At 59.5% G+C, this 57671-nt stretch carries 45 protein-coding genes and 4 pseudogenes (1 of these 49 running past the window's edge); 13 read left to right on the forward strand and 36 right to left on the reverse strand.

Features of this window, described 5'->3' with window-relative positions:
- The 19 genes and pseudogenes from ACIOVB_RS10505 to ACIOVB_RS10595 all read right to left on the reverse strand — a co-directional run.
- Positions 1–1377: pseudogene (locus ACIOVB_RS10505) on the reverse strand (hypothetical protein); the annotation flags it as partial.
- 413 nt (positions 1378–1790) lie between these two features.
- Positions 1791–4289: a C-type lectin domain-containing protein gene (locus tag ACIOVB_RS10510; protein ID WP_401267355.1), complete on the reverse strand. Its 2499-nt coding sequence runs from the start codon at positions 4287–4289 to the stop codon at positions 1791–1793.
- Between the two features lie 123 nt (positions 4290–4412).
- Positions 4413–5171 (reverse strand): PIG-L deacetylase family protein, encoded by a 759-nt coding sequence (locus ACIOVB_RS10515; protein ID WP_401267357.1) that lies wholly within the window; start codon positions 5169–5171, stop codon positions 4413–4415.
- A gap of 157 nt (positions 5172–5328) precedes the next feature.
- Positions 5329–6015: a glycosyltransferase gene (locus ACIOVB_RS10520; RefSeq protein ID WP_401267360.1), complete on the reverse strand. Its 687-nt coding sequence runs from the start codon at positions 6013–6015 to the stop codon at positions 5329–5331.
- Entirely contained in the window at positions 6012–6611 is a 600-nt protein-coding gene (locus ACIOVB_RS10525) for an SAM-dependent methyltransferase (protein ID WP_401267363.1), read from the reverse strand. The genes ACIOVB_RS10520 and ACIOVB_RS10525 overlap by 4 nt, the downstream gene beginning before the upstream one ends.
- Positions 6608–7378, reverse strand: coding sequence for a PIG-L deacetylase family protein (locus tag ACIOVB_RS10530; RefSeq protein ID WP_401267469.1), 771 nt, complete (start codon positions 7376–7378; stop codon positions 6608–6610). The genes ACIOVB_RS10525 and ACIOVB_RS10530 overlap by 4 nt, the downstream gene beginning before the upstream one ends.
- Complete coding sequence (locus ACIOVB_RS10535; RefSeq protein ID WP_187678379.1) at positions 7375–8373, reverse strand: acyl-CoA dehydrogenase; 999 nt, start codon at positions 8371–8373, stop codon at positions 7375–7377. The genes ACIOVB_RS10530 and ACIOVB_RS10535 overlap by 4 nt, the downstream gene beginning before the upstream one ends.
- 1 nt (position 8374) lies before the next feature.
- Complete coding sequence (gene glgX, locus ACIOVB_RS10540; RefSeq protein WP_401267365.1) at positions 8375–10534, reverse strand: glycogen debranching protein GlgX; 2160 nt, start codon at positions 10532–10534, stop codon at positions 8375–8377.
- 313 nt (positions 10535–10847) lie between these two features.
- Positions 10848–11162: a DUF2934 domain-containing protein gene (locus ACIOVB_RS10545; RefSeq protein WP_187678319.1), complete on the reverse strand. Its 315-nt coding sequence runs from the start codon at positions 11160–11162 to the stop codon at positions 10848–10850.
- 27 nt (positions 11163–11189) lie between these two features.
- Positions 11190–13958: a malto-oligosyltrehalose synthase gene (locus tag ACIOVB_RS10550; protein WP_401267367.1), complete on the reverse strand. Its 2769-nt coding sequence runs from the start codon at positions 13956–13958 to the stop codon at positions 11190–11192.
- Positions 13955–16033 carry a 4-alpha-glucanotransferase gene (gene malQ, locus ACIOVB_RS10555; protein WP_401267369.1) on the reverse strand — a complete coding sequence of 693 codons (2079 nt, stop codon included), beginning with the start codon at positions 16031–16033 and terminating at the stop codon, positions 13955–13957. Before malQ ends, ACIOVB_RS10550 begins: the two co-directional genes overlap by 4 nt.
- Positions 16034–16053: 20 nt before the next feature.
- Positions 16054–17832 carry a malto-oligosyltrehalose trehalohydrolase gene (treZ, locus tag ACIOVB_RS10560; RefSeq protein ID WP_401267372.1) on the reverse strand — a complete coding sequence of 593 codons (1779 nt, stop codon included), beginning with the start codon at positions 17830–17832 and terminating at the stop codon, positions 16054–16056.
- A gap of 17 nt (positions 17833–17849) precedes the next feature.
- Positions 17850–19436 (reverse strand): glycogen synthase GlgA, encoded by a 1587-nt coding sequence (gene glgA / locus ACIOVB_RS10565; protein ID WP_401267374.1) that lies wholly within the window; start codon positions 19434–19436, stop codon positions 17850–17852.
- A gap of 588 nt (positions 19437–20024) precedes the next feature.
- A complete protein-coding gene (locus tag ACIOVB_RS10570) occupies positions 20025–20978 on the reverse strand; it encodes a D-2-hydroxyacid dehydrogenase family protein (protein ID WP_401267377.1) in 954 nt (317 codons plus the stop codon).
- 13 nt (positions 20979–20991) lie between these two features.
- Positions 20992–22032, reverse strand: coding sequence for an alpha/beta fold hydrolase (locus ACIOVB_RS10575; protein ID WP_401267379.1), 1041 nt, complete (start codon positions 22030–22032; stop codon positions 20992–20994).
- An 87-nt stretch (positions 22033–22119) separates the two neighbouring features.
- Positions 22120–22554 (reverse strand): YqaA family protein, encoded by a 435-nt coding sequence (locus ACIOVB_RS10580; RefSeq protein WP_187678326.1) that lies wholly within the window; start codon positions 22552–22554, stop codon positions 22120–22122.
- On the reverse strand, positions 22554–23000 hold the full coding sequence (locus ACIOVB_RS10585) for a DUF411 domain-containing protein (protein WP_401267380.1): 447 nt from the start codon (positions 22998–23000) through the stop codon (positions 22554–22556). The genes ACIOVB_RS10580 and ACIOVB_RS10585 overlap by 1 nt, the downstream gene beginning before the upstream one ends.
- Positions 23001–23165: 165 nt before the next feature.
- Positions 23166–23693 (reverse strand): annotated as a pseudogene (locus ACIOVB_RS10590) (methyl-accepting chemotaxis protein); the annotation flags it as partial.
- Positions 23694–24026: 333 nt separating this feature from the next.
- Positions 24027–25310, reverse strand: a pseudogene (locus ACIOVB_RS10595) (cache domain-containing protein); the annotation flags it as partial.
- Positions 25311–25538: 228 nt separating this feature from the next.
- Here ACIOVB_RS10595 and ACIOVB_RS10600 point away from each other — a divergent pair.
- Positions 25539–26078, forward strand: a complete 540-nt coding sequence (locus tag ACIOVB_RS10600) for a hypothetical protein (RefSeq protein ID WP_187678329.1) — start codon at positions 25539–25541, stop codon at positions 26076–26078.
- Positions 26079–26118: 40 nt separating this feature from the next.
- On the opposite strand, the gene ACIOVB_RS10605 is transcribed toward ACIOVB_RS10600, so the two are convergent.
- Genes ACIOVB_RS10605 through ACIOVB_RS10625 form a run of 5 tightly spaced genes read right to left on the reverse strand, consistent with a single transcriptional unit; the run spans position 26119 to position 33169 of the window.
- Entirely contained in the window at positions 26119–27042 is a 924-nt protein-coding gene (locus tag ACIOVB_RS10605) for a GNAT family N-acetyltransferase (RefSeq protein ID WP_401267382.1), read from the reverse strand.
- Positions 27020–28330 (reverse strand): phenylacetate--CoA ligase family protein, encoded by a 1311-nt coding sequence (locus tag ACIOVB_RS10610; RefSeq protein WP_401267384.1) that lies wholly within the window; start codon positions 28328–28330, stop codon positions 27020–27022. The genes ACIOVB_RS10605 and ACIOVB_RS10610 overlap by 23 nt, the downstream gene beginning before the upstream one ends.
- A 43-nt stretch (positions 28331–28373) precedes the next feature.
- The gene (locus tag ACIOVB_RS10615) at positions 28374–30779 is read right to left on the reverse strand and encodes an aldehyde dehydrogenase family protein (RefSeq protein ID WP_401267387.1); all 2406 of its coding nucleotides are present in this window, start codon (positions 30777–30779) and stop codon (positions 28374–28376) included.
- A gap of 1 nt (position 30780) precedes the next feature.
- Positions 30781–31911, reverse strand: a complete 1131-nt coding sequence (locus ACIOVB_RS10620) for an acyl-protein synthase (RefSeq protein WP_401267390.1) — start codon at positions 31909–31911, stop codon at positions 30781–30783.
- A 10-nt stretch (positions 31912–31921) separates the two neighbouring features.
- Positions 31922–33169, reverse strand: a complete 1248-nt coding sequence (locus ACIOVB_RS10625; protein ID WP_401267392.1) for an MFS transporter — start codon at positions 33167–33169, stop codon at positions 31922–31924.
- Positions 33170–33254: 85 nt separating this feature from the next.
- Between ACIOVB_RS10625 and ACIOVB_RS10630 the strand changes: the two genes are divergently transcribed.
- The gene (locus tag ACIOVB_RS10630) at positions 33255–33431 is read left to right on the forward strand and encodes a hypothetical protein (RefSeq protein WP_401267395.1); all 177 of its coding nucleotides are present in this window, start codon (positions 33255–33257) and stop codon (positions 33429–33431) included.
- An 11-nt stretch (positions 33432–33442) separates the two neighbouring features.
- Here the strand turns inward: ACIOVB_RS10630 and ACIOVB_RS10635 are convergent, their stop codons facing one another.
- Positions 33443–33583, reverse strand: a complete 141-nt coding sequence (locus tag ACIOVB_RS10635; protein WP_187678336.1) for a hypothetical protein — start codon at positions 33581–33583, stop codon at positions 33443–33445.
- Positions 33584–33740: 157 nt separating this feature from the next.
- On the opposite strand from ACIOVB_RS10635, the gene ACIOVB_RS10640 reads away from it, so the two are divergent.
- Positions 33741–33929: a hypothetical protein gene (locus ACIOVB_RS10640; protein ID WP_187678337.1), complete on the forward strand. Its 189-nt coding sequence runs from the start codon at positions 33741–33743 to the stop codon at positions 33927–33929.
- A gap of 18 nt (positions 33930–33947) precedes the next feature.
- Here the strand turns inward: ACIOVB_RS10640 and ACIOVB_RS10645 are convergent, their stop codons facing one another.
- Positions 33948–34325 carry a fe2+ zn2+ uptake regulation protein gene (locus ACIOVB_RS10645; RefSeq protein WP_305443491.1) on the reverse strand — a complete coding sequence of 126 codons (378 nt, stop codon included), beginning with the start codon at positions 34323–34325 and terminating at the stop codon, positions 33948–33950.
- 300 nt (positions 34326–34625) lie between these two features.
- Here ACIOVB_RS10645 and ACIOVB_RS10650 point away from each other — a divergent pair, with 300 nt between their 5' ends.
- The gene (locus tag ACIOVB_RS10650) at positions 34626–36971 is read left to right on the forward strand and encodes an acylase (RefSeq protein ID WP_401267399.1); all 2346 of its coding nucleotides are present in this window, start codon (positions 34626–34628) and stop codon (positions 36969–36971) included.
- A gap of 55 nt (positions 36972–37026) precedes the next feature.
- Here the strand turns inward: ACIOVB_RS10650 and ACIOVB_RS10655 are convergent, their stop codons facing one another.
- Positions 37027–38028, reverse strand: a complete 1002-nt coding sequence (locus ACIOVB_RS10655) for a FecR family protein (RefSeq protein WP_401267401.1) — start codon at positions 38026–38028, stop codon at positions 37027–37029.
- 152 nt (positions 38029–38180) lie between these two features.
- Between ACIOVB_RS10655 and ACIOVB_RS10660 the strand changes: the two genes are divergently transcribed.
- Positions 38181–38450, forward strand: coding sequence for a PepSY domain-containing protein (locus ACIOVB_RS10660; protein WP_305443496.1), 270 nt, complete (start codon positions 38181–38183; stop codon positions 38448–38450).
- A gap of 57 nt (positions 38451–38507) precedes the next feature.
- On the opposite strand, the gene ACIOVB_RS10665 is transcribed toward ACIOVB_RS10660, so the two are convergent.
- On the reverse strand, positions 38508–43379 hold the full coding sequence (locus ACIOVB_RS10665; RefSeq protein WP_401267404.1) for a dermonecrotic toxin domain-containing protein: 4872 nt from the start codon (positions 43377–43379) through the stop codon (positions 38508–38510).
- A gap of 215 nt (positions 43380–43594) precedes the next feature.
- Here ACIOVB_RS10665 and ACIOVB_RS10670 point away from each other — a divergent pair, with 215 nt between their 5' ends.
- Complete coding sequence (locus tag ACIOVB_RS10670; RefSeq protein WP_401267405.1) at positions 43595–44635, forward strand: Ldh family oxidoreductase; 1041 nt, start codon at positions 43595–43597, stop codon at positions 44633–44635.
- A gap of 60 nt (positions 44636–44695) precedes the next feature.
- Here the strand turns inward: ACIOVB_RS10670 and ACIOVB_RS10675 are convergent, their stop codons facing one another.
- Complete coding sequence (locus ACIOVB_RS10675; RefSeq protein WP_187678344.1) at positions 44696–45013, reverse strand: YqjD family protein; 318 nt, start codon at positions 45011–45013, stop codon at positions 44696–44698.
- Positions 45014–45167: 154 nt separating this feature from the next.
- Here ACIOVB_RS10675 and ACIOVB_RS10680 point away from each other — a divergent pair, with 154 nt between their 5' ends.
- Complete coding sequence (locus ACIOVB_RS10680; RefSeq protein WP_187678345.1) at positions 45168–45422, forward strand: hypothetical protein; 255 nt, start codon at positions 45168–45170, stop codon at positions 45420–45422.
- Positions 45423–45429: 7 nt separating this feature from the next.
- On the opposite strand, the gene ACIOVB_RS10685 is transcribed toward ACIOVB_RS10680, so the two are convergent.
- Positions 45430–46344 carry a LysR family transcriptional regulator gene (locus ACIOVB_RS10685; RefSeq protein WP_401267409.1) on the reverse strand — a complete coding sequence of 305 codons (915 nt, stop codon included), beginning with the start codon at positions 46342–46344 and terminating at the stop codon, positions 45430–45432.
- Between the two features lie 84 nt (positions 46345–46428).
- On the opposite strand from ACIOVB_RS10685, the pseudogene ACIOVB_RS10690 reads away from it, so the two are divergent.
- Positions 46429–47352, forward strand: a pseudogene (locus ACIOVB_RS10690) (carbon-nitrogen hydrolase family protein).
- 114 nt (positions 47353–47466) lie between these two features.
- On the opposite strand, the gene ACIOVB_RS10695 reads toward ACIOVB_RS10690, so the two are convergent.
- The 4 genes from ACIOVB_RS10695 to ACIOVB_RS10710 all read right to left on the reverse strand — a co-directional run bounded on the left by ACIOVB_RS10695 (position 47467) and on the right by ACIOVB_RS10710 (position 51151).
- Positions 47467–48015: a GNAT family N-acetyltransferase gene (locus ACIOVB_RS10695; RefSeq protein ID WP_401267410.1), complete on the reverse strand. Its 549-nt coding sequence runs from the start codon at positions 48013–48015 to the stop codon at positions 47467–47469.
- A gap of 53 nt (positions 48016–48068) precedes the next feature.
- A complete protein-coding gene (locus ACIOVB_RS10700) occupies positions 48069–48542 on the reverse strand; it encodes an LEA type 2 family protein (RefSeq protein WP_187678349.1) in 474 nt (157 codons plus the stop codon).
- Between the two features lie 66 nt (positions 48543–48608).
- On the reverse strand, positions 48609–50075 hold the full coding sequence (locus ACIOVB_RS10705) for a nucleobase:cation symporter-2 family protein (protein WP_305443510.1): 1467 nt from the start codon (positions 50073–50075) through the stop codon (positions 48609–48611).
- A gap of 182 nt (positions 50076–50257) precedes the next feature.
- Positions 50258–51151 carry a LysR family transcriptional regulator gene (locus tag ACIOVB_RS10710; RefSeq protein WP_401267412.1) on the reverse strand — a complete coding sequence of 298 codons (894 nt, stop codon included), beginning with the start codon at positions 51149–51151 and terminating at the stop codon, positions 50258–50260.
- 99 nt (positions 51152–51250) lie between these two features.
- Between ACIOVB_RS10710 and ACIOVB_RS10715 the strand changes: the two genes are divergently transcribed.
- The 5 genes from ACIOVB_RS10715 (at position 51251) to ACIOVB_RS10735 (ending at position 55737) form a co-directional block, all read left to right on the forward strand.
- Positions 51251–52342, forward strand: a complete 1092-nt coding sequence (locus tag ACIOVB_RS10715) for a polyamine ABC transporter substrate-binding protein (protein ID WP_401267413.1) — start codon at positions 51251–51253, stop codon at positions 52340–52342.
- Positions 52343–52369: 27 nt separating this feature from the next.
- The gene (gene speB / locus ACIOVB_RS10720) at positions 52370–53329 is read left to right on the forward strand and encodes an agmatinase (RefSeq protein ID WP_401267415.1); all 960 of its coding nucleotides are present in this window, start codon (positions 52370–52372) and stop codon (positions 53327–53329) included.
- A 93-nt stretch (positions 53330–53422) separates the two neighbouring features.
- A complete protein-coding gene (zapE, locus tag ACIOVB_RS10725; protein WP_401267417.1) occupies positions 53423–54541 on the forward strand; it encodes a cell division protein ZapE in 1119 nt (372 codons plus the stop codon).
- Between the two features lie 17 nt (positions 54542–54558).
- Complete coding sequence (locus tag ACIOVB_RS10730; protein WP_401267419.1) at positions 54559–55140, forward strand: DinB family protein; 582 nt, start codon at positions 54559–54561, stop codon at positions 55138–55140.
- A 99-nt stretch (positions 55141–55239) separates the two neighbouring features.
- Entirely contained in the window at positions 55240–55737 is a 498-nt protein-coding gene (locus ACIOVB_RS10735; protein WP_401267422.1) for a GNAT family N-acetyltransferase, read from the forward strand.
- Between the two features lie 85 nt (positions 55738–55822).
- On the opposite strand, the gene ACIOVB_RS10740 is transcribed toward ACIOVB_RS10735, so the two are convergent.
- Together ACIOVB_RS10740 and ACIOVB_RS10745 are read right to left on the reverse strand one after the other, a co-directional pair.
- Positions 55823–56032: a hypothetical protein gene (locus ACIOVB_RS10740; protein WP_401267424.1), complete on the reverse strand. Its 210-nt coding sequence runs from the start codon at positions 56030–56032 to the stop codon at positions 55823–55825.
- 139 nt (positions 56033–56171) lie between these two features.
- A protein-coding gene (locus ACIOVB_RS10745) for a TonB-dependent siderophore receptor (RefSeq protein WP_401267425.1) crosses the window boundary here: on the reverse strand, positions 56172–57671 show its 3' portion. 747 nt of this gene lie beyond the right edge of the window; only the last 1500 of its 2247 coding nucleotides appear in the window; its start codon lies beyond the right edge, outside the window; its stop codon occupies positions 56172–56174.

Consider the following 57671-nt stretch of genomic DNA (forward strand, 5'->3'; position numbering starts at 1 on the left):
ATCCCCTTGCGTGCTCACATTGATGGGGCCGACGGTCTGGCTGCCCGAACCGGCGGTGCCGCTCCAGGTCACGGTGACCTGCGTGCCGATCATGTCGGGGTAGGCTGGAATGACAGCCGTCAGGGCGTCCTTGGCGGCAATCGGGTCGAGGCTTGTATCGTTGGGGGCTTGCTTGATTTTTGGCTTCAACAATTTAATCGGGGCCGCACCTGTCACCGTGGCGTTCGCGGGTTTTGAGTTACCCACCAGATCACCGTTGGGGCGGCGCAGTTCGTAGGTTACGTTGACGTCGCTACCGGCGATCACCTGGTCATTGGGTACTTCCAGGAATAAGGTTTTTTTCGCCCCGAACGGGTCCGCTTCGACCTCGCCGCTGACACTTACGACCACGTCGGCTTGTCCCGAAACTTTAGCGGTGTAGGTCGCAAGGACGCCATGCCCTACCACAAAGCGGTTGTCTGTCGTCAGAACGACCAACAACAACGCATTACCGGCGAGCTTTTCCAGATCGATGATGCTCGCATCATCACCGGGATAGTCTTCCTTGCGCTCCAGCAGAATCGGCATCGGCAGCAGGACACCATCCAGATCCTCATCCACGGTCTGCACCGGCGACCACGGTGCATCGGTGTCCGGGCCGTTGCCGAGCTGGTCGGTGACGGTGTAGGAAAAATGCAGTTTGTGATCCAGCCGTTTCGCCTTGTCCAGGTAAGCGCGGGTGATGGTGAAGCAAATGGTGATCGGCACTTCGGAACCGGGATTCGGCGGTTGCGGCGCCTGATACGGATTCACCTTGGGCTTTGGGTCCAGGAACTCGCCGTTGCACTTGAGGGTGATGAGGTCATACGCCCGGCAATACGGATAGGCCACGCACACGTCGGCGCTGACGAAGTCCGGGCCGACACCGTTCTTGATGACTTCGGGCAGCAGCAGCTTGAGTTCAGAGTGGCCGCCGGGTTCGGTCAGGCGATCCTTCAGCCCGGGACGGATGCGGTTGTAGAGTAGGGTGAGCGGCGGTTCGGAGGTGCCCTTATTGTCGCTGGCGCGTCGGATGGTGTAGTACAGCTCGTTGACCCGATCCGGATGCAGCCGGCCTTTGGGAATGCGCAATTTGGTTTTGGCGTTCGGATCGCTAATGGTCTCGCTGTCCAGTACGGCCGACTCACCCGTGAGCCAAAGCTCCATGACATCGCCGGGGTCCATGGTGCCCGACAGCGGTGGATCGACAAAGACAACAGCGCCTTCGCCGTCATCGACCAGGTCATAAGCCACCAGGGGCAAGCCGATTCTCGCGCCTTCAACGGGTTCCTTATTACCGTTGACGATTGGCGGCGACAGTACGAGGACGGTGTTGTCTGGTGGGGTTGAAGTGGTCATGGGTGAAGCTCCTGCGCGGTGGAATAGGGCAGGCGTTATCAGAGCGCTATTTAGGGAATTGCGCACCTGTCAGATCTGACAGGTGGCGACGAGTGGTCATCAGTGCGAAGTAAATGTGGGTTGTTCCTGATAGATCTGTAACGGCGTAAAGCGCGGTTGGCGGCTTCGTGGAGCTTTTTCGAATCGAGGGATTCGTAGGGGGAGGTGGGGTCGGTTTCGGGCGGGTTGGGTGTTGGTTTGATCATGGTGAAGCTCCGTGGTTGATTTAGCCGCCACGGCTCATCGTGTCTTTTAAACACTAGAGTTTAAAAGGCGAAAGATCGGACCAATGTCTAGATGAAAACGGGGTCTATCCCCGTTACATCCATTATCTCGTCGCAGTCATGCCAGGCAGCGAGGAAACCGACGTGAAATCAGCCATACAAGCACAAGGCGGGCCGTCGCAATCCATTCACATCAATACCCCATGGAGCATTACCCGAATTCCCAAGTGTTCCAGTAAGGTTGAAATAGTAGTGAGAGTCGACGCCTCCATCCCCCAGCCATACACCGAAAAGCGCACTGTCATGGCCCTGTATGATCGGCCATCCTAGCAGGGCTGCCACGTCGGTTTGCTGTCTGGCGTATAAATCAAAGAACGCCCTCATTTCATTTAAAGTCGCGAGGCGCCCCCCTCTTGCCTGGCAGTAACTTTGCGCTTCCGGCCATGTCCGCCAGGTGCTGTCGTTTCTAAGCAGTGTTCTGATACCGCTAACAGTCAGCACGTAAGAGGCTTGTGCGCCGTTTTCGTCGACGATGTTGATGGTTGTCGAACCATTGGTCTTGCAGGTCACCGTTCCCCCTTCGCGGGTCACAGTTGCGACGGCAGCGTTTGTGGAAGTATAGGTATAGGGAGACCTTCCTCCTGTTGCGGTCTGCGTGAAAATCGCCTCTGCCGGGGAGTTGAGCGGTGCACGGCCCTCTGCAACGATGAAGTTTGGCAGAGTCAGCGACTTGTCCGCACCAGGATCAAGCGCTGGAATAGACTTGACGGTATAAATGCCCTTCTGAAACGTCACCGCCTGTTTTTCGTCCTGGCTTCCACCCAGCCCCGCCTTGAACTCCACTATCAATCGACTACCGTCTTTCAGATTCTGCAAGGTGGCGAGGGGGATCAAGCGCTCCCAATAGCCTTGGCTGATCCAGGTAGTGTTGGTTTGCGAGCCCGGTGGTTGCCAAAACGTTTCGTCGTAGTTGTTGCCATCCTTTTTGGTGCCTGTCAGGCGCAGCCAGACGTACTGAGCCAGCGCAATCAGTGGCCAACGGTTCACTCGCACGGTTGCGGCAGTGGTCAGCTTGCTGACGTCGAACTCGGGGCCGGCACCATTGTTGGCCGCCTGGGTGATTAACGGCATGCCCATGGCGGGGTTTTCATCGGCAATCGGCAGCACACTCAGAACCAGCGGATCCGATGGTGTGTCATTGCCGGTCACGATGTAGGTCACCGTCACCGTTTTACCAAGGTTGAACGCCACGACTGCGTTGTCCAGAGGGATGTTCAGATCCCCTTGCGTGCTCACATTGATGGGGCCGACGGTCTGGCTGCCCGAACCGGCGGTGCCGCTCCAGGTCACGGTGACCTGCGTGCCGATCATGTTGGGGTAGGCTGGAATCACGGCCGTCAGGGCGTCCTTGGCAGCGAGCGGCTCGAGGCTTGTATCGTTGGGGGCTTGCTTGATTTTTGGCTTCAACAATTTAATCGGGGCCGCACCCGTCACCGTGGCCTTCGCGGGTTTTGAGTTACCCACCAGATCACCGTTGGGGCGGCGCAGTTCGTAGGTCACCGTCACGCTACTGCCAGCGAAGACCTTGTCGTTGGCCATTTCAAGGAACAAGGTTTTCTTGGAACCGAAAGGATCCGCTTCTACTTTGCCGGGGACAGTCACTACCACGTCGGCGGGTTGGCCTGTATTTTTCGCGGTGTAGGTGGCAAGGACATCGTCACCGGCCACAAAACGGCTGTCCGCCGTTATCACAACCATCAGCAACGGATTACCGGCGAGCTTTTCCAGATCGATGATGCTCGCATCATCACCCGGAAAATCTTCCAGCCGTTCCAGCAGAATCGGCATGGGCAGCAGGACACCATCCAGATCCTCATCCACGGTCTGCGCCGGCGACCACGGTGCATCGGTGTCCGGGCCGTTACCGAGCTGGTCGGTGACGGTGTAGGAAAAATTCAGTTTGTGATCCAGCCGTTTCGCCTTGTCCAGGTAAGCGCGATCCACGGTGAAGCAGATGGTGATCGGCACTTCGGAGCCATGATCCGGTGGTTGCGGCGCCTGATTCGGATTGACATCGGCCGTCATCAGTTCGCCGTTGCATTTGAGGCTGATGCGGTCGTAAGCCCGGCAGTAGGGGTACGCCACACACACCTCTGCGCTGAGGAAGTCCGGGGCGACGCCGTTCTTGATGGCGTCGGGCAGCAGCAATTTGAGTTCGGAGTGACCACCGGGATCGGTCAAGCGATCTTTGAGGCCAGGACGGATGCGGTTGTACAGCAATGTCAGCGCCGGCGTCGAAGTCCCCTGGTTATGACTGCCGCGGGTGATGGTGTAAACGAGTTCATTGACAAGGTCTGTCAGCAGCAGGCCTATGGGCAGATACAACGTTTGAATGTTGTTCTCTCCGCCATCCGGGATGGTTTTTGTGGCCTCGGTGCTGGCGCCGTTCAGCACGAGTCGGATGACATCGCCGGCTTCAACCGTACCCGACGCCGGCGGATCGACTTCGATTGTCAGGCCCATGGGTTTGGGGTCATAGACATGTTTGGGCACACCCAAAATGGCGCCGATTACCGGGGTAGTGGCTTCAGGTACTCGGGGTGGGCGGAGCACAAGAATGGTGTTGTCTGGTGGGGTTGAGGTGGTCATGGGCGAAGCTCCTGCGCGGTGGGATAGGGCAGGTGTTATCAGAGCGCTATACAGGGAATTGCGCACCTGTCAGATCTGACAGGTGGCGACGAGTGGTCATTGATGTGAACGCACAGGCTTTGCTCAGACGAAAACAATTTCGTAAGGCAAACGCATCCGCTCCAGAATCACCGGTGGCAGCATCGGGGCGATGCCGATTGCCGGCTCGCCCTTGAGCTGGCTGGCGTAGGCGTGGGTGGCGTGGCTCTTGCGCGCGACGGTCCAGGTGTCGAGGCGCAGTTTGCGTGCGCGCTCCCAGGGGATCAGTTTTTGATCGCGCTCAGGCCAGTGCCACGCCCAGACAGGCACATCGTGGAAGGTCGCACCGGCCAGTTCGGCGGCTTCGGCGGCAGCGCAACCAACGGCCTCATGATCGTCATTGCCATCGCCGCGCCAAGTGCTGAACACCACGTCACCTGGCCGCAAGTAGCGGCCGATGAACTCGGTCAGTTGAACATGCTGGTCGCTCAAGGCGTTGTCGGTGAAACCGCCGCGCACCCATTTCAGGCTGTGCATCGGCAGGCCGAGGCGACGCAGGGCTTCGACGCTTTCCTGCGGGCGAAATACGCTCAGGCGTTTTTCCGACCATTGCCGCGAGCCGGGGTGGCTGGCACTGCCGTCGGTGATGGACAGCAGTTGCAGCGGATGACCGAGACTTGAGAGTAATTGCAGCAGGCCGCCGCAGGTCACCACTTCATCCCCGGGATGCGGGGCGATCACCACGGCGCGGGCGCCGGGCGGCACCAGACTGCGGGTGTTGATGACGGGAATATTGTCGAGTTGCGCGGCGCTGTTCCAGATTTGCGCTGACGGGCTGTTTTCGATGAGCGATAACGGTTTCATGGGTACGACGTCCTTGTGTTGTCTCGCCCTCAATCGTGCCCACAGCCAGAAACATCTGCGGTGGCCGACCCGTGAAGGCTGGTTGATTGCCGTGCGGTGCTCCGAACCCTGGATTGCCGCGCAGCAGAGTATTGCTCATGAAGCGTGGTTCGTCGCGTCACAGATCAATCTGATCCGCTTTTTTTTGTGTCATCTGTGCCAGATTTCGCAAGTAGTCGCCAAATCCGCCACGCGCGCGGCTGTCGAAACGGGCGCTGGTGTGAACTTGCGGGCGATGGCTCCAGGCGATGTTCGCGCCGGCCAGTTCCAGCGCCCGCACCAGTTGCACATCTTCGTCGCAAACCAGCGGTTTAAAGCCTCCAGCCCAACGATAGGCATCGGCGCTGACGCCCAGATTGGCGCCGTGGATATGCCGGTGGCCCTCGCAGGCCCGATAGTGCCGGTGATAGCGAATTTGTGCCGCTTGATCGAACGATTCATGCCAGCGCTCGACAGTGACCGTACCGCATACCGCGTCCGCACCCAACCCGAGTTGCGCCACCAGCCAGTCATCGGCGACGCGGCTGTCGGCGTCGGAGCAAGAGATCCAGCGCGCCCCGCGCTCAAGCAACAGCTGTGCGCCAGCGGCTCGGGCCTGGCCGACATTGCGTGCATCAATATGCAGGCTCTGCACCGGATAGCCGCTGACGATCTGCGCCGAGCGATCAGTGCAACTGTCGAGCACCACCAGCACTTCAACCCGTTCGCCAGCGAGCAAACCGTGCCGGCTGGCCCTTAGCGCGGCGTTCAGGCATTCGTCGAGCAGGTCTTCTTCGTTGTGGGCCGGGATCAAAATGCCAATCATCGCAAACCCTCCAGCGATGCCACCGAGCGCGGTTCGCGACTCCATACTTCAAGAATAAAGTCGGCCTCCTGATGCAGCACCAGGCGCGGCAAGTGCAATTTTTCGTGGATCAAGTCGTGAACCTGCCGTGCATTCAACGGGCAGCCGTCGATGGGGGGGCGCCAGTGGCAGGCCAGCAGTTGGCCGTCGGCGGTCAGGGAATCACTGATCCGGCGGATCACTTCTGTCAGATCTTTACTGTCGAGGTAGTAGCCGATCTCGCTAAATACAATCAGGTCGAATTTTTCCTCCGGCCAGTCGCCGGGCAAACGACTTTGGCGTACTTCGGTGTGATCAAACAGGCTCAATCGCGTGGTCGCCAGACTCACCGCAGCGCTCGCGGTATCACAGCACAGGAGTCGATCACAGCGACCGGCCAGTTCGGCACTCAACTCGCCATTGGCGCAGCCCGGCTCGAAAATCGACCGGTAATGCGGACGCGGCAAAGCGGCGAGGGTGATCGCGCGTTTGCGTTGCTCGTACCAGCGCTGGCGGAACGCCCACGGGTCATCGTTGCCGGCGAATAGGCCTTCGAAGTAACGATCCTCGACGCTCATAGAAACACCACTTCAAACGGTTGCAGCAGGCGATCAAGCACGTACGGCGCCAGCACCGGGGCGAGTCCGGCGGCCGCGTCGCCCTCCAGTTGACTGGCAAAGGCGTGTACTGCGTGGCGTTTGCGCGCCACTTGCTCAGGCGACAGCAGAATCTTGCGTGCTCGTTGCCACGGCACCAAAGCGTCTTCAGGCGTTGCCCAGTGCCATGTCCACACGGGTAGCTCATGGCAGGTTGCGCCGACTCTGCGCGCCGCTTCGGCACTGGCGCGACCGACGGCTTCATGGTCGCAATGGCCGTCCTCGCGCCAAGTGGTAAAAATGACATCGTCGGGGCGCAGATGCCGCTCGATAAAGTCGCTCAGCTCAGCTTCTTGCGCCGCTACTTGCGTGTCAGTGAAACCGCCACGCAGCCATTTCACCCGATGCGTGGGCAGGCCGAGGCGCCGTAGCGCTTCGGCGGATTCCTGCGGACGGATCACGCTCAGGCGCTCCACTGGCCAGCGTTTGGAGCCGGGGTGGCTGGCACAGCCGTCGGTGACCGAGATCAGTTGCAGCGGGCGGCCGGCAGCGGCGAGCAATTGCAGCAAGCCGCCGCAACCGAGCACTTCATCGTCCGGGTGTGGCGCGATGATTACTGCTCTTGCGCCCGGCGGAACCAGACTTTGAATATCAATGCTGTCCAATTGCGCCAGTTGCCGCGAACCCTGCCATTGGTGCAGCGACGTGCCTTGGCCGACGATCGGATTATCTTTCTTGACCGCATTCATAGCGTCCATGCCTCTGCGGGTTGAGCGGCAACCAGTTGGCCGAGGCCGGCGAGGTCGCGTTCGGCGTGGCTTTGACGCAGAAACACCGGCAGATCGGCGATCAGTCGGGCGAAATGCCGATCCTTGCAATACGGCCCGGCACCCAAGGCACGTCCGACCTCACGGATGACTTGCTCGGCGGATTGTTCCACCACGGCGCGGGCGCGTCGGGCCAGCAGTTCGGCGCTGTCCTCGGGATTTGCATCGATGTGCAAGGCGCTGAAGCGCAGCACATCGGCGGCTGCCTGCAAGGCGCTGTCGACCGCGCCGAGATGGGCGAGGGCATGCGGCTCGTCTCGATGAGCACATTGCTTGCGCAGGTATTCACCGATTTGCCGCGCAGCGCCATACCAGCACGCTGCGATGCCGATCCCGCCTTGCCAGAAGCCTGGGCGTTGCAGGTAATCACCGGGATTGCCGATGGCCTGCGCTTCGGCGCCGTCGAACAACACTTCGACGCTGCCGGTGGCGCCCATGCCCACCGCTTGCCAGCCTTGATCGGTAACGGTCACACCCGGTTGATCCAGTGCGACGGCGACCAATTGTTGCTGATCATCGGCATCCCACGCGGTGAGCAGCGCATGGCTCAGCACGGCAGCGCCGGAGCACCAGGCTTTTCGTCCATTGAGCGTGACCATATGCCCGGCGGGACGCACTTGCACCCGCGCTTGCGGCGGTTCGGCCGCCCACATGCCCCACGTGCTGCCGGGCGTTGGCGAACCACCCAATTGCTCGATGATTGCCAGCGCGTCGGTATGGCCTTCATAGAGTTTGCATAACCCCAGATCATGCCCGCCGACATTCGCCAGATGCCGAAAACGCTCCAGCGTGTGACCGCTGCCCGGCAGCGGTAAACGATCCAGTCCGGCTTCAACCATGGCCCGCAGGCATCCACCGAGGGCTAACGTGTCGGCATAGTCCGGTGGGCGGCGGGCCAGATAGTTCTGCAAGTCCATATCAGTCTTCTTCTTCACGTTGCAGTTCAAACAGCAGCAGCGAACGCCCGGTGACGGAGTACTCGTGACCGAAGTCGAAGCGCTCCTGGCCTCGGATCGCCGGCTGATTGGTGTCGACCATGCAGGTCCAGAAACTGCCTTCCGGGACTTCCGGCAAGGTGAAGTTGACGATGTCGTGGTGCGCATTGACCACCAGCAGCAGGGTCGCGTCGGCACCCTTGCGCAGAATCCCGGTTTCCTGCGCGCGGCCGTCGAGCAACATGCCCAGGCAACGATTGTGCGCGTCATGCCAATGCTCGGTGGTCATCTCGGTGCCGTCCGGGGCGAGCCAGGTCACGTCCTTGACGCCGATGTCCTCGTTGTACTCGCCGACCAGGAAGCGCCCACGACGCAGGATCGGATAAGCCAGACGCAGCTTGATCAGGCGTTTGACGAATTTGAGCAGGGCCTTGCCGTCCTCGCTCAGATCCCAGTTGACCCAGCCGATCTCGCTGTCCTGGCAGTAGGCATTGTTGTTGCCATCCTGCGTGCGGGCGAATTCGTCGCCGGCGACAATCATCGGCGTGCCTTGGGCCAACAGCAGCGTGGCGAAGAAGTTGCGCATCTGCCGATGACGCAGCGCGTTGATTTCGGGATCGTCGGTCGGACCTTCTACGCCATGGTTCCAGGACAGGTTGTTATTGCTGCCGTCCTGATTGTTCTCGTCGTTGGCTTCGTTGTGCTTGTCGTTGTACGACACCAGATCGTTGAGGGTGAAGCCGTCGTGGGCAGTGATGAAGTTCACCGATGAATACGGCCGCCGGCCGCGCTGGTTGAACATCTCGCCGGACGCGGTCATGCGGCTGGCAAAGTCGGCGACCTGGGCGTCGTCACCCTTCCAGAACGCGCGCACGGTGTCGCGGAATTTGTCGTTCCACTCGACCCAGCCCGGCGGGAATTTGCCGACCTGATAGCCACCGGGGCCGCAATCCCACGGTTCGGCGATCATTTTCACCTGACGCAAAACCGGGTCCTGACGGCAGGCCACAAGGAAGCTGTGCCGCTCATCGAAACCGTCGTGATAGCGGCCGAGGATAGTCGCCAGGTCGAAGCGGAAGCCGTCGACATGCATTTCGCTGGCCCAGTAACGCAACGAGTCGGTGACCATTTGCAAGACGCACGGGTGACTCAAATCCAACGTGTTGCCGGTGCCGGAATCGTTGATGTAGAAGCGCTTGTCGTCCGGCATCAGCCGGTAATACGAGGCGTTGTCGATGCCGCGCATCGACAGGGTCGGGCCTTGCTCGTTGCCCTCGGCAGTGTGGTTGTAGACCACGTCGAGGATCACTTCGAGATTGGCTTCGTGCAGGTGGGCGACCATCTCCTTGAACTCGGCGATCTTGCCGCTGGCCAGGTAGCGCGGGTCCGGGGCGAAAAACGCAATGCTGTTGTAGCCCCAGTAGTTGGTCATGCCCTTGTGCAGCAGGTGCTGGTCGTTGACGAAAGCGTGGATCGGCAGCAACTCGACCGATGAAACCCCGACGCTGCGAATGTGCTTGAGCACATCGTCATTCATCAAACCGGCGAAGGTGCCGCGCACGTTTTCCGGCACAGAGGGGTGGCGCATGCTGATGCCGCGCACATGAGTCTCATAGATGATGGTTTTGTCCCACGGCACGCTGACGCGCTGGTCGTTGCCCCAGGTATGCGCCGGGTCGATGACTTTGCATTTGGGCACGAAGGGAGCGCTGTCGCGTTCGTCGAAACTGAGGTCGGCGTCGGGGTGGCCGATGGTGTAGCCGAACAAGGCTTCGGACCACTTGAGTTGGCCGACCAGTTGTTTGGCGTAGGGGTCGATAAGCAATTTGTTGTGGTTGAAGCGGTGGCCGTTGGCCGGGTCATACGGACCGTAGAAGCGGTAGCCATAGATCAGCCCCGGGTGGGCGTCGGGCAAGTAGCCGTGGTAGATCTCATCGGTGTATTCGGGCAGTTCGATTCGTTCGAGCTCGACTTCACCGGCATCGTCGAAGATGCACAGTTCGACCTTGGTGGCGTTGGCGGAAAACAGGGCAAAGTTCACCCCTAAGCCATCCCAGGTCGCACCGAGCGGGAAGGGCAGCCCCTCACGAATTCTCGAGGGCTCGGCGTGCTGTGCGGGCTCGGCTTTTTTTGGACGGGTCATGATTGCTCCTGCAAAAATCGGGGTAGTTCGGTTGATACCTGACCAGTGGGGGGAAGGCTTTGTGGTGAGGGGATTTATCCCCGATCGGCTGCGCAGCAGTCGCAAAATCATTGAATGCGGGGTGTCAGATGTTCCGCATTGGTTGTTCTGGGGCCGCTTCGCGACCCATCGGGGCGGTGCGACGTTTCGCTAAATCCCCTCACCACATAAGTTTTCACCAGCATGGCGGTAGTGTGTTTTTTCAGGGCGAGTTGGCCCTCTGTGGCGAGCAAGCCCGCCACACAGTCATTCAGTTCAATAATCGGGGGGAGCGTCAGTTCGCCGGGGGCTTGCGTGGCACCTTGGGCTTTTTCTCGACGGCTTTTTCGCCCGGTGGCACGACTTTGGCGGCGCTCGCAGGCTTGGCTTTGGCCGGGGCTTTGGGCTTGGCGGCTGGCGCCTTCACCTCGGCGGTTTTGCCTGCTGTTTTGCTGCCGGCAGCCTTCGGTGATTTCTTCGGTGCCAGTGCTTCGGCCTCGGCCAGTTTGCGCGCCATCTCCCAATGGCGTTCTTCGTGGCCCTCGGGCTTACCTTCGGATTCCCAGATCTGATAGGCGAATTCGCGGATGCGTTTATCGTCGGTGCTCATCGCAATGCTCCTGAACTGAACTCATGCTTACGTTAAGTGTTGGATAAAGAGATTGACCGGGACATCCCCCAGCGCGTCGCTGACATTCAGCTCCCTGCTTTTTGTGACTGCTGTGGTTGCAAAAAGTCCCTTCAGATTTTTGTCAGAGGCGGCGAACGGTAAAACCACCCGCGTATCGCCCCAGCGCAGCGCATCGATTTGCGGGACGGCACTGTTTTCCAGCAATGTCGCGCAGCGAATCGGCACGATCACGATGGCTTGCTGACCTTCATGCTCGCGAGCAAACGCGAGCACGTTATGCGCCTGGCTGCCCAGCACCTCCAGCGGCTGGTACGTGCCACGCCGGAACAGCTCGGCGTGTTCAGCGCGCAGGTTCAGCACTTGGGCGATCAAGGCTTGCTTGATGTGACCGTCACGCCAGTTCGACAGCAGCTCCGTGGTCGGCGCCTGCGCCGCCAAAGCCTGCTCGCGAGCGGGGTAGTCCACCGGCCGGCGGTTGTCCGGATCGACCAGGCTGAAGTCCCAGAACTCGTTGCCTTGATACAAATCCGGCACTCCCGGCACCGTCATGCGCAGCAAGGTTTGCGCCAAGCCGTTGAGCGCGCCGGCTGCGGCAATGCTGTTGACCGTTTTGCTCAACGCCGCGCGCAGCAGTTCACCTTCTTCACCGTTGAGGAGTTTTTCGGTGAATGCCTGCGCGGCGTTTTCATAGGCTTCGTTCGGCGCGCTCCAACTGCTTTGCAGCTTGGCTTCACGCAGGGCTTTCTGTTGCCATTGCCAGATGCGTTTGGCGTAGTCGGCAAAACCTGCCTGATCGCCGTCATGCAAATCCAGCGGCCAACTGCCGAGCAGCGCCTGATAGAGAATCAGCTCATCACCGGTCGACGGCATTTGCTCGTCAACGCGCACAGGGCGGGCGAGGGCGCGCCACAGTTCGATCTGTTCGGCGTACCAGTGGCTGCGCTCGCTGAGTACCGCGAGGCGCGCGCGGGTGTCTTCGCCGCGTTTGTGGTCGTGGGTGGCAGTGGCCAGCAGGTTGTCGGGGAATTGAGCCAGGCGCTGCAGATTGATCTCGTGGAAATCGCTGACCGGCGCGCTGAACTGCTCGGTGTTGTAGCCGACGTCATTGCGCGACAGCAGCACGGCCGAACGATACAGCGCGGTGTCTTCCACGGCTTTGGCGGCCGCCGGCGAAGTCAATTGCTGGAAGCGCACGCAGGCATGTTTGAGGATTTTGCGCGAGCGTCCGCGTGGCTTTTGTCGCCATGGCGTGCCGCCGAGCCACGCAGCGACACAGTCGAGCACCGGCCAGTCGCCTTCGCCGAGAGTCTGCCGCGCACCGTCCATGGCCTGCTGAAAAAACACGTCATCCTGCGCCGAGCGACCCATCGCGCTGATGTAGGTGCGATACACCGGGAAATGCACAATCAACGCCTGTAGTACGCGGCGAATTGCGCCGAGGGTCAAGTCGCGGGTCATCAGGTCATCGCGGGCCACTTGCAGCAGCGCTTGGGCAACGCTTTCGCAATCGCTGGCCAGCGAGCCATTGAGGATCTGCTGACGCGCCAGTTGTGCTTCTTCGATAAACGCTGCGGGGCGTTCGGTGCGGCGCTGCCACAAGTCACCCAGTACGAATTCGCCGTCCGGATCGTGTTGCAGCAACGACAGCTGATTCATGAATTCGTAACCGGTGGTGCCGTCCACCGCCCAGTCGCGGCGAGGGGTTTCGCCGGCACCGAGGATTTTTTCAATGTAGATCGGTAGATGCCGTCCCGGCGCCAACAGGTCAACACGCCGACGCAGTTTGCGGCAGTAACCGCGCGGATCGGCGAGGCCGTCGATATGGTCGATGCGCAAACCGTCGACCAACCCTTCGGCGATCAACTGAAAGATTTTGCCGTGGGTCGCTTCGAACACCGCCGGACGTTCGACGCGCAAACCACCCAACTCATTGATGTCGAAGAAACGCCGCCAGTTGATGTCGTCAGCCGCCGTGCGCCAACTGGCGAGGCGATAGCTCTGGCGCTCCAGCAACTGATGGAGCTTGTGGAAGCCTTCCTCAGTAGTTGAGTCGTAATGCTCCAGATTGCGCTGGATGGCTTCAAGGATCTGCGGATCTCTGGCCAGTTGCCGCAGTTCTTCCTTCAGCGGGCCAGCCAGTGAATGGGCGTTGGTCTGATAGCTGAGGGCACTGAAATGATCGGCGAGCGATTTCAGCGCATCTTCCGGTTTGAGCAATTCGCCGTAATCGTTCGGGCAGATCGGGAAGCGGTGATCGTAATGCTCGACGTGGAAGCTGCCGTTCTGCGCATTGAAATGCAGTCTAAGCGTGCCTTCCTGCAACGCGACACCGTAATCGCTGCCGAGAAACGGCAGCAGCAACTGGCCTTCCATCAAGGGGTCCGGCGAGTGCCACTGAATGTCAAAGAACTCGCCGCAGGGGCTCAGGCGTCCCCATTCCAGCAGATCCAACCACCATGGATTGTCACTGCCGCCAACCGCCATGTGGTTGGAGACGATGTCGAGGATCAGGCCCATGTCGTGTTCGCGCAGGGCGCCGACCAGGTTCCGTAGCGCGGGTTCGCCGCCGAGTTCCGGGTTGACCTGAGTCGGATCAACCACGTCGTAGCCGTGCATCGAACCTGCCCGCGCCGCGAGCAGTGGTGAGGCGTAGATGTGGCTGATGCCCAGACGGGCGAAATACGGCACCAGTGGCACCGCTTGTTCAAGGGTGAAGCCTTTGTGAAATTGCAGGCGCAGGGTGGCGCGCAATGGCTGGATGAGCGCCTGATTCATTGGTCACGCTCGGCTGCCTGAAGGCGTGCGCACGCCAATAGTTCAAGACGCCGCGCTGCATCCGCACCGTCGAGCAAAGCTTCGCTGGCGCCGGGCAGGCGCCGCGACCAGTTCGGATGCGTATCGATCGTGCCTGGCAGATTGGCTTGTTCGTCGATGCCCAGCGCGTCTTCCAGCGGTAGCAACACCAGCGGCGCGCGAGTATGTCCGAGGAAACGCACGCTGGCGTCCACCACCTGATCGGCCTCGTGGGACTCTTCGCGAAAGTTCTGCGGGTCTTGGCTCAACGCTCCGCGCAGGCCTTCACGTTCCCGTTGACGATGCCGGCGCCATTCGATTTCGCCGTTGGCATCGACAAAACCCAGTCGCGAATTCCAGTCGATGTCGCGGCCATGCCACCAGCCGTTTAGCGTCGGCAGATCGTGAGTGCTGGTGGTCGCCAATGCGTTATCCGGCCAGTCGAGAATCGGTTTGAAACGGGTGTTGTCCTGTTCGAACAACAGCACGCGCATTCCGAGCATGGAGCGGGCGATGAGTTTTTCCTGGAGACCGTCGGGTACGGTGCCGAGGTCTTCGCCGAGCACAATCGCTTGATGACGATGGGATTCAAGCGTCAGCAAGCGCAACAGATCGTCCACCGGGTAATACAGGTAGGCACCGTCGGCCGGTGCCGCGCCGTTGGGAATCACCCACAGGCGTTGCAGGCCCATGACATGGTCGATGCGCAAACCGCCGGCGTGGGCGAAGTTCGCGCGCAGCATTTCGATGAAGGCACGAAAGCCGTTGCGGATCAGGCCTTCGGGGGAAAACGCGGAAATCCCCCAGCCCTGACCGGAGCGATTAAGAATGTCCGGTGGCGCACCAACGGTGAGCGAGGCGAGCAGTTCGTCCTGAAAGCTCCAGGCCTGACTGCCAGCGCCATCGGCACCCACGGCAAGGTCGGCGATCAGGCCGATGCCCATGCCGGCGCTACGCGCGGCGGTTTGCGCACGCTCCAGGCATCGGTGGATCAGCCATTGGCAGAACGCAAAGTAACCGATGCGCTCAGCATATTCTTCGGCAAACGCTTCGAGGGCGGCGCCGCGCGGGTCGTGCCAATGTTCCGGCCATTCGCGCCAGTCGAGGCTTTCGCCACGTGCGGCGCGCATTTCCTGGATGGCTTCGAAGCGGCAGTGGTTTTCCAGTGCCTCGCCACCAGCATGACGAAAACTGGCGAAGTCCGGGTGCAACGGGTGATCGCCCGCAGTGAATCCGTCGTACAGGGCTTGCAGCAGTTTGAGCTTGGCCTCGGCAGCGGCGGGCCAGTCGATCAGTTTCAGGTCTTCCAGTTTCGCAAACTGCTCGGCCAGACCAGCGCTGTCGATCGCATCGCGCAAAGCCCGTTCACCGAGAATTGTGCCGGGTGCGGCATACAGGGAATTGAGAAACAAACGGCTGGATGGCGAATATGGACTGTAGCGCCCGGTGTCGGCGCTGAACATCGCGTGCAGCGGGCTGATCGCCAGGGCGTCTGCACCGCGTTCACCGGCCACCCGCGCCAGTTCTTCCAGTGCCTGGGTATCGCCGAAGCCACCATCGCCGGAGCGACGAAGGCCATATAGCTGCACGCTGAGCCCCCAGGCTCGAGGGATCGGATTGTCGACCGCGTCGCCGACGCTGAAGCAGCGCTCAGGCGCCACGGCGAGGGTGAAGTATTGATCGTCAATGTGAACCTGTTGATAGCCGACCGGGATCAGGCCGGGCAGTACCGACTCGGAATCGAGTTTCAGGTTCATGCGCGAACCGTCTTCGAGGTGGATCTCACACGGGGTTTCAGGTTTGAAATAACGCGCAAGGTCAACTCCGACGCCGACATCACTGGTCAGCAGCGGCGGCAGGTGACGGTCTTGCTGGACCTGTTGCAGTTCAAGCAGGCTGGCGTCGATTTCCTGGGAGGTGCTGGCAGGGTGGCCAAGGCCGATCAGGACATTGCGCAACACCGCCGGGGCGACTTTTTGCGGGCGGCCGTTGGCGTCGATCCAGTCGACGGCCAGGCCGGCTCTGCTTGCAAGAATTTCCAGTTGCGCATCGCTCATAGGCGCTCTCCATCCAAAGGTTACAAAGGGGTTGCGGCCGTGAGGCTGACAAGCGCGCAATACGGGGGCAGCAGGCCCTCATCCGACAGTTCGACGGCAGGTGGCTTTTGAAAAAGCCACACTGCGCCGGTCCGTGGAGGGTTGACCACCGCCGTATCACTGAGGTTCAGGTCGATTCGCAGCTCACTGCCATCGCCCAGGCGCCAACGTGCGCTGACGGCGCCATGGCCGAGCATTTGCGCTCCCAGCGCCTGAGTACCAGACAGGTGGGGGATGATGTGTTTATGGCGCAATTGCAGGAGTTGCCGGTATAGCGCGAGGGTTTGCTGTTGCAGTGGCGTGCCGTCACCAATCAGCCGTGGCTGTGAGGCATGGAAGGTTTGTTCGGCGTTAGGATCGGGAATTTGCTCGCGTTTGTGCGGATCGTTGAAGGCGCCGAACGCGGCGAATTCATTGCGCCGGCCCTCGCGTACCAACTCCGCCAGTTCGCCGTGATGGCTGGTGAAGAACTGGAACGGCTGCTCGGCGGCAAACTCGTCGCCCATGAACATCATCGGGATCATCGGTGACAGCAGCAACAGCACGGTTGCTGCCTGCACCGCGCGGGGATCGGCCAGTTGATGCAGGCGCTCGCCAAAGGCGCGGTTGCCAATCTGATCGTGGTTCTGCAGGAACAGGACAAACGCGGTCGAAGGCAGGTGTTCACTCGGTTCGCCCCGGGGTTCGCCGTGGCGGGTGATGTGGCCCTGAAACACGAAGCCCTGACTCAGACAACGCACCAATTGTTCGGTGGGTTGCAGGGCATAGTCGGCGTAATAGGCATCGGTTTCGCCGGTCAGCAACACATGTAAAGCGTTATGGCCGTCGTCGTTCCACTGCGCGTCGTAATCATTCTCCAGCAGGCTCGATTGATTGAGCTCGTTTTCCACGGTCAGCCAGACATGACGGGTCGGGTCGATCTGCTGGCGGATGCGCTGGGCCATGTCACTGAGAAAGTCCGGATCTTCGATGGCGTGCACCGCGTCCAGGCGCAGGCCGTCGAAGCGGTATTCGAGCAGCCACATCAATGCGTTTTCGATGAAAAACTCGCGCACCTCGGTACGTCGAAAATCGATCGCCACGCCCCACGGGGTATGTTTGTCCTCGCGAAAGAAGCCTTTGGCGTAACGGTGCAGGTAATTGCCATCGGGGCCGAAGTGGTTGTAGACCACATCGAGAATCACCGCCAGACCGTGGCCGTGAGCGCTGTCTATCAGGTGCTTGAGTTGTTCCGGTGTGCCGTAGGACGCTTGCGGCGCATATGGGAGGACGCCGTCGTAACCCCAGTTTCGATCACCCGGGAACTGCGCCAGCGGCATCAGTTCGATGGCGGTGACACCCAGCTCAACCAAGCGTTGCAAGTGCTGTTCGACCTCGGCAAACCCGCCAAGCGCACCGACGTGCAGCTCGTAGATCACCGCTTCGCTCCACGGCCGACCGCGCCATTCGGTGTGTCGCCACTGATAGGCCAGCGGATCGACTACCACGCTGCGGCGGTCGAGATCGCCGTCCTGTGCTCTGGAGGCCGGGTCGGGCACCTCAAGTTCGCCATCGATGTTGTAGCGGTAACGCGTGCCCGCCGGGCAACGGGTCTTGATCACAAACCAACCATCGGCCTGCGGTAGCATCGGCAGTGACTGTCCGTCCTCCAACTCCACGCTGACGTAAAACGCATCCGGCGCCCACAGCGCAAATTGTGTGTGTTCGGCGTCCTGCATGATCGCGCCGTGGGGCCAGTTCTCTTGGGTCCGTAACGGCATCGTGGAAAACTCCCTGATTATTTGTGGTGTGCTTTACCCAGCGCCTTGGCGACCAGTTGTTCATAGAGTTCAGCGTAGGGTTCGACCGCTTTACACCAGTTGAATGGCGCGGCCATGGCCCGGCAACGCATGGCGTTGAGCAGTTCGGGAAAGGCAAAGACCTTGAAGGCGCGGCTCAGGGCTTCGCGGTAGCTGTCGGCGGTGGACTCGTCGAACAGGAACCCGGTGACGCCGTTTTCGATGGTGTCGGCCAACCCCCCGGTGTTGCGTGCTACCGGCAACGAACCGAAGCGCTGGGCGTACATCTGGCTCAAGCCGCATGGCTCGTAACGCGAAGGCATCAGCAAGAAATCGCTGCCGGCAAACATCCGGCGGGCGTCGGTTTCGTTGAAGCCGATGCGTACGCCGACCTGGCCAGGAAAGCGCAGCGCCAATTCGCGCATGGCTTGCTCTTCTTCCGGCTCGCCACGACCGATAATCGCGATCTGGCCGCCGTTCTGTACGATGTACTCGGAGACTGCCTCGGTCAGGTCCAGGCCTTTCTGATAGACCAGGCGCGAGACCACGGCGAACAACGGGCCTTCGGAGTCTTTCAGCCCGAACAGGTCACGAACGTGAGCGGCGTTGACTGCTTTGCCTTCCCAATCGCCAATGGCGAAGGGCGCGAATAGATGTGGGTCTGTGGCCGCGTCCCAGCTCTCATCAATCCCGTTGGGGATACCGCTGAGCAAACCCTGCTGGGTCTTGGCGGCGAGAAAGCCGTCGAGGCCGCAGCCGAAATCCGGGGTAGTGATTTCCTGTGCGTAGGTGGCGCTGACTGTGGTGATGTGGCTCGAATAGGCCATCCCCGCCTTAAGGAACGACATCTTGCCGTAGAACTCCATGCCTTCCTGTTGCAGGGCATGGTTCGGAATGCCGAGCTCGGGGCAGGAGCCGAGGCTGGTGACGCCTTGATAGGCCAGGTTGTGAATGGTGAACAGTGTTGGCGTGCGCTGCCCGCGCCAGTGCATATAGGCAGGGGCCAGACCGGCCGGCCAGTCATGGGCGTGCACCAGATCCGGGCACCAGTGAATCTGGGCCAGATTGGCGGCGATATCGGCAGCAGCCAGACCCAGGCGAGCAAAGCGAATGTGGTTGTCTGGCCAGTCGCGACCGTTGTTGGCGCCGTAGGGCGAACCTTCGCGCTCGTAGAGCTCAGGGCAGATCAGCACGTAGATCACCAGCCCGTCCGGCATGTCCATGCGTCCGATCTTGCACGGTGGCAGCGCGGCGTGGCCGCCGAGTTCGCCGATGATATGGATCGGGTTTTCGCTGTGCATCACCTGCGGATAACCGGGGATCAACACCCGCACGTCGTGCAGATGGGCCATGGCGCGGGGCAGGGCGGCGGAAACGTCACCCAGGCCGCCGGTCTTCACCAGATCTGCGATTTCCGAGGTCACGAACAATACTTTTTTCTTGTTGGGATTCTGACTCGCGACCGGAGTCAGCGTCTTGGTGCCGGGGACGCTGATCGATCGGCTGCCGGGAACGCTGACGGTACTCGATTCGCCTACTGCCTGCTGAGCACGCTCTCCCTGAATATCCAATGCCGCACTGATCATATGAATCTCCCGTCTCGTTGATCTGATTCTTGTCTTGAACAAGCGATGTCCATGGCCAAGTCCTGTGGCCGGGCGCAAACGCGCCTCGCATCGGTGAGCAAACGCTACCCAACACGCGCTAGCAGAATGGGTGGTGAGGCCATTGCAAGGAATGAACCAGTCGCGTTCCCCCTGCCTTTCAGATGACCCGCCGTCTTCAGCAAAAGTTTCGATTATTTTGCTGTGGTGTGACCGGCCGGTTTCGCCCCGCGAAAATGAGTCTAGGCCAGATCCTAGAGCGGGCGAGGGGGAATGGGTAAATTGTTCGACAATCGGTTGGCGAGGCACGGAAACCGTGGTGTGAGGATGCAAACGCACCGACGAAGTGCAGGTTTTTTTCGGCAGATGGGTCAAAACGGTGACTGATCGGTCACGATTTTGTGCTGGTGGGGAGAGAGGGTGCACTGTTGTGGTGCGGGCAGTTATTGATTTGGATGACTGCATGGCTCCTGTAGGAGCTGTCGAGTGAAACGAGGCTGCGATCTTTTGATCCTGCTTTGTAAAGATCAAGATCAAAAGATTGCAGCCTTCGGCAGTTCCTACAGGGTTTCAGTTCAATAAACGAACCGGGTTGCCCGCCGACCAGCCTTGTATATCCTCGATCATCTGCGAAAAGAACTGCGCATAGTTCTGCCGACTGACATACCCCACGTGCGGTGTCGCCAGCACATTGTCCAGCGTGCGGAAAGGGTGCAGCGCGGGCAGTGGCTCCTGATCGAATACATCCAGCGCTGCCCCGGCAATACGCTGTTTCTGCAAAACCTTGATCAGCGCCGCTTCATCGACGATAGGCCCGCGAGCCGTGTTCACCAACAGTGCAGTCGGTTTCATCCAGCCCAGCGCCTGCGCATCGACCAGCCCGCGACTGCGTTCGCTGAGTACCAGATGCACCGACAGCACATCGGCCTGTTCGAACAGTTCCTGCTTGCTGACATAGGTCACACCGACCTGTGCCGCACGTTCGGCCGTGAGGTTTTCGCTCCAGGCGATCACCCGCATGCCGAACACCTGGCCAAACTGCGCCACTCGCTGACCGATACTGCCCAGGCCGAGAATACCCAGCGTCTTGCCGTGCAGATCGCCGCCAAGACCTTGCTGCCATTGGCCTTCGCGCAGCGAATTGACTTCGTTCACCAGATTGCGCGTGGCCGCCATGATCAGCGTCCAGGTCAGTTCGGGCGCGGCGTGTTTGTAGCTGTCGGTGCCGCAGACCTTGATACCCAGTTTTGCCGCTGCCTGCATGTCCAGCGCGGCGTTGCGCATACCACCGGTCACCAGCAACTTGAGATTGGGCAAGCGCTTGAGCAGGTCTTCATCGAAGCGCGTGCGTTCGCGCATCACGCAGATCACCTGGTACTTGCCCAGCCGTTCGGCGAGCTTGGCGTTGTCCGCCGGGTAATCATGTTCGAATGTCACTTCACCGATGCTGTCGAGGACCGACCAGTCGACCACGTCGCGGGCCACGTCCTGCCAGTCATCGATTACCGCAATCTGCACCGCCATCAGCGCTACCTCATCAACGAACGGGATTGGTCTTGTCCAGCCAGCCGAGCAGTGCCTTGTGGAACTGCTCGGGTTCTTCCATCTGCGGAGCGTGGCCCATGCCGGGGAACTCCACCAGTGTCGACTGCGGGATCAATTTGGCCACTTGTTTGCCGAGCACGTCGTAGTGACCGATTTGCGCTTTCACCTCTGGCGGTGCCAGATCCTTGCCGATGGCGGTGGTGTCGGAGGTGCCGATGAGCAGCAGGGTCGGCATCTTCAGGTCCTTGAACTCGTAGTACACCGGCTGGGTGAAAATCATGTCGTAGATCAGCGCCGAGTTCCAGGCCACCTGGGTTTTGCCCGGGCCTTTGCTCAGGCCTGCGAGCATGTCGACCCAACGGTCGAATTCCGGTTTCCAGCGGCCATCGTAGTAAGTGGTGCGCTCGTAGTCGCGGATGCCTTGGGCAGTGACTTTGAGTTCGCGCTGATACCACTGATCCACCGTGCGATACGGCACGCCGAGGGCTTTCCAGTCTTCCAGACCGATCGGGTTGACCAGTGCCAGTTGATCGACCTGATCAGGGAACAACAGCGCATAACGGGTGGCGAGCATACCGCCGGTGGAATGGCCAAGGAGAGTGGCTTTCTGGATGCCCAGCGCTTTGAGCAATTGCTGAGTGTTGGTCGCCAATTGCTGGAAGCTGTACTGATAGTTGTCCGGTTTGCTGGAGGTGCAGAAACCGATCTGATCCGGGGCGACCACACGGTAACCCGCCTCGCTCAGGGCCTTGATCGAACTGTCCCAGGTCGCCGCGCAAAAGTTCTTGCCGTGCATCAGCACGACGGTGCGGCCGTTGGCCTTGCCGTGGGCGGCGACGTCCATATATCCCATCTGCAGGGATTTACCCTGTGACTGGAAGGCGAAATGTTTAAGCGTGTAAGGGTATTCAAAGCCCTGCAACTCCGGGCCGTACGCCGGGCCTTCGGCCGGGGTGGCTGCAGCATGGGCAAACAGGGGCAGGGCGGCGGTAAGGAACAAGCCCGGCAGCCAACGGGAAATCGTGACAGACATAAGGTCAAACTCCGTTTGAAATCGGCCGATGCTGAAATGGCCGGATTAGGGCGACGTTAAACACAGGCAATCTCCGGGCCTGAATGTTCAACCGAGCCAGCCCAGCGTCAGCATGGCCAGTACGGCATAACGTGCGCCTTTGGCGAGGGTGACGATCAGCAGGAAACGCCCGAGCGGCTCGCGCATCACGCCCGCAATCAGGGTCAGTGGATCGCCAATGATCGGCAGCCAACTGAGCAACAGCGACCAATGCCCGTAACGCTCATAGTGCTTGCGAGCCGTGGCCATGTGCCTGGCGCTGACCGGAAACCAGCGTCGATCCTGAAAACGCTCCAGCTCCCGGCCCAGCCACCAGTTGACCAGCGAGCCGAGCACATTGCCCAGCGTCGCCACCGCCAGCAGACCCCAGAGCCAGTAACGGTCGCTGACGATCAACCCTACCAGCAAGGCCTCCGACTGTAGCGGCAACAGCGTCGCCGCGCCGAATGCCGCAAAGAACAAGCCGATGTAAGCAGCGCCCATCAATGGGCCGGGTAGTCCGCCACCACCACGTCAGCGCCGTCCTTTTTCAGGCCGATCACTTGATAGGCATCGCTCATGCCGTCCATTTCCATGCCGGGTGAGCCCATCGGCATGCCGGGTGCGGCAACGCCGAGCAGATCGTCACGCTTGCTCAACGCCAATACCTGTTCGGCCGGCACATGGCCTTCGACGAATTTGCCGTTGATGATGCCGGTATGGCAGGAGGCAAGGCGCGGCGGCACGCCATGTTGTTTCTTGAAGCTGCTCATGTCGCTTTCGACGTGGTCTTCGACTTTGAAACCGTTGGCTTCCAGGTGGCTGATCCATTTTTTGCAGCAGCCGCAGTTCGCGTCGCGATGCACTTCAATGGGGATCAGGTCGGCGGCTTGCGCCAACGAGGAGATGAACAGGGCGCTCAGGGCGACCAGGCGCAGGTGGGTTCGCATGATGGGCTCTCGACTTGGATGGCAGCCAAAAAGAACGCAGTTTGACCGAATTATCCTGTCTCGCATCAACGCAATGTTACAAGTTGATACAGCGCAGGCTGGCAGGATGATCGTAGATCAACCCTGACAGCCTGCTGAGCGAGAGATTACAAATTTGTCAGAGACTCAACTTACCTTGAACCGCCCCATGATCGCACTCACGCGACTATTGGCTTCCAGCAGCTGACGGGTGTTGAGTTCGCTGGCCTGGCCGCTTTGCACCAGTTCATCGACCATGTGCCGGATCTGCACCATGCTGCGGTTGATCTCTTCGGTCACTGCACTCTGTTGCTCGGCGGCGGTGGCGATTTGTGTGCTCAGGCTGTTGATGTGGCTGACGGAGCCGGCCATTTCATCCAGCCCGGAGTTGACCCGTGCCGTGGCATCGGCGGCCGATTGGCAACTGGCTTGGGTGTTTTCCATGGCACTGACCGACGAACTCACCCCTTGGGTCAGGCGAGTCAACATCTCGTTGATTTCCGATGTGCTGGCCTGGGTGCGGGCGGCAAGGGCACGCACTTCGTCAGCCACTACGGCAAAGCCACGACCCTGCTCGCCGGCACGGGCCGCTTCGATGGCGGCGTTGAGGGCCAGCAGGTTGGTCTGCCCGGCAATTGCGCCGATCACCCCGAGGATCTCGGTGATGCGCTGGGCGTCCTGTTGCATGTTTTCAACTTTGTGGGTGGCGCTGGCCACTTCGTCGATCAACGCCACCACGCTGTTGGTTGCTTCGCCCACCACCACCCGCGAACGGTCGGCGTTTTCGTTGGCGCGCTGGGTGAACGCGGCGGTTTCAGCGGCGTTCTGCGCCACGCTCTCGGCGGTCGAACTCATTTCGGTGATAGCGGTAACGGTCTGATCGGTTTCCGAGGCATGCCGTAACAGGATCTGGCTGGTGTGCGCCGAAGTGCGCTGCAGGTTGTCCAGACTCGACGCCATGGCGCCGGTGGCCTGGGTGACCTCGCCGATCATGTTTTGCAGGTAAGTGATAAAGGTGTTGACCGAATGGCCGATGGCGCCGAGTTCGTCTTCGGCGCGGATGGTGATGCGTCGGGTCAGGTCGGCATCGCCGCTGGAGAGCAGGTCGATGTTGGCTTTCAAGGCTTTCATGCGCTGCACCAACTGGCGAATCGCATAGAGTTGCAACAGCACCAGCAGGATCACCATCGGGATCTGCAACAGGCTCAGCGTGCTGAGCACGTCGTCGCGCTGGGCGGTGAGCATTTTCGTCGGCAGGGCAGTGGCGAGGAACCACGGCGTGCCTTCGATCGGGCGCATGAAGAAGGTGCTGGCTTCACCGTTGTTGTCGAACTCGACACGTTGCGCCTGATCGCGGTTTTGCAGGCCGGTTTTGACTTGACTGGCGAAGGTGGAGCTGGCGGCCAGTTCGCTGATGTTCTTCAGCACGATCGGGCCACTGATGCGCGAACTGTTGCTGATGATCTTGCCGTCGGCCTCGACGATCAGCATTTCAGCGTTGAGGTCTTTTTCCTTGCGAGCCACCAGGTCATTGAAGAAGCCCAGTGTCACGTCGATGGTCGACACGCCCCAGGCGTTGCCGTTCTTCTGAATGGCCATGGCGCAGTTGGTGCGCGGCTCGGCGCTGGCGTCGTCCTTGTAGGCCGCGGCCCAGGCGCACTGACCGCGTGGCGTAGCCATGCCGCCCTTGTACCAGCTCTGGTCGTAATAGTTGGGGGCCGCGTCACTGTTCCAGAACGTGTTGACCGCCAGTTTGCCCGAGGCATCGCGGTGCCAGAAGGTGCTGAACTTGTTGCGCCCGGTTTCACGTTGGCCCGGTAGAGGCCAGATGCCGCCGCCGAACACCTTCAGCTCGCCGTACTGATCCACCAGACCTGGCAACACCGAGTCGATGGCCGCGCTGTCGAGCAGTGGGATGGTCTGGGTGATGCTGCGCTGTTGCGCCTGAACCTTGTTCAGTTCGCCCTGAATCTGTTCGGCGACTTCGGCGATGCGGTTGAGCACTACCTGTTCTTCGGTATGACGCAGCTTGGGAGCGACCAGTTGGCTGATGCCAACCACGGTCAGTACGGACAACAACAGAATGAACAGAACCAGAAACAGCGTGTAGCGAGCCTGAATGGTGCGGAATGCGGGCATGGAGACCGGTCCTTGAGCTGCGTTTCTTATTAGGGGGCGTGGGGTAAACAGTGGGGGTATGCCTAACGTATCGTCGCTATATCGAGAAGCTTTAGGTACAGACGTACTAAAAAGACGCGACCCGATGGCCGGGAGGTATCCGGGTTGATACATACAAACTAACCAGGCGGTTCGTTAGTGCAAAAAGCCTAATGAAAATTGTCTGGAAGAGAACTTGCGGGCCAGCATTTACGGGCGTTTGTCGATTTGTATCGAGAATGTACAAGAATTGTAAACGGATGCATGAAAAGAGTTGGTGCCATTAGTTGGCCGGTAGATACTTCTGCGCATTCAAGTCGATCAAAAGGACATTTTCATGCTCGTCTTCCAAGGAGCTTACCCATGACTATCGGCTACACCGGAGCCTGGCAAAGCAAGGCAGGTCTGTTGGTACAGGACACCGGTACTCGCGGAAAACCGGTAACGCAAAGCGCCAAGGTCAAGCAAATGCTGAACCTGGTGGGCAATGATCCCAACGCGCTCAACATCGCTGAAATGGACAGGCAAAAGCTGCACAAGAACGTCAAGGGCTTCGATCCGGAAAACGTCTCGGCCAAAAGTCTGGGCAATCTGAGTGCTTTTCTGCGCGGACGTGGATTGATATCCGAGATCACCGCCATGACGCTGCTTAATGCTGGCGACAAGTTTGATCGGTTCGGCGTGCCGAAAGACCCCGACGCCAAGTTCAACGCGCTGGAATATTTCGCCACGCAGTTGGATACCATCCAGACCAACAACATCAAGGGCGACAAGTACGCCAATGGCCTGATCCCTGAATACAAAAAGGCCATCTATGTGTTGCAGAACCTCAAGACCTACGGCATGGGTAATGGCCGCAGCGTAGCAACACCGAACGATAAGGGTATCAGCGCCAAGGCCTGAGTTTTGAAAACGGCCCGGTCGCCAGGAGCGGGCCGTTTTTTCAATGCCAGGTGTCTGCGGTTTGCAGTTGCATCTGATCGTGCAGACGTTGCATGTTCGGGCAGTGCAGCGCCAGCGCACGCGGGTGCATACCCCGATGGAAAAGCGCCAGCCATCCCCCTTCATTTCCGTCAACGGGTGCCAGCCCGGTAAACACAAATCCAATGGCCGCCAGTCTGTCCAGGTCGCGGGCAAAGTGCTGCGACAGCCCGAGCCGGATAGAAATCAACCAGTGCTGCGGCAGTCGCCGTATCTGTTTTAGCAGGACAGGGTCCAATTCCTTGATTCGCATGTCATGCCGATTGGCGTGTTGTTCAAGTTGAATCGCCGGGCCACGCCATTGAATCATTTGCTCCTGTGTACCGAATACCCGACACAGATGCTGCATGAAGGCCCGGCAACTGGCCGGCCAGGTCTGCCTGGGCAAAGGGCGTTGATAGCCGTCGATGACGCGACAGCCCAGGACAATCGATTCAGGCGCCGGGCTACCGAACGGTGAGGGCACGTAATCCGGCAACAGTCCGGTGTTGTGGAAGCCGAGGGTGGTTGCCATGCGTTGCGTGTACGGATGATGGGTCACCTGTTTGATTGATACGTCGTGACAGCCAAGCGCTTGTGCGTGCGCCAGCAGTTGCTGGCCCAGGCGCGTGGCGATGTTTTGCCCGCGGGTATCAGGATGTACGGCGCTCAATGCCAGTTCGGCGGTGTACGAGTTTGTGTCGCGAAACAACGTGGCGTGGCCGCGAATCTGTTGCCCGACCACGGCGACAAGCGAGTGCCAGCGCTTGTCGGCGTGGTTCTGGCTGATCAGATGCGGCAGGTACACATGGGGCTGCACGTAATGGTCGCCATAGACTTGCCGGAAAAGTTGGCTGACGGCCGTCGCATCGGTTTCGCGATAGTTACGCAGGATCAACTGTTCCATCGGCCAACTCCTTGTCGTTGTGTTCGTAGCGGCGCAAATCCAGCACGCGCAGGCATTTGCCCGAGCGAGGATGGCGTGGCAGATCTTCAAGCGTGCAACAGCGCACTTGCAGATCCAGAAGTTGGTCTGCCTGCAGTTGCGTGATCAACGGGTACAACTCGATAAGCCCGGCCTCCAGCCCCAGGTTGACCTCGGCCATGGTGGTGGATTGGGCGGTTGCCACCCATTTGAGGCTCAATACGTCCTTGTGCGCGACCTGTTCTATGACCAGTTGCCAGTCGTCACTGGCGGCGGTGCGTCGAACCAGTTCGGCGAGTTCATCAGGGATCAGCGACAAAATACCCACCCGCACCCTTTGGCTGTTCGCGCTGCGGCCCTTGAGTGCGAATTTGCGCTGCGCAGTGCCGGCGGGCTCGCGCCAGCAGGCACGGTCGCCAACCGGGTAACGAATCAACGGCATCAGGCGCCGGTTGAAGTTGGTGATCACCAACAAGCCCGCGTGATCGCACGCCTCGATCACCTCACCGGACTGTTCGTCGATGATCTCCAGAAGGGCGTGACCGTCATGCATGCGATGCCCGCCATCGGCACAGTCGCGATGGTTAGCGCCGATGAAGCCGGCATCGACGCTGGCGTAACCGATAGAGCTGATGCGCGCATTGGGAAACGCCCGGTTGAGGAGGTGGCGCTGTGAAGCAAACAGACTTTCTCCACCATAGAGCAGGGTATCAACGCCGGGCAGTGTCTGCCCCCGATGCTTGAGCCAGCTCGCAAAAGTCAGCAGGTGGGCGGGCAAGCCTGCCAGCACATTGATCCGATTCTGCATGATCGCTTCGGCCAGAACGGCCGAATCGACATCGCCAGTGAATGGAAACTCGGTGATATTTTCAGCCACATTTGCAAGGGAGTCGTGGATGAACAGGAAACTGGCGTAGAGATCACCTGCAAAGAACAGGTTGGCCACTCGGTCACCGGATTTGAATTGCCATTTCAGGCTGCTACCGAACTCACGCACCAACCGGCGCCATTCATCCCGGGTATACACCGAAAGTTTGCCTGCACTGTTTGAACCGCCGGTTTTAAATACCAGTGCCTGTTCTACCGATCCTGTCAGAACCGGCCAATGACTGAGGATCTGACTGTCGCTCCAATATTCAACCGGATCAATCAGGGGTAGTTGTGTGAGCGATGTAATTGTGTCGGAAATATCAGCGAAGTGTTTCCCATAGTAGTGCGAGTGATGACGAGCAAACGTTATCAACTCGTTTACGGAATCAGTTGTTTTCACAGCGTTCTCTTTTTCAATAAAGGGCTAATCGAATTCGTGGTTTTTATTGACGTCGCGAATCAATCAATAACGGTGTTTTGCCGCTGTGTTTGTTTCGCGTGAAGTTTTGCGTGGCGCAGACCTCAACTTCCAGAACCAACAGAGCGGTTTCAATAACGGTCGCCAGCGTCGGGTAATTTGCTAACCGGGCCCGGACTTCCTGTGCGTTGAGCTCGCTACGCAGTTGCATGCGCTCGAGGCCGTCGGGCGCATGATCGAGCAGCAGTTGAAACGGCACTTGCAGGTGCGACGCCAATTCGCTCAATGAAATGAAGTCGGTGCCGATGCGGATCAGCTTGCCGTGGCGTTGCAGCAGTTCGAAGCGCGGTGAGGTCAGTCCACAGGCGCAGGGGCCGGACAACCAGCGTCCGCTGTCACCGACGTCGTACCGCTGAACGTGCTGCCCTTCCCGTGCGATGGAGGTGAACAGCAGTCGGCCGATTTCATCGCCAGCGACGGGGCGATCATCGTCGAACGCGACGATTTCCAGATGCTGGGTGTCGGTCATCAGATGGAACACGCCATCGCCTGTCGCTTGGCAGGCGTGACCGAGGGGGCCGGCGTCGACGCTGCCGTAGATCGCCGAGCGGATGCTGGACACGCCGCAACTGTGCAGCAGTGTCCGGCTCTGTTCGCTCAGGTGCTCGCCGCCGAGATACACCTTGTCGATCCCGCCATAGGCTTGCAGTCGTTGCCGTTCGTTGAGGAACAGGCGGTGCAGAGTACTTGGCATACCCATCAGTACGGTCACGCGCTGATCGACGATCAGTTGGGCGATTTCACGGTAATCATCGTCGGTCGGGGCACCCATGGGCAGGTGCGTGATGTCGAGCAGTTCGAGCACTTTGGCAAAGCTCAGAAAGCCGCCGTACAGCCCGCCACAGAAGAACAGATTCATTACCCGATCCCGCGATGGGTCGAGGCCCGCGGCGAACAAACCGTCGGCGGTTGCGCGCATCTGTCGCTGGAAATCACGATGGCTGTAACCCGACAACGCCGGTGTACCGCTGCTGCCTCCCGAACGGAAATACAACTGGGCTTGTGCGTTGATCGGCTGGGCGATGAACGCTTCTTTGTTCATGATCGGCCGGCCGGGCAGCAACGCGGGCGTTGCCGTGCGGTCGAGGGTGACATGGTTTGCCAGCGCTGCGGCAGGCAAGCTGACAGACACGCGCCGGCTGAGCCGTTGCAACGCATAGACGCCATCGTGCGGTTCGCCGTCATAGCCATCGTGGATGCCGTCGACTGGCGCGATACGTGTCACACCGGCAGAAATCAACGTCCGGGCCAGTTCGCCGATGTGCGAGTCGGCGCACAGCAGGGCACAGCTTTGCAGGACATTGCGCCATGGCAGCAGAGAGGCAGTGATCAGCGCTCGGGGCACGGGATGCAGCAGCACACTGCGAAACAATGGCGAAGGACCGAGTTGGCGCTCATGTGCCCAGATCACCCGCCAGCCTGGTGCGCTCCAGACATGGCCGGTTTGATCGGCAAAACTTTGCGCCAGCCGGGACATTTGCATGTGCGTGGTGATTTGCGACGCCTCTTGAGGCGTGGGCAGCAGTGCCGGCCATTGCCCGCTGCGCCGTTCGAAAGCCGCAGCCAGGCGTTCACCGATGTCGCGCAGCACTGCCGGGTCGTCGCTGTCCACCAACAACCATTGCGGGCTTGAGCAGGCCTGCTGATCCAGCCGACAGACTTCATCCGCCACAGCGTCCAGGGCCTGCGGCGTGGCGGCATCGGCTGTCAGGTAGACGAAGCTGATGCGGTGTCCCCAATCGATCCAGCGGCAGCCCGCTGGAATCTGTTGACGAATCGCTTGCAGGGCCGATTCACCGCCCCAGGCCGCGACACCGTTGGCGCGTTGGCACAATCGGCCAATCTGCGCAGTGCCGACCGGCAATACGGCAACGTAACCGGCGAGTTGTCCGCTCGGGTCGCATTGCTGCAAAGCGTCGAGCAGTCGGGCGGTCAGATGCTGATCGCTGCTGCTGGGGCGCAACCAATTGACGTTGCCCGCCAGCAGGCTTTCCAGTACCGCGCAGAATGCCAGCAGCGGCGCGTTACCCGGGGTGATGTGCACCACCAACCCGAGCGGACTCCAGCATTCGAAGCGCGCTTGGCGATAATCGATCCGGCGCAAAGAGTCGGGCTGCGAGCCGAGTTCGCGTTGCAGTTTGACCTGCAATTTTTCCGCGGCGCAGAAGTCGATCAGGCTCTGTCGTTGTTCGGTATCGAGTGCAAACGCGTCGGGGGTGTCGCGCAATTGCTCGGCAAAGCGTGTGGCGGCCGTCACCACGGTGCTGCTTTCAAGCGGCGTACTCAGGTGCTGCGCAAGATCCTGTTGCAGGCATTCAAGTGCGTCCTCGAAGTTGTAGGTGTCGTGCAGATGCCCATTTATCAAATACATCTCAGTGCCCCCCCAGCAATTCGGCTGCCGCCATCGCGCAGCTTCTGCCCGCCGTTGTACCGGCGCGGCCATGCAGTTCGAACCAGTCGTTGGCCAGTCCACAGCCGCAACTCGCGCCGGGGTGTAGCGTGGCCAGGTCACTCATCACGACGGCATGCGCAGGGCTGGACGAGATGTAGGGTGAGACAAAGCTCAGCAATCCTTTTTGACCGTAGGGCAGGAGGGATAAATCTGCCGGATTGCGAACAAATACCTTCGAATAGACCGGGACATGGAAATGGTGCCGAGTACATTCGATGTAAGGCACGGCGTGCTCGACGGCGCCGTAGCCATCGCGACAACGGGACGTTTCAATGCCCAATTGCCGGTAGATGCGGGCATAGAGCTGCTGTCTGGGGATCTCGTCGGCGGCCTGGGTTTTCCAGCCACCACCGAAGAAGGCCAGCGAGTCTGCGGGCAATTGAATATTGCCCACGCCGGTGTCCTGCATGCGTTGCAGGGTTTGCCAGAGAAAGGCCGGAAAGCCGAGGATGCGCACCGGCAGACCTTCTTCGGCGAACGACTGCAAGGCCTGGATGACGCCGAACACGTCGAATTGATGCCCGTTACCATTGTTGCGCAGGGCGTAGACCACGCGATGGGGAGGGGCGAAACGACACAGAAACTGATCGGTGAACGAGGTCCCCAAGGTGATGCGACCTTGCGGCTCATAACTGAGCAGCAGGTAGTTGCACGGCGTGTCCGGGGTGTCCCAGCCGTAGTGACGGAAAATCTGCGCGACCATGAATTGGGCGGCGGCCAGGCTGCGCTCGTCATAGCGCATGCGACTTTTCTGGCCGCTGGTGCCGGAGGACGTCAATTCCAGAGCGTCTTCACCAACGCTGCTGAGCAGCAGTTTTTGTTTGAAGTAGTTGGCAAATATCGGCGGCAGGCGTGACCAGTCATCGAGACTCTGCAGATCGTGCGCGTCGAGTCCATTCGCATTCAACCAATGTTCGTAGCCGGGTGTGTGCTGGCAGTGAAACCGGCTGATTTCGGTCATGGCCTGGTTGAACAGGTCAGGCGGCACCGAATCCGCGCAATAGGGGTGTGTCAACGCGCAGAGCGCGTCACTTGAGGGTAAGTGGATCATCAATATTCCTTTATCGAATTGGACCGGAGGCGGTTTTTGCGCCATGCAAGAAGCCGTGCAGCAAGGGCAGGCACAACAGGCCGCTGAGCGCGGCACACAGGGCGAATAATTCAAGGCGAGTGCCACCGCCGATGGCGGCAATGATTGAGCCGCCGATGCCCATCACGGCAATCGAGATCATGCCGATCATGGCCGAGACCAGACCTTTGCTGTCGTCCGTGCTGAACAACGCCAGGCGATACAGCGCGGCATTGCTGATGCCCAGTCCCACGGCGTATAGCGCCAGACCGGCCACCACTGGCGCCAGGCCAGCGCCGAGCAACGCGCAGCCCATCAGCGCCAGCAGGCCCAGGCAGAGCGGCCAAAGCGCCAGTCGAATCAAGCGGGGTAGCGTGTGAGTGACCAGCAAGCGGTCGAGGATCAGATTCCCGGCAATAACGGCTGAGAAGATCGGGATTTGCCACAGGCCGTATTGCAGGGATGTCAGGCCCGACACCTGGATCAGCAGCAACGGCGACAGCCCGATCCACGCGATCAGCGGCAAGCTCATCAGGCCCAGCGCGAGGCTTGCGCCAAGGAACCTGCGGTTGCCGAGCAGGGCAAGGTAGCGCTGTCGCGTCTGAGCAACGGAGAAAGCGCGCGACGCTGGTTGGCACCCATCCCGGCGCACAACGCCTACGGTCTCCGGCATGCAGGCGTAAAGCCCCAGCCAGACGGCACCCGCTATCAAGCCCAGACCCAGAAACAATTCGCGCCAGGTCAACCATTCCAGCAGCAGGCTGCCGAGTAACGGGCCAAGTAACGGTGACAGCAGCGCGACATTGCCGAGCAGAGCCATCAGGCGCACGGCATCCGCCTCGCAGAATACTTCTTGGAGCGCCGGATAACTGACCGCCACGACAAAACCCAGGCCCATGCCTTGTACAAGACGCAGCAGATTGAACGCTTCAATGCTGTTGGTGATGAATGCCGCTGTACAGGACGCGGCGAACAGCGCGCAGCCGCAAAGCAATACCGGCCGTCGACCCCATTGGTCCGACACCGGTCCGATCAGCCATTGCAGGCAGACTCCTCCCAACAGATAAAGATTGAACGCGTAGGGAACATGATGGGCATCCGCTTGTAATTCTGCGGTGACGTTCAACATGGCCGGCATAATCAAGTCGCTGGCCATATAGGTCAGTAGTTCAAAAACGGTAAGCGCCAGACAAAAGCCGATCAATTGTCTGGGGCCGATTTTTATTAATGTTCTGTGCATGGACATCCCTGTTTAAAGTCTCGAAAGAGTTGCCAGAGACTAGGTGCAGATGTTCGCGTCGCCTAACGCTTTGCTGAGACATTAAATGTCCAATGCTTTCAGGTTGTTTAATGGATCCAATATTTCCGTAGTGCCGGAAGTTGCCGGCGGTTGGCAAGTTCCGAGGCAAAAAAATGCCCGCGAAGTGGCGGGCATTGTTTTCAAGTTGATCGGGGTTGTGGCGCTCCTGCCCGGTACATTTTTGGCCGGGCGGGCGGGGTGAGTTGTGCTGTTCTAGCGGTGTTGATAATAGCCAGGGCCTCCCTGGTAAAAACGATGATGATCGCCATGCCCACCGCCGTGGGGGAAGATGATGCAACCACTCAGGGTCAGCAGGGCGAGAACGGGAATCAGCCAGGTGATTCGACGCAGCATTTGAAAGTTCCTCATGGTAATGCCGTCATGAAGCCAAAACTCTTCATCGGCTGTAACATGAGACCCCGATTGCTGCGGCGCATCCCCGTAAAACGGTAAGTGCATGGCATGCAAGCGGATACAAACCGGATACATTCCAAAGTTTCAGGAAACCGCAATGACCCAGAAGCAACGCTTGATTTATTCGATTTTGATCGCCGTGTCTGTGCTGGCGATCATGCTCGGCCTGTCCTGGCTGCAAAACGCCGGGAAGATCGATGAAAAGACGTTCCAGTACATCGCCATTGGCGTGGCAGTGGTCGTGGTGATTATCAACGGCGTGATGCGCCGCAAGGTCAAACCCTGACGGCGATCGCCAAGCGCTTCAATCGTTGTTGAGGACGGCAGCAGCCTGTGGATGCAGGCTGTAGCTCTTGTCCGCATTGAAGGTGATCACCCCCTCGGCGCACAAACGTTTGAGCACTTCGCGCACACTGAGGAAGGACAGCGGAATATCCAGGTCCAGCAATTGACTGTGGACGCCGCGCACGCCCAGGCGACGGTCGCTTTGCGCCGCAACCAGCAGGGCATCGATGACTTTCAGACGAATCAGGCTGGTGCGCAGCCCGAAACTTTTCAGCAGCAGGCGGATGCGTTCGTTGCCGTGACGCTCGACGCGTTGCCCGAAATCGCTCGCGTGGGGGCTCATGGAAGCTCCTTTTGGGGCCTGGCTACCGTCCGTTGGTAGTTGCGAGTTGTACATGCGATTACTCCTTTTCAGAGCCTGATCGGGAAAGGTTTTTGTGAACTCTCTAAACAAGACGTATCAGCTCGACAAATCATGAAAGAAAAAATGTAGAAAATTTGTCGGAAATTCGTCTTTTGCTTGTAATCACTGCCTTAACGCCCTGTGGCGGGCTAAATTTTTTTTCTCCGGCTTCGTTCTCAGGACAGGCTCATTGCGCGTGGACGCGTGGGTGTTTCCAGAGTGGATCCGCTGCCCGGCATGTTTTTCGCGCGGCAACGCCAGATCCGCTCTTCGGTATTTCGATCAGGAGCGAGCGTGATTATTTCCAGGCAATTAACCGGAGTGACCCTAGCCGGTATGTTTTTCGGGCTGAGCCTGTCCGCTCAGGCGTTCAGCCCGGCCGTCGATACCAGTGCACAGATCCGCCGTACCGGTTTTGGTGTGCCGCATATCCGGGCTCAAGATGAACGCGGTCTTGGTTTCGGCATCGGTTATGCCTATGCACAGGACAACCTGTGTTTGTTGGCCAACGAGATCGTCACGGTCAACGGCCAGCGTTCACGCTATTTCGGCCCGGATCAATTCACCGTCGAGCAGCGCGAAAACCGCGTCAGCGATGTGTTCTTCACCTGGCTAAACACCCCTGAGGCGGTCAAAACGTTCTGGCAGGCACAGCCTGCCCAGGTGCGTGATCTGGTCGAGGGTTATGCCGCCGGCTACAACCACTACCTTGCCGAACGCCGACCGCAAGGCTTGCCGCAACAATGTCAGGGCGAGTGGGTGCGTGACATAGCGCCTGAAGATCTGGTGAAGCTGACCCGTCGCCTGTTGGTCGAAGGCGGTGTCGGCCAGTTTGCCGAAGCGCTGGCGGGTGCCACACCGCCACAGGCGACGGCGCAGGTTGAGCACGATGCACACGCCTACCAGATGGCGGACGCCCGCCAGCAGCGCTTTGCCCTCGATCGTGGCAGCAACGCCGTGGCGGTGGGCAGTGAGCGTTCGTTCAACGGTCGCGGGATGCTGTTGGCCAACCCGCATTTTCCGTGGGTCGGCGGTATGCGCTTCTATCAAATGCACCTGACCATTCCCGGCAAACTGGATGTCATGGGGGCTGCCTTGCCGGGTCTGCCGATGATCAACATCGGCTTCAACCAGCACCTGGCCTGGACCCACACGGTCGATTCCTCCAAGCACTTCACGTTGTATCGCCTGCAACTCGACCCAAAAGACCCGACGCGATATCTGCTCGATGGCCAATCACTGCCGATGAGCAAGCAGACGGTGACTGTGCAGGTCAAACAGGCCGACGGGCAGGTGGTACCGGTCACGCGCGACATCTACAGCTCGAAATTCGGGCCGATTGTGCAATGGCCGGGCAAACTCGACTGGGACAATCAGTTCGCCTACAGCCTGCGTGATGCCAACATCGATAACGATCGCGTGCTGAAGCAGTGGTATGCAATGAATCAGGCCGCCACGCTCCAGGATTTGCAGGATTCGGTGCACAAGATTCAAGGCATTCCGTGGGTCAATACGCTCGCCGTGGATGACAAGGGTCAGACGCTGTACATGAACCTGTCGGTGGTGCCGAACGTCAGTAATGAAAAACTGGCCAAGTGCAGTGACCCGCGCGCCGGTACGCGGATGATCGTGCTGGACGGCTCCCACAGTGGCTGTGCCTGGGACATCGACCCGCAAGCCGCGCAGAAGGGTATTTATGCTTCCAGCCAATTGCCGCAATTGCTGCGCAAGGACTTCGTCCAGCACTCTAACGATTCCGCGTGGCTGGCCAACCCGGCGCAACCGCTCACCGGCTTCTCGCCACTGATCAGTCAGGAAGGGCAGCCTTTGGGTCTGCGTTCCCGGTTTGCCCTCGATCGCCTGGCTGGCCTGAGCAAGAAAGGTTCGGTGGCGGTGAAGGATCTGCAGCAGATGGTGATGGACGATCAGGTGTATCTGGCGAGCCAGGTCGTGCCGGATCTGCTGAAGTTCTGCGCAGCGGATCTTGGCGCCGACGCGCAAGCACTGAAGCCGGTCTGTGCCAGCCTTAAGGCGTGGGACGGGCGGGCCAATCTGGATTCGGGTCTGGGTCTGGTGCATTTCCGGAACATCATGCAAACGTTGCAAGAGTCAGCGGATATCTGGCGCGTTGCTTTCGATCCACAAGATGCGCAACACACACCGCGCGGTCTGGCTGTCGAGCAGCCAGCGGTGGCCAGGCAATTGCGCGCAGCAATGCTGGCGTCGGCCGAACTGGCAGGCAAGATGGGCCTCACGCCGCAAACCCGTTGGGGGGATATCCAGGTGGTCAGCAGCGGCGGGCAGCAGACGCCGATTCATGGCGGGCCGGGCACTTTGGGGATCTACAACGCGATCCAGAGCGTGCCACGCGAGGACGGCAAACTTGAGGTGGTCAGCGGCACCAGTTACCTGCAAGTGGTGACGTTCGATGACAAAGGGCCGCACGCACAAGGATTGCTGGCGTTCTCATTGTCCAGCGATCCGGCATCGAAGTATTCGCGCGATCAGACCGAGGCATTTTCGAAGAAACAGTGGAGTGTGCTGCCGTTTACCGAACAGCAGATCAAGGCCGATCCGCAGTATCAAGTACAGACCATTCGTGAGGCGGTGGACAAGGCGGGGAAAGTCGCCGCGCAGTAAACACGGCATGACCTGAGACACAATTGAAGGCCGCATCCCGAAAGGGGTGCGGCCTTCAGTTTTTTGGCGGTTGTTGCGGCATCGGATTGATCACTGGGTTGCCTTCCTTGTTGCGTGTCAGGTAGACGGGCAAGACTTTTGGCAGGGAGTTGGCCAGGTTGTTCAGCTCTTTGATGTTGTAGATGCCGCCCACCCGAATCAAACCGGTACTGTTGTCAGCCAGCATCAACGGCTTGTCCAGGTAACGGTTGATCAGCGGCAGGGCATCATTGAGCGCCAGATTGTCCAGCACCAGTTTGCCATTGCGCCAGGCCAGCGCAGTGTCGTTGGCGTAGGTCTGGCTGATCTGCGGTATGTAGTCGCCGTGTCTGTAACGCGCCTGCATGGCTGGCCCCAGACTCAACCCATCGCCCGGCAAAGCGGTATTACTTTTCACCAGCACCGAACCTTCGATCAGGTTCACCCGCACTTGATCCTCATACATCCAGACGTTGAACCGCGTGCCGGTGACGCGGATCTTGCCTTCACCCGCACGGACGACAAACGGGTGCGCCATGTCGTGACTGACGTTAAAGAACGCTTCACCCTTTTTCAGCGTGACCCGGCGTTCGTCCTTGTAGTTGCTGAAGGTCAGATCAGTGTTCAGGTTGAGTTCGAGTTGGCTGCCGTCGTTCAAGGTGACCTGGCGCACATTGTCGGTGGCCGAGAAGTGCTGATAGCTGTTGGGCACCCAGCCGAGGTTCCAGCCTGTAAAAGCGGCCAGCGGCAATGCCAGCGCGCAGACACCTGCGGCGATCGCGTATTGGCGCCACGCGCGCGAAGGCTGGCGAATCGGCACAGCGAGCGTCGGTTCCGGCCGAGGCAAGTGCTCGGCAACGTCCCAGATTTCCAGCATGGCTTCATACTCGAACGCATGCAGGGGATGCGCATCGTGCCATTGTTCGAATGCGCGACGCTCTTCGTCCGTGCAGTCGACAGCATGCAGACGCATGCACCAGTGCGCGGCGGCATCGGTGATCGCATCGTATTCGGCTTCCGAGAGAGTGTCTTGGGTCATTGACTCGTCCTGATTTCGCGCATTCTAACCTTGCCGGGAAGTCACCGAGAACAACCGTCATGGCATTTGCCCATCAAAGTGGAACTTATTTTTCGCTCAGGCGCCCAAAAAACAGGACGCCAATGACCACTATCCACAAATGGAGTGAAAAAATGATCAAGAAGACTTTCGCCGCCCTGATTGCTACAGCCACTTTGCTGACTGCGGGTGCAGCGCTGGCGGACAAGCCGGGGGCTGGCTGGATTACCATCGAAAAAGCCATCGAAACAGCCAAGACCAAGGCCGGTTACGTGGAGATTTACAAGATCGAGGCGGATAACGATGGCTACTGGGAGGGCGAAGGACGTAAAGCGGACGGCGTCGTCTATGAGTTCCGTATCGACGGTGCGTCGGGCAATGTGTTACGTGACCAGAAAGACTGAGTTGCGTGTTTGACTGAATGCGCAGGCTTAACCGCCTGCGCATTTTTTTTGCGTGTTTCAGGGCTGTGGCACCGGATCCAGTTGCCGGCCCATCTCACAGATCAGCCGGGCGATGGAATCTGCGTTGCGCAGAATCACATCGATGCGCACATCCGCTGAGTTCTGATCAAGAAACGCATTGCGTGCTTCGTTCATGGTTGGGCTGGATGTCAGGGTAAGTATCGATTTGCTGAGGTCCTCAGCCCCCGGGATCTTGTCCAGACTGACGTACGAGCCTTTCTTTTTACTCCAGCGCGCAAACAGTTCGTCGCGGGGCGTCGCGAGTGACAGTGCCTGGGCCTGGAACGTTTCCAGTTCGTGTTTCATGGCCAATCCGTACAACGTAAAGGTCGTTATCAGGTCGTGAAAAGGGCGACGCGACTCCAACGTGGCGAAATCTTCGGCCTTGGAATATTGATGAGCGAACTCGTGGATCAATATCGCAGCTTGAGCATGGCCATCAATGTCGAAAGGTTGCCCCAGTATCGATTTATACGAATCCAGTTGTTGGTTGAAAAAGTTTTCGGTGAAATGAACCATCTTGCGGTCGTCGTTGCTCAGCACGAACGCAATGATCGATGAAAAGAATGTATTGGAGCCGACAACGAAGCGATCGGTGTTCATCAGGTCATCGTCGGGATCCACTAACGCCTGGCAAATGGGCACAATCGCTTGGTTGAGTTTGCGCAACAACCCGGTATCAACTTGCGTGACGCCAAAAAACACCCTGAGGAATCCGTCCAGGCGGGTACCGGGAACATTAGCTTTCAACTGGGCCAGGTTATGAAGGCAATTGAATGCATAAAAGCGCGCAAGATCGACAGCGTGCTGAATGACTTGCGCCTTCTGTGGATGATCGCGGCGTATCTGCGCCATGCCAATCGCTTCGATGTTCAACATTGTCCTGCGATCCATCTCCACGGCATAACGCTTGTGCAGTTTGGAGATCGCTTTGCCGTAGTGCACTGCATGACGATCGGGCGCCAGCAAGAGACGCGACCCCGTCAGCCTTAATGACGGACCGGGCTGTTGATCGTTGACGATCTGCCAGACTGCGCCCGGTTGTTCGACACGATGGACCTTGCCGGCAATGGCGGTGTAGGTGTGTTTGCTGGTCGGATCCTCGTAAGTGCCGTTCTTCGTGTCCCGTTTGAGATCCTCGAGTGCTACAGCCGATGTTTCAAATGGCTGTAACTCGGTGCGCAGGGGTGAGGTTGTCCGGATCTGCGACCAGGTGGGGGCGACCACTTCGGGCGGGTTCGTCGTCGTGTCGGCGACGTCGCTGCTACCTTCGGGTCTGATTGGGGGGGGACTCGGTATTTCGGCTGTCGTTTGCGCAGGCGTTTCGCTGCTGGCCTGCGTTGCCGCAGAGTCTTCGATCGCCAGGCGCCCCAGAGTGATCATTTGCAGGCCACCGGCGATAAACGATTTCAGGGCTTGCGTCCAGTGATGATCCTGCAGATTTTCCGCCGAGTCCTTGAAGTCTTTGTAAGCCTGCCAAAGAAACGTTACGTACGAGAGTTTGCCCGGCAGCAGGCCCGAGATCAGGCTGGCGCCATGGCTGAACAGTTTTTTCGCCGCGTCCCAATCGGCTTGGGCGGTGCTTTTGGACTGGCAACTCAACAGTTGCGGCAGTAGCTTGAGGTTGTCGCTAAAGAACCGGTGTAAAAGATTGCCGGTGATGGTGTTGCCCGACAGCGTCATCTCGCTGACTTGGCCGGCGCTTGATCGCAACAGCCCCCGAAACACCGATTGCTGTGTCTGCGGCAGGCGGCGAATCACCAGATCCTGAAAAGTGCCCGGTGTGTTCACTGCCGCGATCAGGCTTGCCTCGTCGGCGAATTCACGCAGCAGTTGTTCCGCGTAAGGCACATAGACGACCCGCGGCCCGGTATGGCCGCTGCCCGGTCCAATGACGTACACGCCCAACGCTTCCACGGCTGCTGCGCCTGCGGTTTTGACCAATGACAACGGATACACAAGCGCATGGGCACCTTCAACAGTGGTGCGCGCTATGCCATCCGGTATGTCCAACACCTGGCAGAGGTAGTCGAAGGCGCTGCCGGAGAGTTGTTGTTGCAGTTTCAATCCATGGGCATGTTGCAGCAGTTGCCAGGGGATCTGGCGAATGAAACGCTGTTTGCGCTCTTTGGCCTCAGGGTGGCCATCGGTGAGTGCGTCCGTTATCGATTTGGCGAAGGTTGTGGGGATGTCCAGCGACAGCAACAATTGCCTGACCGTCGCTTGCTCCAGACCGTCCGGGAGCTGTTTGAGGGTTTTCGAGGCGACTGTGAAACCGGTGCCCTGGGCAATGTTGATATGATTCAGCGCAAACTCGGTGAGGGGGCGGGCAGGCCCGGCCAAAGCCAGATTGGGCGTGATTTCGATGTCTTGCGGTTCCAGTTTGCTGTCTTTGAATCGAGTGTCGAGCAGTGACTTCAACGTTCGATTGACGTAGTCGTCCAGCGAAGGCATGCCGCTGAGGTAGTCCTTGTGGTCGACCACGCTGTGACGCCATTGCTCAAGCAGTTCGAGGTGTATTTGCTGCTCGCCAATGGGTGCCATGCCTAACCAGGCAGGAAGCGCCTGCTGTTGATTGATGGCCTTCGCCAGGTGAATGGTGCGCAGCAGATTGGTATCGATGGCCGTATTGGTCAGAGTGGCCAGCGCTGAAGTCAGTCCGCTTCGGCCTTTGAAGCGCTGACGAAGCTCGTCACACCGTGCAATGAAGTGCTCGATGCCTGATTGCACCAGGTTGTGCAGCACATTGTCTTCGATCAACCGCAAGGCACCCAAGGTGTATTGCTGATGGAATCGGCGTTCTTGTGGAAGCAGATTTTCCAACAGTGACAGGCGCCCCGCGCTGTCCTTGAGCCTTTGATTCAGCGCCAGTCGCGCTACTGCGATGCTGTTAAAAGCTTCCAGTCCAAGCGCGGGCGTCCACACAATCACTTTTCCTGAGTGCAAGTCGTCGAGGCCACCACGTTCGGTCAGCAACACACAGTGGGCTAGCGTCGATGAATCCTGACCGCCGGGAGTGTCCAGTGTGATCGACCAGGCATCGGGCCGAAAACCGTTGAGTGAACGCCGATTGTCGCGGCAGGGCTGATCGGAGTGGAACACGGTATCGACGATCATCTGTTCGGCGGCTTTCAGTGAACCACTGAGCACGCGCAAGGCCGCTTCACCCGTCACCCCGACAAAGAGTGAATGAGCCAGTCGTGATTTCATGTTTTCCAGGTAGCTGCGTTGTGCGTCGACGCGGGTCACGGGCTGGACTTTGAATGAACTGGTGAGCAAGGGCTCGATTTCTTCGCAGGTTCTCGCGACCGCTGCGGCTTTCTGCACCCGCACTTCGGACGGTTGTTGAACACCCGCCAGCACTGGCCGTGTGGTCCAGCGCTCACCGGCATCGAGCTCCAGCAGGCGTTCATGAATCATGGCGCGAATATCCAGAGCCTTGTCGAACATGGCATGGATGTCTACGGCTCCGTCGCTGTGACGGAACACTTGCAAGGCATATTCGATGCTCTGTCTCTGTTTGGTGATGATCGCCTCAAACAGCACTTTGAAAATCTCGCCGCCAACGCTTTCTCCGGTCACCTGCGGCCGGTCGAAGCCGATAAAGCGTTTGCGCTCTTCAAGGTCCAGCAACCCATACAGTTCGTCCTCGTGGCCGGGTGCGCGGAACTTGCTCAACACGGTTCTTTTCAGGTCGTTGTAATCGGCTAGCACCTGCAGCCCCATGGTCGGGGTGTAAAGACAAACGTCGGTCTGGCTGATCATCAACGAGCCTGCCAGTTCGACAAAGTTGGGTTCGTACTCCCACAGGCGCACGGTTTCGATGGTCGGGCGACGGGTTGGCAAGGCCGCGGGGCGAATCATCTGATGCAGGATGGCGAACTGGCTGGCATCGATGACGCCGGCTTCGCGTTTGAGCATCAGCTCGGCGCGTGCCTGATCTTCAAGGGCCTCACCGAAGAATTCACGTCGCGAGGCGCCCGTCCTGGCGGGGTCGTCCCAAAAGCGCTCCATTTCGCCAAACAGCAATATCTTGAGTTTGCCCGATGCCTGTTGCAGAGCGTTTTCCCATATCGCCTGATCGCCTGCGAACGGTGTATGCCTTGGGTTGGAAAACTCATGCAGCTGGTCAATCGGCCAACGTTGATGCCGATAAAGCGTCAGCACCGCATCGCTCAGACTCGTTGAGTCGTGCCAGTGTCTGGCCGCCGCCGGGACACTGTCTTTGATGGGCGCGTCGGTGTAGAAATTGACCCGGGTTTGGGCCTGTTTGATGTGGGGGAAATCGGCCTTCAACAGATCGTCAAGGATCGCCTCCACCAGTGACGTCAGCGAAGGCAATTGCTTCAACTCGGCCAGCATGGCTTCGGCGTTCAATTGCTGGCACGCGAGAATGGCGGCCTGCTGATGCTCGAACACATCGCCGTCGATGGTTTCGTACGTCAGCGTGACGCTCCCTTGCTCGACAACCTGTCTGCGCTGGGCCAGCGAGAGAAAGGCCAATGTCTGATCCTGCTCATCAGCGTCCTGCAAGCGCTTCTCAAGTAACGTTTTAAGCGTCGCAAGGCTGTCGTATTTCTTGATGCCGTCGTAAGGGGTGTACAGGATCGCGCCCTTGTCGTCGGGGGTCTCGGTGAGTATGAAACTACCGGCCAGGGTGATGGCGGTCGCCGGGCCGGCTGCGATACGAATTTTTTGCGCGACCATGGATGGGGATTGCTTGTTGCGCAGCGCCTGTGTGGCCAGTTTTACATGGGCCAGCCAATCGAAATCCTTGCCGTTGAGCTTGTGGGTTTGCCCCAACGCTTTCCTCTGGCCGGGAAAATTCAGGGTTTCGGGGAAAAGCAACGGGGCGGCGGGATCGGGCATCTTCGACTCTCGGTAATGGCGCGCTCGGCGCGAGAAAGGAGGGCCAAGACTAGGAGGAGAGGTCGACGCCGAGGTGGTAGATAGTTATCGCTTGGCAAGTGTTGCAGGCATTGCTGCCGTCGAAGGGTTGACAGGGGGCGGGGGCGGCGTGGTTAATCGCTGGGCAAGTTGTCCGTACGCTGTTGTTCCCTCCAATAATCATTCTGGAGCTTCAGATGTCTGCGCCACACAATTCTGTGTCTTCTGCTGTCTCGTCCTCGTTAACCCTCGAAGCGCTGACGCAAATGCTTGAAACGATTTTTCTGCGCCATGGCACGTCCACCGAAGTCGCCCAGGTGCTGGCCGCCAACTGCGCCGGAGCCGAACGCGATGGCGCCCACAGCCATGGCGTATTCCGGATTCCTGGCTACGTCTCGACCCTTAACAGCGGCTGGGTCAACGGGCACGCCGTGCCTCAGGTTGAAGATGTTGCCAGCGGGTTTGTGCGTGTCGATGCCGGCAATGGTTTTGCCCAGCCTGCGTTGGCAGCTGCGCGGCCTTTGCTGGTGGAAAAGGCGCGTAGCGCCGGGATCGCCGTGTTGGCGATTCGCAACTCGCATCACTTTGCCGCGCTGTGGCCGGATGTCGAGCCTTTCGCCGATGAAGGACTGGTGGCGCTCAGTGTCGTCAACAGCATGACCTGCGTAGTGCCACACGGCGCCGATCGACCCTTGTTCGGGACCAATCCGATTGCCTTTGCCGCGCCACGGGCCGGTGCCGCGCCGATTGTCTTTGATCTGGCGACCAGTGCCATCGCCCATGGCGACGTGCAGATCGCTGCGCGCAAAGGCGAAAGACTGGCGCCCGGGATGGGCGTGGACAGCCTCGGTCAGCCGACCCAGGACCCCAAGGCAATTCTTGAAGGCGGGGCGTTGTTGCCGTTTGGCGGCCACAAGGGCTCGGCGCTGTCGATGATGGTTGAGCTGTTGGCGGCGGCGTTGACCGGCGGCAATTTTTCTTTTGAATTCGATTGGTCAAACCATCCCGGTGCGAAAACACCGTGGACCGGGCAGTTGCTGATCGTGATCGACCCGAGCAAGGCGGCCGGGCAGGGTTTTGCCGAGCGCAGTGAGGAACTGGTGCGGCAGATGCACGGGGTTGGGCTTAAACGATTGCCGGGTGATCGTCGGCATTTGCAGCGGGCGAAGTCGCAGGTCGAGGGTGTCGTGCTGGATGAACAGACACTGGTGCAGTTGCGGGAACTGGCCGGTTATTGAGTTTTCCGCAGACATGAAAAAGGCGAGCCAACAGGCTCGCCTTTTTTATTACGCTGAGGCTCAGCGACGGCCAAGCAACAAGCCGACCACCAGACCGAAACCGGCGGAGATCGCCACGGTCTGCCAAGGATGACCGCCGATGTAGCTTTCGGTGGCCTCGACAGCGGGTTTGGTGCGGTCGCGCACGCTGGAGACCGAATCCAGTGCCTGTTGCAGCTTCAGGGCGATTTGCCCGCGCAGGCTCTCCGCTTCTTCGCCGACCAGTGATGCGCTGCTCTTGAGCAGTTTGTCCGACTCTTCGATCAGAGCCTGAAGTTCGCTGAAGGCTTGATCCTTGATTTGCTCTTCGGCGGCTTGCACGGCGGATTTCCGGGCCATTGGGTGACTCCTTGCAGTTGAATGGACAGTGATCAATGGAGTGTGGCGCTTTGTAAAAAGTTGCACTGAATTTAGGTCAGGAATAAAAACCTGCGCGGGAGATTTCCGTCGAGCGTGTAAGATGTCGCCATTTTACGCAGCAGGATAATTCCCCATGAGTTTCAATCTGGCCGACAAATCCCTCGCAGAGCGCGCCGCGCTGGAAGACGAGAAATCCCGTCTGTTCGAACTCTGGCAGAACAATCTGGGCAAAGCCAAAGGTGAAGCCGCGCGCTTGTTCGGCGAACGCGCCAAGCGCAAGGGCAAATGGGCCGAGTGGGTGCGCGCGGAACTGGACGGCATGTCGCCGCCGGAGTTTGCCAACATGGTGCGCAGTGAAATCAATCGTTTGATGGCGGCGAGCAAGTAACGTCGTTTCAGCCCTGGGTGAAGCACGCGACAATCGCCTCGCGAACCTTCACCACCACCGGATCGATCTGCGTGCTGGTGCGCCAGCCCAGTTCGATCGGGTAGCGCGGCAAGGCCAGTGGGCAGGGCAGCAGCGTCAGCCCGTTGAGCGCGGCGATGCCCTGGGCGGCATGCGTCGGAATCGTCGCCACGGCCTGGCTGCCCTTTAGCAAATACGGCAACGCAGCAAAATGCGTGGTCGAGGCGCACACCCGGCGACTCAAGCCCAACGCCGCCAGCCCTTCATCGGTGATCCCGATAAAACCACCCGACGACACCAGCAGGTGATCGCGGGCGACGAACTCCTCCAGATCGATCTGCTGCTGGCCGGGCGCAAGGCTCGCCGGGTCCACCAGGCACGCATAGCCCCCTTCACCCAACACCTGACGGCTGAGCAAGCGTTCGGCAAACCCGCCGGCGGTGATTGCCAGATCGATGCTGCGCTCCATCAGTGCGCGAGCGACGATCTGGCTGTGGGTCTGGCGGAAGATCAGCCGCAGCTTCGGTGCGCTGCGGGCGAGTTCCTCGATCAACCGTCGGCCGTAGGCAATTTCGAAGTCGTCCGATAGCCCTACGGTGACCGAACGACCGTCGTAGTGATTGGCCGCCGGATCAATCATCGCCAGGCTCTGCCGGCATTTGTTCAGTGCATCGCTGACCACCGGTTTCAACTGATTGGCTTTAAGCGTCGGCGCCAGTCCGCGTCCGGTGCGCACGAACAATTGATCGCCATAGACATCCCGCAAACGCCGCAGCGCCGCACTAACCGCCGATTGCGTCACGCCAAGGCGCAGTGCGGCGCGGCTGGCGCTGGATTCCTCATGCAGGGCTTCGAAGACTTTCAGCAGGTTGAGGTCGACTTCGACGATATTCATATGGCTCATATCATTCAGCAGTGATCGGGTCTTTATTCATGATCGCTGTGCGCTGGAGAATCAGCAACACTTGATACTGACGGAGTCATCGTGATGCCAAAATCAATTGTTGCAGCGCTGCAGATCGGTGCCTTGCCCGGTGGCAAGGGCGAAACCCTGGAGCAGATTCTGGGCTGGGAAGCGGCGATCATCGAGTCCGGCGCGGCATTGGTGGTGATGCCGGAAGCGTTGCTCGGCGGTTATCCGAAAGGTGAGGGATTCGGCACGCAACTGGGTTATCGACTGCCGGAAGGGCGCGAAGCATTTGCGCGGTATTTTGCCAATGCCATTGATGTGCCGGGTGCGGAAACCGAAGCGCTGGCCGGTTTGTCGGCCCGCACCGGGGCCAATCTGGTGATCGGCGTGATCGAGCGTGCTGGCAGCACCCTGTATTGCACGGCGTTGTACTTCGATCCGCAGGGCGGTCTGGTCGCCAAACACCGCAAACTGATGCCCACCGGCACGGAGCGACTGATCTGGGGCAAGGGCGACGGTTCGACGTTGCCGGTGCTCGACAGCCAGGTCGGCAAGCTCGGTGCGGTGGTGTGCTGGGAAAACATGATGCCGTTGCTGCGCACGGCGATGTACGCCAAGGGCGTTGAAGTCTGGTGCGCGCCGACCGTGGATGAGCGCGAGATGTGGCAGGTCAGCATGCGCCATATCGCCCATGAGGGACGCTGTTTTGTGGTCAGTGCTTGTCAGGTGCAGGCATCGCCAGATGAACTGGGGGTGGAGATTGCCAATTGGCCAGCGGATCGACCTTTGATTGCCGGGGGGAGCGTGATTGTCGGGCCAATGGGCGATGTGCTGGCGGGGCCGTTGCGCGGGGAGGCGGGGTTGCTCACGGCTGCAATCGATACCGACGAATTGATCCGCGCTCGCTACGATTACGACGTGGTCGGCCACTAGGCACGGCCGGATGTCTTCGAATTGTCTGTGGACGAACGCGCCAAGCCGGGTGTGCGTTTCAACACATAATTCCTGTCACTTGAAACCCTGTAGGAGCTGCCGAAGGCTGCGATCTTTTGATCTTTTTTTTTACAATCAAGGTCAAAAGATCGCAGCCTTCGGCAGCTCCTACAGGGGCGGGGTTCAGTGTTGAGTGCTCAGCCATTCCTCACGAGTGATTTCCCAGATTTCCCGAGGAAGTCGGCCGCTGACAAAGTTGTCTTCATCGGTACGTATCAAGCGCATCCCCGCACGCTCGGAGAGTCTGCGCGAGCCAATATTCGGTGCCGCTTTCGGCACACGCATCAGCGGGCGGTCGAGGGTTTTGAACCAGTAGTCAGTCACCGCCACACTGGCTTCGGTCATCAGGCCCTGGCCTTGCCACGCCGGCGCGAGCCAGAATCCACGGTTGTTGTCCTGTTGATCCATCAGGCTGATATTGCCGATCAACTGCTGCGGCGAGGCCTTCAGGCGAATCGACCAATGCCACTCCTTGCCAGCCACCATCGCTGGCAGCGCCATGTCACGCAAATAGGTGAGGGCGCCATCGTCCGGGTAGGGCCAAGGGACAGCGGCGTTGAGGTATCTTACCACTTCCCAGTGCGCAAACTGTTGCTGTACGGCCTCGGCATCTGCCAATTGCAAAGGGCGCAGGATCAGCCGTTCGGTATACAGCGTGGGTGTGTCTTCCATAAACCTGCGGCCTCCATGAGTGTCTTTGATAGACGTGCGAAGCTAACGCATTTTTACCAGGTCGCGGCGCTGGCCTTGGGCAGGCTGAGCTTGCCGCTGTCGGTAAAGCGCATGGTGCCGAACAGCCCGCCGGCGAGTTTGCCGCGCAGCACGTAGGGCAGGTTGTCGAGGGTCTGCGTCTGGCTCAGGCCGAGGGTCTGGCGTAGCACGGAGAATGCGGAAACGCTGACCGGTACGCTGACGATGGCTTCAGAGAAACGCCCGATGGTGCCGCTCTGATCACTCACGCCCGAGGCCAGCGAGTGGCCGTTGACTTCCAGATCCAGGGCAATGCCGTTGTAGTCGATGGCGGTTTCGTTGGGGTTCTGCACGCGCAGCTTGATGGCGAAACGCACTTCAAGATCCTGGCTGGTCAATGGCTCAATACCGACCACATTGATATTCACCGGATCGCGATTGGGGAACAGCGCACAGGCACTGAGGGACAACAGCAGTAGCGACAGGATGACGGCGTGCAGACGGCGCATAAACAGTCTCTCAACAAAAAAGGGCTGAACCGTTACCGGCGCAGCCCTTTTTCGCAGGCGTCGCTTTTAACGGTTCAACTGTGCGACAGCCGCTGGCGAGGCAGGTTCACCTTTGGCCGGGACATCCGGGTTTTCCATGACCTGAAGAATAGAGGCTTCCGGGTCGAAGTCGTCTTCTTCCAGTTCGATGAATTCTTCCGGCAGGAAGATGTTCAGCACGATAGCGCACAACGCCCCGACGGTGATTGGCGATTCGAAGATGTTACGCAGCGCTTGTGGCAGCTCGCGCAGGACTTCCGGCACGGCGGCAATGCCCAGGCCCATACCCAGGGAAATCGCCACGATCAGCATGTTGCGTCGATGCAGGCCAGCCTCGGCGAGGATCTTGATCCCGGCCACGGCGACGGTGCCGAACATCACCAGTTCCGCGCCGCCGAGTACCGGTTTCGGCATCAGTTGCAGCACCGCACCGATCATCGGGAACAACCCCAACACCACCAGCAGACCAGCGATAAAGAAAGCGACGTAGCGGCTGGCCACGCCGGTCAACTGAATCACGCCGTTGTTCTGCGCAAAAGTCACCATCGGCATGCTGTTGAATACGGCGGCCATGGCCGAGTTGAGACCGTCGGCGAGCAGCCCGGACTTGATCCGGCGGATGTACAAAGGGCCTTTGACCGGTTGCCGGGAGATCATCGAGTTGGCGGTCAGATCACCGGCAGCTTCCAGCGGCGACACGAGGAAGATCACCGCCACCGGCACGAACGCCACCCAATCGAAATTGAAGCCGTACTTGAACGGCACCGGCACGCTGACCAGAGGCACTTCAGGCAGGCTGGCAAAATCCACGGTGCCCATCAGCCACGCGACCACGTAGCCGAGGGTCAGACCGATCACAATCGCGCCCAACCGCAGGAACGGCACGTCGACGCGGTTCAACACCACGATGGTGCCGAGCACCAACGCTGCCAGAAACACATGGCTGGCCGCGCCCAGATCGGCCGCGCCGAAACCGCCGGCAATGTCGGTCATCGCCACTTTGATCAGCGACAGGCCCATCAACGTAATGATCGTGCCCGTGACCACCGGGGTGATCAGCATGCGCAGCTTGCCGATGAACTGGCTCAGCACCACTTCAATGAATGCTGCGAAAAAGCACACACCAAAAATTGTCGAGAGGATTTCATCGGTGCCGCCACCGCGAGCCTTGACCATGAAACCGGCGCTGAGAATCACGCTGATAAAGGAAAAACTTGTGCCTTGCAGGCACAACAACCCCGAGCCGACCGGGCCGAACCGCTTGGCCTGCACGAAGGTGCCGAGTCCGGAAACGAACAGCGCCATGCTGATCAGGTAAGGGATTTCACTTTGCAGGCCTAGGGCGCCGCCCATGATCAGGGTCGGGGTGATGATGCCGACGAAGCTCGCCAACACGTGTTGCAGCGCGGCAAACACGGTAGCAGTGAGGTGCGGACGGTCGTTGAGGCCGTAGATCAGATCGTTGTTGCGTGGGGCTTTTTCAGAGGCGGTCATGGTGATTTGCGTGCCGTGAGGCGGGGCCGGGTCAGAAAATGGAGGCGCAGAATGCCGGAAGAGGGCGGCGAGGGCAACGCAATAAAACTGCCTGAAAGGTCAGGTTTTACTGGGCGAGGAAGGTTTATCCTTCTGTAGGCGCTGCCGAAGGCTCGGGCCGCGTTCGGACGATCTTTTAATCTTCAAGCAAACGCAGCAAGCAAATCCTCTTCAAAGGCAATCTGCGCATCCCCGGGTACCTGCGCCCGGTGCCGAGCCAGATGAAACGCCACGTCAAAACTCAACTCGCCTTCGCGCACGGGCCGCAACAAGCCCTTTTCCTGCCAGCCACGCGCATAGTGATCGGGTAGATAACCGACATGTTTGCCCGACAAAATAAACGCCAGCGTGCCCTCGACCTGCTCCGAACGCGCCGAGCAGTGTTTTCCCTGAAACGGCTCATCAAACCGCAAAAACCGATACGGATGATCGACCCGGTCACAGGCCTCGATCGCGGCATCACTGGGCGCAATGTCGGTGAACAACGGATGACCCGGCGCGCAATACAAGTGCTGTGTCTCGCTGAACAACTGGCGGTAGTCGAACGCGCTTTGCACCTGGGAGAAATAGCCGATTGCCAGATCCAGCCGCTGTTGCAATAGCAAACGCTCCATTTCGCCGGGCATGGCGCTGATCAACTCGATGCGCACCGATTCATCCCGTTCCCGGAAGCGGCGGATGGCTTCGGCCACCCGTTGCAATACCGATTGGTCGACCGCTTCGGAAATACCCAGGCGCACTTCACCGATCAAACGCCCGGCGACGCCGTTGGATTGATGGCGGAAGGTTTCAATCGATTCGAACAGGGTGCGAACAGCGATCAGTAATTGCTCGCCCTTGGGCGTAACACTGAAACCGCCCTTGCCACGGCTGCACAGGCGATAGCCGAGGCGAGTTTCCAGTTTGGCCATTTGTTGGCTGATGCTCGACTGGCTCAAGCCCAGTTCGCCTTGCGCTGCACTGAACCCGCCGCACTCGACCACCCGGACGAACAGGCGCAACAGCTGCAAGTCGACATCGTGAAGCTGCCCGAGCATCACATTACTCCGCAATAAAGTCAGGTTAACAAACTTGGAATTTTGACAATGTATCCGAGCGCGCATCCTGTCACCACTTCCTCCGGTCAGGTGTTCGTCATGGCTCCCGTGTTCAAGCTGTGTTTCCCCGCGCTGTTGCTGTCCGTGGTCATCAATGCTCAGGCCGAGGACAAAACCCTCAATCTCTATAGTTGGGCCGACTACGTGCCGCCGCAGACCTTGCAGCGTTTCGAGCAGGAAACCGGCATCCACGTGCGCTACGACACGTTCGATAGCGCTGAGGTGCTGGAAACCAAGTTGCTCACCGGCGGTAGCGGTTACGACGTGGTCGTGCCGTCCTCCAGCGTATTGGCCCGTGGGCTGGCGGCCGGAGCACTAAAAGAGATTCCTCACGATGGACTCAAGGGCTACGCCAACCTTGACCCGGATCTGCTAAAGAAACTCGCCGCCGTCGATCCTGGCAATCGCTACGGCGTGCCTTATACCTGGGGCACGCTCGGTCTGGGCATCAACGTCGAGGCGGTGAAACAACGTCTGCCGGACGTGCCGTTGAACAGCCTCGACTTACTGTTCAAGCCTGAATATGCGAGCAAGCTCAAGGACTGCGGCATCGCGATGCTCGATTCGCCGCAGGAAGTCATCGGGCTGGCGCTGCACTACCTCGGTAAAGATCCCTACAGCACCGACAAGCAGGATCTGGCCGCCGCCGAGGCGTTGTTACAGAAACTTCAACCATCGGTGCTCTATGTTGCGACCGGGCGCCAGATCAACGATCTGGCCAGCGGCAACGTGTGTCTGGCGCTGACGTACAACGGTGACGCGAGTATGGCGGCCGATCAGGCGCGCAAGGCCAACAAACCGTACGAAGTCGCCTACCGCATTCCAAGGGAAGGCACGCTGATCTGGCAGGACAACCTGGCGATCCCCAAAGACGCGCCGCATCCCGAGGCGGCGCGGGCGTTCATCGAGTTCATGCTGCGCCCCGATTCGGTGGCCGAACTGACCAACACACTGTTTTTTGCCAACGCCAATCAGTCCGCGACACCGCTGGTGGATGCGGCGGTCCGCAACGATCCGGATATCTACCCACCGACCGACGTGCGCGAACGGCTCTACGCCGACCGCAGCATGAACCTCAAGGACATGCGTCAGCGCACGCGTCTGTGGACCACTTTCCGTAGCCATCAATAACTCATCAATAACAACAGGAGCACACCGATGGATCAGCCCATGCTCAATGACCAGGCCCTGACCCGTGACAGCCTGTTCGGCACTGCCGCCGAAAGCACCTACGCCGGGATCACCAGTTTCATGCGCCGCCGCTATAGCCGCGACTTGCGCGGTGTCGACGTGGCGGTCAGCGGCGTGCCGTTCGACACCGCCACCAGCAACCGTCCGGGCGCGCGCTTCGGGCCACGGGGGATTCGCGCGGCGTCTACTGGCATTGCCTGGGAACGCCACTGGCCGTGGGCATTTGATCCGTTCGATCATCTGGCAGTGATCGATTACGGCGATTGCGATTTCGATTACGGCTCGCCGCACACCATCCCGGAAAGCATTGAGGCCCACGCTGAATATATTCTCAGTGCCGGCAGCGCCATGCTCACGTTCGGTGGCGACCACTTCATCAGCTATCCGCTGCTCAAGGCCCACGCACGCAAGCACGGCACGCTGTCGCTGATCCACTTCGATGCGCACAGCGATACCTGGCCGGACGAGGAGGGTAAACGGGTCGATCATGGCACCATGTTCTGGCATGCCGCGCGGGAAGGTTTGGTAGACCCGGCGCGTTCGGTGCAGATCGGTTTGCGCACCACCAACGATGATCATCAGGGCTTTCAGGTACTCGACGCCCGACAGGTGCATCGGCAAGGCTGCGAGGCGATTATCGAGGCGATCCGGGCGCGGGTGGGCGACAACCCGGTGTACCTGACATTCGACATCGACTGCCTTGACCCGGCTTTTGCCCCGGGTACCGGAACGCCGGTGTGCGGCGGATTGAGCACTGTACAAGCGCTGGAAATTCTCGGCGGCCTGCGCGGCATTAATCTGGTGGGCATGGACGTAGTGGAAGTTGCGCCGGCCTACGATCACGCGGAAGTCACCTCGCTTGCGGCGGCGACATTGGCCATGGAAATGCTCTGCCTCTACGCCGCCAGGCACAAAGTCGATCTCTGAAGCCCACAAAAACCTGTGTAGGAGCTGCCCGAGCCTTCGGCAGTTCCTACAGGGGATGTTTGGGCTGCAGGGCATCGTGGCATACTGCCGCGCATGACTTTCGACTCCCCGCTAAGCGCCTGGCAGCACGCCATCGAACACAAGGGTTTCATCCAGGATGAGGCTCAGGAGCATGCCGTCTGGGCGCTGCAAAAATGCCACGAAGCTTTGCACACCGGCGCTCGATCGATCACCGGGGTGTATTTGTGGGGGCCGGTCGGACGCGGCAAGACCTGGCTGATGGATCAGTTCTATCAGAGCCTGCGGGTGCCGGCGCGGCGTCAGCATTTCCATCACTTCATGGGCTGGGTGCACCAACGTTCATTTCAGTTGACCGGGATCGCCGATCCCTTGCGCGCATTGGCCAAAGAGCTGGCGGCAGAGGTGCGGGTACTCTGCTTCGACGAACTGTTTGTCAACGACATCGGCGATGCGATCATTCTCGGGCGATTGTTTCAGGTGATGTTCGACGAAGGCGTGGTGGTGGTCTGTACGTCCAACCTGCCACCGGATGATTTGTACGCCGACGGCTTCAATCGCGACCGTTTCGTCCCGGCGATTGCCGCGATCAAGGCGCATATGCAAGTGGTCGCGGTGAACGGCGCCGAGGATCATCGTTTGCATCCGGGGGCGATCCAGCAGCGCTACTTTGTTGCCGCTCCCGAGGGCGTCAGTGCATTAGATGAAGTCTTTAAAACGCTGACGGCCGGGCAATCGTCCAGCGCCGAGCCGGTGCCGGTTGGTCATCGCGTGTTGAACGTGGTGCAGGCCAGTGAAACCGTGCTGTGGTGCCGTTACGCTGATCTGTGCGAGCAACCGTTCGCCGCGATGGATTTCATCGCACTGTGCGACACCTATCGGGCTATTCTTTTGAGCGACGTGCCCAACCTCAGCGCACAGAAGCGCGAAGGGCGCATCGCTCGCGGCACCGAAGACGGCGCCCAGCGGGTGGTGGCGGGTGATCGTGAATTGCCGCAGTTGTCGGTTCACGACGATGGCGTCCGGCGGTTCATCGCGCTGGTCGACGAGTGCTACGACCGCAAGGTACCGCTGTACATCGAGGCACACGTGGCCATGGACGCGCTGTACACCGAGGGCTATCTGGAATTCCCGTTCCGGCGGACCCTCAGCCGTTTGCAAGAGATGCAGTTGCAGCGCTTTGCCGAAGCTTGAGTGAAGAGGGCGCATACATGACTCAGCCGCTATCCCATCATCTGCTGACCATGGCTTACCAGAATGCCTGGGCCAATCACCGCTTGGCCAAGGCATGGACGCAACTCGACGACGCAGCACTGACAGCGCCACGTGTGAGTTTCTTTCCCGGCATCCGCCTGACCCTCAATCACATCCTGACGTGCGACTGGTTCTACGTGGATGCGCTGGAGCGCGAGTTGCGCGGTGATGAGCCACACCCGGACTGTTATGTGTTTTTCAACGCTGACGAACCGTTTACCGGCGCTGCTCGATTGCGCGAAGAACAGGCCCATGTAGACCGGCGGCTGATCGCTTATTGCGAGCAACTGCGCGATGCCGATCTTGGACGTATCGTGACAATCGCCCGCGATACCCCGCAGCACGACAGTCGTCTGCGCATGCTTTCGCATCTGTTCGAGCACCAGATTCATCACCGTGGCCAGGTCCACGCGATGCTCAGTGATACATCGGTGAAGCCTCCGCAACTGGACGAGTTTTTCTGCGTAGGCGAGGCCGGATTACGAGCTGTGGATTTCGCTGAACTGGGCTGGACCGAGGAGCTGGTCTGGGGGCATTGATCTTTTGATTTTGCTTTTCGCATCATGCTCGCGCTAAGGTCGGAGAGCCTTTCAGCAAGCACTTTGCGCGTTGGGGCTTTTGTGTGTTTGGGGATGGAAATGGATTCCGCAGAAATTCTTGTGCTTCAAGCCAGTTACACCAATCCACTGCACGCCGAGGCCATCGGCGTGGTGCTCAATCACTATGCAGAAGACCCCATGGGCGGCGGTCACCCGATCGACCCTGAATTGCTGCGCCGGTTGCCTGAAGAACTGGCGCGGCGAGCACATGCATTCAGCGTGCTGGCGTTTGTCGGCGGCGAGCCGGCCGGGCTGGTGAACTGCTTCGAGGGCTTTTCCACCTTCGCCTGCAAGCCGTTGGTCAACGTCCACGATGTGGCGGTGATGAGCAAGTTTCGCGGTTTGGGGCTGAGTCAGAAAATGCTGCGCAAGGTCGAGGAAATCGCCCGGCAGCGCGGCTGCTGCAAGATCACTCTTGAAGTCTTGGAAGGCAATGCAATTGCGCAAAACGCCTACAGCAAGTTCGGCTTTGCGCCTGGCATGTTCGACCCGAATCACGGGCGCATGCTGTTCTGGATCAAGAATCTGCAGGCATAAAAAAGGCGCCCGAAAAGGGCGCCCAACTGTCATCTCCCCATCCTGCGCACAGTCGTGGGAGGTCCATCGGTTGCTCGATAAAAACTCAGTCGCGATAGGACTCGGTCACTTGCGCCGTCTGATCGGCTGGAACCCGGATTTCTTTCGCTTTGGCGTCGCTCGATTGCTCGCTTTGCGCGTGGTGTACCGGGAAGTTGTCGTAGTAATAGCGCATGCGTTCCGCGCCACCTTCGGCGAAGGCGCTGGCGGAACCAAGGGCGAGTAGCCCGGCAAGGATTGCAGTGGTGATTTTCATGGTGCCTCCTACTGAACAAGTGGGAGCCGTTCGTCCATGAAGCAGACTTCGGGAGGAAGTTTGTGCGGCGGGAATTAACTCGGGGTTAACACCTGTTGGAGGAGGGTTATCCCCCAACAGGTTCAGTCTTGCAGCGCTGTCAGAGCTTCCAGTCCAGACTCAACGTCACGGTTCGCGGATCGCCCCAGTACACGCCGTTGTAGAAACCGACGTTCTCGTAATACTTCTTGTCGAACAGGTTGTCGACGTTCAGCGAGGCCGAGAGGTTTTTGTCGATGGCATAGCGCGACATCAACTTGACCACGGTGTACGCGCCCTGGTTGATCCGAGTGCTTTCAGTGATGAACTTACCGGCTGCATCGCGACCGACGGGGCGTTTCGCATCGCCATAGATGCTGCTTTGCCAGTTCACCGCACCGCCCACGGTCAATGCCTGCCAGTTGCCCGGCAAACGATACGCCGTGGAAATGCGCAACAGGTTCAGCGGCGCCTTTTCATTGGTGCGCTGTTTATCGCCGTTTACCGAATGGGTGTAGGTGTAACCGGCAGTCATGTTCCAGCCGTCGAGGATTTCGCCGGAGACCTCGGCTTCGAAGCCGTTGACCTTGTTGCCCTTGCCGCCGGATTTGTAGAACTCTTCGCCAGTGGCCGGATCCGGCGGGACGGAATTGTCACGCTCGGCAACGTTCTCCTGCTTGCTCCAGAACAGCGCAGTTGCAACGTTCAGCCGCTCTTGCAGCAAGCTGCCCTTGAGCCCCACTTCGTAGTTGCTGCCAACCACCGGTTCCAGGTATTTGCGGCTGCTGTCGCGGTTGTTCTGCGGTTTGAAAATATCGGTGTAGCTGACGTAAGCGGTGTATTGCGGGGTCAAGTCGTAGAGCAGGCCGGCATAGGGGGTCCAGATGTCGTTCTGCTGCTGATGAGTCGTGTCAACGCGGGTCAGTTGCCGGTTATCGTCATAGTAGTAATCGGCATTTTTGCCTTCCCAACTGCCGTAACGACTGCCGATCACGGCATGCAAATCGTCAGTCAGGCTCAGGCGCGTGGCAACGTAGCCGGCCTTTTGCCGGGTGCTGCCTCTTGAACCGGTCAAATCGCTGACGGTGTCGGGGAATTTGCCGATATTGCCCATGTACTTCCAGTCGCGGATCTTGCCGTAATCGGCGGGAAGACTGCCGGTGAAGGTTTTCGGGGCATAGGAGCGGTGTTCGGCTTCGCCATAACCGAGCATCAATTCGTGCTCGCGGCCGAGCAGCGAATAAGGACCAGATACGTTGAAGTCATAGACGCTCATTTTCTGCGTGCCGATCATGTGGGAGGTGTAGGCGACCATGCCGCTGCGGTCAGCCTCGGGATAGCCGGCGCCGCCGTAGTAGATCTTGCCGTCGACATCGCTGGTGCGGTGGGTGTAGGCCGCTTTCACACGCCAGCCTCCCGCCAGTTCCTGATCCAGTGTGGCGAACGCGGTTTTGTCCTTGAGTGGCCAAGAGCTCCAGGACGTCGCCATGTTGGTCGAACGGCCCAGTTTTGCCTTGCTGCCGTCGGCATTCCAATAGGGCACGGTACCCCATGACGACCCTTGCACCTGTTTATCCTGATAGTCATAACCCACCGCCAGCACGGTGGAATCAGTCAAGTC

It is taken from the genome of Pseudomonas sp. NPDC087639, assembly GCF_044743385.1.
GTDB lineage: Bacteria > Pseudomonadota > Gammaproteobacteria > Pseudomonadales > Pseudomonadaceae > Aquipseudomonas.

Coding starts and splice junctions, on each gene's coding strand:
- ACIOVB_RS10510 (WP_401267355.1), bottom strand. CDS start 4,289: ATGACCACCTCAACCCCACCAGACAACACCATTCTTGTGCTCCGCCCA.
- ACIOVB_RS10515 (WP_401267357.1), bottom strand. CDS start 5,171: ATGAAACCGTTATCGCTCATCGAAAACAGCCCGTCAGCGCAAATCTGG.
- ACIOVB_RS10520 (WP_401267360.1), bottom strand. CDS start 6,015: ATGATTGGCATTTTGATCCCGGCCCACAACGAAGAAGACCTGCTCGAC.
- ACIOVB_RS10525 (WP_401267363.1), bottom strand. CDS start 6,611: ATGAGCGTCGAGGATCGTTACTTCGAAGGCCTATTCGCCGGCAACGAT.
- ACIOVB_RS10530 (WP_401267469.1), bottom strand. CDS start 7,378: ATGAATGCGGTCAAGAAAGATAATCCGATCGTCGGCCAAGGCACGTCG.
- ACIOVB_RS10535 (WP_187678379.1), bottom strand. CDS start 8,373: ATGGACTTGCAGAACTATCTGGCCCGCCGCCCACCGGACTATGCCGAC.
- glgX (WP_401267365.1), bottom strand. CDS start 10,534: ATGACCCGTCCAAAAAAAGCCGAGCCCGCACAGCACGCCGAGCCCTCG.
- ACIOVB_RS10545 (WP_187678319.1), bottom strand. CDS start 11,162: ATGAGCACCGACGATAAACGCATCCGCGAATTCGCCTATCAGATCTGG.
- ACIOVB_RS10550 (WP_401267367.1), bottom strand. CDS start 13,958: ATGAATCAGGCGCTCATCCAGCCATTGCGCGCCACCCTGCGCCTGCAA.
- malQ (WP_401267369.1), bottom strand. CDS start 16,033: ATGAGCGATGCGCAACTGGAAATTCTTGCAAGCAGAGCCGGCCTGGCC.
- treZ (WP_401267372.1), bottom strand. CDS start 17,832: ATGCCGTTACGGACCCAAGAGAACTGGCCCCACGGCGCGATCATGCAG.
- glgA (WP_401267374.1), bottom strand. CDS start 19,436: ATGATCAGTGCGGCATTGGATATTCAGGGAGAGCGTGCTCAGCAGGCA.
- ACIOVB_RS10570 (WP_401267377.1), bottom strand. CDS start 20,978: ATGGCGGTGCAGATTGCGGTAATCGATGACTGGCAGGACGTGGCCCGC.
- ACIOVB_RS10575 (WP_401267379.1), bottom strand. CDS start 22,032: ATGTCTGTCACGATTTCCCGTTGGCTGCCGGGCTTGTTCCTTACCGCC.
- ACIOVB_RS10580 (WP_187678326.1), bottom strand. CDS start 22,554: ATGGGCGCTGCTTACATCGGCTTGTTCTTTGCGGCATTCGGCGCGGCG.
- ACIOVB_RS10585 (WP_401267380.1), bottom strand. CDS start 23,000: ATGCGAACCCACCTGCGCCTGGTCGCCCTGAGCGCCCTGTTCATCTCC.
- ACIOVB_RS10600 (WP_187678329.1), top strand. CDS start 25,539: ATGACTATCGGCTACACCGGAGCCTGGCAAAGCAAGGCAGGTCTGTTG.
- ACIOVB_RS10605 (WP_401267382.1), bottom strand. CDS start 27,042: ATGGAACAGTTGATCCTGCGTAACTATCGCGAAACCGATGCGACGGCC.
- ACIOVB_RS10615 (WP_401267387.1), bottom strand. CDS start 30,779: ATGTATTTGATAAATGGGCATCTGCACGACACCTACAACTTCGAGGAC.
- ACIOVB_RS10620 (WP_401267390.1), bottom strand. CDS start 31,911: ATGATCCACTTACCCTCAAGTGACGCGCTCTGCGCGTTGACACACCCC.
- ACIOVB_RS10625 (WP_401267392.1), bottom strand. CDS start 33,169: ATGCACAGAACATTAATAAAAATCGGCCCCAGACAATTGATCGGCTTT.
- ACIOVB_RS10630 (WP_401267395.1), top strand. CDS start 33,255: ATGTCCAATGCTTTCAGGTTGTTTAATGGATCCAATATTTCCGTAGTG.
- ACIOVB_RS10635 (WP_187678336.1), bottom strand. CDS start 33,583: ATGCTGCGTCGAATCACCTGGCTGATTCCCGTTCTCGCCCTGCTGACC.
- ACIOVB_RS10640 (WP_187678337.1), top strand. CDS start 33,741: ATGACCCAGAAGCAACGCTTGATTTATTCGATTTTGATCGCCGTGTCT.
- ACIOVB_RS10645 (WP_305443491.1), bottom strand. CDS start 34,325: ATGTACAACTCGCAACTACCAACGGACGGTAGCCAGGCCCCAAAAGGA.
- ACIOVB_RS10655 (WP_401267401.1), bottom strand. CDS start 38,028: ATGACCCAAGACACTCTCTCGGAAGCCGAATACGATGCGATCACCGAT.
- ACIOVB_RS10660 (WP_305443496.1), top strand. CDS start 38,181: ATGATCAAGAAGACTTTCGCCGCCCTGATTGCTACAGCCACTTTGCTG.
- ACIOVB_RS10665 (WP_401267404.1), bottom strand. CDS start 43,379: ATGCCCGATCCCGCCGCCCCGTTGCTTTTCCCCGAAACCCTGAATTTT.
- ACIOVB_RS10670 (WP_401267405.1), top strand. CDS start 43,595: ATGTCTGCGCCACACAATTCTGTGTCTTCTGCTGTCTCGTCCTCGTTA.
- ACIOVB_RS10675 (WP_187678344.1), bottom strand. CDS start 45,013: ATGGCCCGGAAATCCGCCGTGCAAGCCGCCGAAGAGCAAATCAAGGAT.
- ACIOVB_RS10680 (WP_187678345.1), top strand. CDS start 45,168: ATGAGTTTCAATCTGGCCGACAAATCCCTCGCAGAGCGCGCCGCGCTG.
- ACIOVB_RS10685 (WP_401267409.1), bottom strand. CDS start 46,344: ATGAGCCATATGAATATCGTCGAAGTCGACCTCAACCTGCTGAAAGTC.
- ACIOVB_RS10695 (WP_401267410.1), bottom strand. CDS start 48,015: ATGGAAGACACACCCACGCTGTATACCGAACGGCTGATCCTGCGCCCT.
- ACIOVB_RS10700 (WP_187678349.1), bottom strand. CDS start 48,542: ATGCGCCGTCTGCACGCCGTCATCCTGTCGCTACTGCTGTTGTCCCTC.
- ACIOVB_RS10705 (WP_305443510.1), bottom strand. CDS start 50,075: ATGACCGCCTCTGAAAAAGCCCCACGCAACAACGATCTGATCTACGGC.
- ACIOVB_RS10710 (WP_401267412.1), bottom strand. CDS start 51,151: ATGCTCGGGCAGCTTCACGATGTCGACTTGCAGCTGTTGCGCCTGTTC.
- ACIOVB_RS10715 (WP_401267413.1), top strand. CDS start 51,251: ATGGCTCCCGTGTTCAAGCTGTGTTTCCCCGCGCTGTTGCTGTCCGTG.
- speB (WP_401267415.1), top strand. CDS start 52,370: ATGGATCAGCCCATGCTCAATGACCAGGCCCTGACCCGTGACAGCCTG.
- zapE (WP_401267417.1), top strand. CDS start 53,423: ATGACTTTCGACTCCCCGCTAAGCGCCTGGCAGCACGCCATCGAACAC.
- ACIOVB_RS10730 (WP_401267419.1), top strand. CDS start 54,559: ATGACTCAGCCGCTATCCCATCATCTGCTGACCATGGCTTACCAGAAT.
- ACIOVB_RS10735 (WP_401267422.1), top strand. CDS start 55,240: ATGGATTCCGCAGAAATTCTTGTGCTTCAAGCCAGTTACACCAATCCA.
- ACIOVB_RS10740 (WP_401267424.1), bottom strand. CDS start 56,032: ATGAAAATCACCACTGCAATCCTTGCCGGGCTACTCGCCCTTGGTTCC.